The following is a 56,174-nucleotide window of genomic DNA, read 5'->3' as shown; positions in this document are numbered from 1 at the left end:
GCCGCCCATCGTCACCATCGGCCAGGACCTCGGCTTCCTGCCGCAGATCGCCCCCCAAGGACAGCCGTACAGCGCGGAGTCGGTGGTGCAGTGGCTGTCCGCGGGCCTGGCGGAAGTATCCGTGTGAGCGGCCGAACAGGGTGCCCTGACAGCAGGCCAGGGTGCTGCCGCACCTGATGCCGCGCGTGGGCGGACAGGCTCGTCCTTGACCATGTGCCGGTCGGCGATGGCGAGTTGGAGCGGGGTACGGCTCGTCTGCGGTGAGATCGTCGGTCAGGGCTGGAGTGGACGCGGGATCACGGGTCTGCTGCCCGTCGGCACAATCGCCCTGGCCGCACTGGCAGTCCAGGTACACGGAAGGGAGCTGAACATCACCTCCTGATACCTACCGGAGGGCTTCCTGCGTGCGCCGGGGGGCGCCGCGCAGGTCGCGACCTGGCTGCGCATCGTGCCTTGCAGTGGGCCGGGTCGAACTTCGGCGGTCGGCCCCCACGAGAGCCGAGCTCTTGCGGTTGCGGGCCTGGTCGACCTTGTCCGGGACGGTGCAGCGGATGCCGCCACGTGGGCTGCTGCCCCCTTTCCGGCCTCAGCTTGAGCGCGTACCGGTGGCATGGGCATACGCGGCGCGGATGGAGGCCGGTACGTGGCCGCTGCGGCCCCAGTTCAGGGAGTAGCCGTGCTCAGCGGCCCAGGTGCGGATGAGGTCGACATCAGGGTCCGGGCCCAGGCTGAGCGGGCCGCGGACAGTGTAGGCGGGCAGTGGTGCGCGCATCACACTGCTTTTGGGCAGGCACAGGCCGAAGTGGTGCTCGAGCACGGTGAGCGTGAGACGGTTGCCGCTCATGGCCGAGCCCGTCGGCGCAGCCTGGTGACTCGTCCCGTCAGGGGTCAGGACGCCGCCTGCAACGAGCGCCGGCAGCAGATGGGCCGGATCCGGACCCCAGCGATGTGCTTCCTCCCCGATTCCGAAGCCGCACACCGTTCGACCATCACGCAGGTAGGTGAACTGCGCGGGCGGGTGATCCGTCATCGACACGTACCGGATGACGTCGACACCACCGCGTGATGCTGTGACCGCCAGGTTGTCCCGCCCGGGGTCGGCCAGGTGCAGCACCGCGTACGACCAGGCGCCACATGACGCAACCCGTACCACGTCGCTGTCGCCGGTCTGCGAGCGATGGAGGAGAAAGGTGACTTCGGGGCCGGTCAGCTTCACGGCGGCACCGGGCGTGCCACCCATCCGCACCGCCAGGTCCTCCGGGCTGATGTCCCGAGCGAACACCACGCTGTCCAGTCCCTCGTCCCGGTCGGCCAGCCATCCGATTCCCTCACACACAGGCATCCCCACAAGCTCAGCGAAGACGAAGACCAGGCAGCGTATCCAGGGCAACTTTGACAACCGCTGCCGTTGCCCGACGGCGATGCCCGCCGACCTGGTGATGTCGCCCACGCCGGGGCCTCGATCGCAAAGCCCGCAAGACTCCCCTCAACTGGACTCGCGGACGACCAAACGGCACGGAACGCTGTGCACGCCGGGCTCCGGGGCGGAGCCGATGGCGTCGAGGAGGCGCAGGGCGGCCTGCCGGCCGATCTCGGTGAGGTCCGTGTCGATGGTGGTGAGCGGTGGGCGGCAGGCCAGGGCCATGGTGTCCCAGTTGTCGTACCCTACGATCGCCACCTGGCCCGGGACGTCCTGGCCGCGCTCGCGCAGGGCGTCGGCCACGCCTCGGGCGATCTGGTCGTTGCCGCAGAAGAAGGCGTCCGTGTCCGGCGCGGTGCGCATGACCGCTTCGGCGGCCCGCCGTCCCCACGCCTCGCTCCACTCGCCGAAGTGGACCCGGCCGGTGGCCAGTTGCAGTGAGGAAAGTTCGAGCAGCTCAACGGCGTGGCGGGCGCGGTCACGGGCGGCCGCGTGGTGTGCGGGCCCGGTGACGTGCGCGATCCGGGTGCGTCCGGTCGCCAGCAGATGCTCGATGGCCAGTTGCGCCCCGCTGCGGTCGTCCGAGACGACGGAGATGTCCTCCGGATCCGTGGAGGGAGAGAGGGCGTAGACCGTCGGAATCGGCTCGACGACCTTCAGCGGCGGCCTCGGGTCGGTGCGCCGGCCGGTCACGATGATGCCGTCCACCCGCCGGTCCATGAGGTTGCGCAGATGGTGCTGCTCGCGGATGGCGTCGCCGCGGGTGTCGCACAGCAGCACCGAGATCTTCCCGGCGCCGAGCGCGTCCTCGGCGCCGAGCAGGACGGGGCTGCTGAAACGGCCGATGCCGTCGGTCGTCATCAGTCCGACCGTCCAGCTGCGGCCCGTGTGCAGGTTCTGCGCGTGCTGGTTGGGACGGAAGCCGAGGGCTTCCACGGCCTCCAGCACCCGCTGTCGCGTCTCGGGCCGCATCCGGCCGCTGCCGCTCAGAGCCTTCGAAGCCGTCCCGACACTGACGCCGGCCAGCTTGGCGACGTCCGCGAGCCTTGCCCGCCCGGTGGAGGGGGAATCTGGAACGGCGGTCACGCGCAATCCTTTTCCTAAGTGTCAGCTACGAGATACATCCTGGCACTGCTCGCCGTCGCTGGCCAGTCCCGTACAAGACTGGAAAATACTTGCGCATGCCTCTTGACTCGGGGCTGCGGTGTTCCTACTTTTCCGGGCAAGAAAACGTTTTCTCAACGGGGTCGACAGACGGCGCCCGTCCGCCCGATCGCCGGGACGCGCCACGGCCCAGGGCGCGCCGCACCTCGACCCGCTTCCCGTCTACCTCCTCGGAGAGCCATGCCCCGCCCACGTTCCGCCGTGCCCTCCTCCCCGTCGCCGGCCTCGACCGCAGGCACGTCCGATGGCCCGGTCCGCCTCGGCCCGGACGCCAAGACCGTGCTCGCGACCGCCACCGTCGAGGTGCGCGGCGGCGTCTGGCACACCCGTCGGCGGGTCAACGCACACACCTCCGTCCCCCAGGGGCCCGGTCTGCTGGAGTCGGCGGGAAACCTGCACAACCTGCGGGTCGTGGCGGGCACAGCCGAGGGTGAGTTCAAGGGTGCGTATCCGTTCGTCGACTCGGACGTCTACAAGTGGCTGGAGGCCGCCTCCTGGCAGCTCGCCCAGGCCCAGGCCCCGGACGATGCGCTGTCCGCCGAGGTGGAGCGGATCGTCGCCCTGGTCGCACAGGCCCAGCAACCCGACGGCTACCTGAACACCTGGTTCCAGTTGCTCAAGGGCGGCGAGCGCTACCAGGACCTGCGCTGGGGCCACGAGCTGTACTGCGCCGGCCACCTCATCCAGGCCGCGGTGGCCCACCACCGGGCCACCGGACGGAGCGCGCTGCTCGACGTGGCCGTGAAGTTCGCCGACCAGATCGACTCCGTCTTCGGCCTGCCCAGCAGCGGCAAGCCCCTCGACGGCATCGACGGCCACCCCGAGGTGGAGACCGCCTTGGTCGAGCTCTACCGGGAGACGGGGGAGCGGCGCTATCTGGAGCTGGCCGGCTACTTCGTCGACCGGTTCGGCCACGGACTGCTCGGCGGCGAGGCCTACTGCCAGGACCGCGTCCCGCTGCGCGAGGCGACGAACGTGGAGGGGCACGCCGTACGCCAGTTGTACCTGCTGGCCGGGGCTGCCGACCTGGCCGCCGAGACCGGGGACGCCGGACTGCGGGCGGCGGGGGAGAGACTGTGGCGGGCGATGACCGCCGCCAAGACGCACCTCACCGGCGGCCTCGGCGCCCACCACGACGAAGAGGACTTCGGCGACCCGTACGAACTGCCCAACGAGCGCGCGTACTGCGAGACCTGCGCCGCCATCGCCTCCGTCCAGTGGAGCTGGCGGATGGCCCTTCTCACCGGCGAGGCCCGCTACTCCGACCTGATCGAGCGCACCCTGTACAACGCTTTCCTGGCCGGGGTGTCGCTGGACGGCGAGCGCTGGCTGTACGTCAACCCGCTCCAGGTCCGCGACGGCCACACCGACACCGGCGGCGACCAGTCCGCGCGCCGCACTCGCTGGTTCCGCTGCGCATGCTGCCCGCCCAACGTGATGCGCCTGCTGGCGAGCCTGGAGCACTACCTGGCCGGCTTTGACGACGGAGGCCTGCGCATCCACCAGTACGTCACCGGCCGCTACGGCGCCGACGGGTTCGCCCTGAGCTGCGAGACCGACTACCCCTGGCAGGGCAGCGTCGCCCTGACGGTCGAGGAGGCTCCCGCCGACGGCCCCCGCACCCTCTCGCTGCGCATCCCGCAGTGGTGCCGCACCTACCGGGTCCGCTGCGGGGACAGGACGTACGACCAGAGCGACGCGCCCGCCGCAGACGGCTGGCTGCCGCTGGAGCGCACCTGGGCGCCTGGCGACCAGGTCGTCCTCGAACTCGGCATCGAGCCCCGCCTCACCGTCGCCGACCCCCGCGTGGACGCCGTACGCGGGTGTGTCGCCATCGAGCGCGGACCGCTCGTGTACTGCCTCGAAGGTGTCGATCACCCGGGCGGTGGTCTGGACGACATCGTCCTCGACACCGCCCGCCCGCTCTCCGTACAGCACCGCCCGGACCTGCTCGGCGGCGTCACCACCGTGCTGGCGGCCGGCCACCGCCGACCCAGTCCGGAAGCGGGCTGGTGGCCTTACACCACCACCGACGGCAGCGCGCCCGAGACGGACGGCGACTTTGTCGAACTCACCGCCGTCCCCTACTACGCCTGGGCCAACCGCCAGGACGGCGCCATGCGCGTCTGGTTGCCCACCTCCTGATCACCCGCCCTCCGTTCCGTACCGCTTCCTACGAGCCGCATAAGACAACGAGGTCACCGTGAGAAACACCCGCCGTACCCTGATCGCCGCCATCGCTGCCGTCGGCGTGCTCACCTCCGTCGCCGCCTGCGGCGGAGGCTCCGACTCCTCCGCCTCCGGTGACGCCGGTGGGACATACACGTTCTGGGACCCGTACCCGCAGTTCGACGCCTCCTCGGCCTGGGCCGAGCTCGTCACCAAGTGCGGGACCGACGCCGGGGTCACGATCAAGCGCACCTCCATGGACACCACCGACCTGGGCAACAAGGCGCTGCTTGCCGCACAGCAGGGCAACGCACCCGACGTGATGCTGGTGGACAACCCGGTCGTCTCCACCCTCGTCGAGGCGGGGATCCTCAACAAGACGAGCGACCTCGGCCTGGAGACCTCATCGATACAGAAGAACATCCTCGGCGCGGGTGAGATCGACGGCTCCGCGTACGGCGTCCCGATCGGCGCCAACACCCTCGCGCTCTACTACAACAAGAAGGCACTGTCGGCGGCCCACGTCGACCCCGCGTCCATCAAGGACTGGGCCTCCCTCACAGCGGCGCTGAAGAAGGTCAAGGACGCCGGCAAGAAGGGCATCACCTTCTCCGCGATCAAAACGGAAGAGGGCAGTTTCCAGTTCCTGCCGTGGTTCTGGGGCGCCGGCGGCGACCTGACCAAGCTCGACTCGGCGAAGGGCGTGGCCGCCCTGGCCCTGTGGAAGCAGTGGGTGGACGAGGGCTACGCACCCAAAGACGTCCTGCAGAACACGCAGACCACCAGCTGGCAGGAGTTCGCCACCGGTGACTACGCCTTCAGCGAGAACGGCACCTGGCAGTTGGGCAACGCGCAGAAGGCCGGCTTCGAGTACGGCGTCCTGAGCATCCCCGCCCAGAACGGCGGTGCCGCGCCGGTGCCGACCGGCGGGGAGTTCGTCACCGTGCCCGTGCAAAAGGACACCGGGCGTTACAAGGCCACGAAGAAGATCGTCGACTGCCTGACCAGCTCCGCCAATCTCCTGTCCACGGACACCACCCTGACCTACGTCGCCCCCACCGCGGCGGTGCAGACCGAGCAGGTCAAGTCCAACCCCGCGCTCAAGCCCTGGGTCGACGCGGTGGCCGCGGCACGCGGCCGTACCAGCGGCGGCCTGGGCACCAAGTACCCGACGATCTCCGAGCCGATGTGGACCGCCGTGCAGTCCGCGCTGTCCGGCGGCAAGAGCCCGCAGGCGGCTCTCGAAGCGGCTCAGACGGCGGCCGGCAAGGGCGGCAGCTGACCCTCGACGCCCTTCCTCGTGGCAAGTCCCGGGGCCCGTCGTCCGACGGCCGCTCTCCGCCCGGACGAAGGCCGGGCCTCGGGCCGGCACCCGCATTCAGGAGACCCCATGACTCTCGCCCGCGTCGACCGCCGAACACAGCTGCCCTCGGTCAGCTCCGAAGCGACCCGCACCGCCACCACGGACGCGCTCCGGCGCCGGCAGCGCCGCAAGAGCCGGCTGACGGCCGTCGCGTTCCTCGCGCCGCTGGCCCTCTACCTCGCCGCCTTCTACGTCTATCCCCTCTACCGCAACCTCGACCTGAGCCTGCGTGACTACACCGTGCGGTCGTTCGTGGCGGGCGACGCGCCGTTCTCCGGACTGGACAACTTCCGGTCCGTCCTCGACAACCCGACGTTCGGTCCCGCGATGCGCCACACGGTGATCTTCACCTTCGCGTCGATCGTGTTCCAGTACGCCGCCGGACTGGCACTCGCGGTCTTCTTCAACCGCCACTTCCGGCTGGCCGGCACCCTCAGAGCGCTGTTCCTGATCCCTTGGTTGCTGCCGCTGATCGTGTCCGCGTCGACATGGTCGTGGATGTTCAACAGCGAGTCCGGTGTCATCAACTACGCCCTCCACCTGGTCGGCGTCGCCCCGGTCGACTGGCTCAATTCCCCCGACTGGGCGCTGACTTCCGTCGTCATCGCCAACATCTGGATCGGCATCCCCTTCAACCTGGTCATCGTCCACAGCGGTCTGCAGAACATCCCCGCCGAGCTGTACGAGGCCGCCTCGCTGGACGGCGCGAGCGCCTGGCAGCAGTTTCGGCGGATCACCTTCCCGTTGCTGCGGCCCGTCTCCGCGATCACCCTGCTCCTCGGTCTCGTCTACACCCTCAAGGTGTTCGACCTGATCTGGATCATGACCAAGGGCGGTCCCGGCGACTCCTCCTCCACCCTGGCGACCTGGTCCTACCAACTCGGTTTCGGCACCCTGCTCCCGAAGTTCGGCCCCGGTGCCGCCGTCGGCAACATCCTCATCCTCATCGCCCTCGTCTTCGGCCTGCTGTACATCCGCGTCCAGAGGAGGCAGGAGGCGTGAAGTCGCTGAAGTCACGCACCTATACGGTTGTCGGCCTCCTGCTCACCGCGGTGATGCTGTTCCCGGTGTACTGGATGCTCAACGTGTCCCTCACCCCGCAGGAGGACATGCGCAAAAGCCCGCCCGACCTGCTGCCGCTGCACCCCACCTTCGAGGGCTACCGGGCTGTCCTCGACGACCAACTGCCCTATCTCGGCACCAGCATGCTCATCGGCCTCGGAACGGTCGCCCTCACCCTGCTCCTCGCCGCCCCGGCCGGCTTCGCGCTGGCCAAGCTCCGACCGGTCGGCGGGGGAGTACTCGGTCTCGCACTGCTGGTCGCGCAGATGATCCCCGGCATCGTCATGGCGATGGGCTTCTACGGCATCTTCCTCGACCTCGGCCTGCTCAACTCCTGGTGGGGGCTGATCGTCGCCGACTCCACCATCGCCGTGCCCTTCGGAGTCATGATCTTCACGGCGTTCATGTCGGGCATCCCCGGGGAGCTCATCGCGGCCGCCCGCATCGACGGGGCCTCCACCTGGCGCACGTTCCTGTCCGTCGTGCTCCCCATGAGCCGCAAGCCGTGGTCACCGTCTCGCTCTTCAGCTTCCTGTGGGCCTGGTCCGACTTCGTCTTCGCCAGCACCCTTGACGGCGCCGGTAACTGGAAGCCGATCACCCTCGGCATCTACAAGTACATCGGCAACAACAACCAGGAGTGGAACGCGATCATGGCCACCGCCGTCGTCGCGTCCATCCCCGCGGCAGTGCTGCTCGTCCTGGCCCAGCGCTATGTGGCCGCCGGTGTGACCGCGGGGGCGGTCAAGGACTGACCCTCGATGCCCGTCCCCGGCCGCCGGCTCGGCGGGGTGCCGCGTGTCATCGGCACGTTTTCATCCACCACTCACCCCCCCCACGGACCGCCCCGGAGCATCCCGCCACCGGCGCGAGCCCATCCCATCCTTCGAGGAGAGCCGCTGATGTCCCACCTGAACCACCGCGACCGTCACAGAGCACCTCTCGGGCGAGCCACGGCAACCGTCCTGGCCACGGCTCTGGTCGGCACCGCCCTGGCCCTGACGGGCCCCTCGGCCCAGGCCGCCCCCACTACCTCCACCACCCTGGTCGTCGACGCCAACCAGAACCTCCGCTCGGTCACACATGTCGGCACGGGCAGCCTCTACGGCCTCGCCGACGACAGCACTCCCGCCGACAGCCTGGTCACCCCGCTCAAACCCAACACCTTCGTCCAGATGGCGCCGGGCGGCCATCAGCTGCCCAACGGCGAGCCCACCCCCGCCGGTGACTCCCTGGTCGTCGCCGCCAAGGCGGCCCGCGCCGGCGCCAAGGTCGTCGTACGGCTGCCGGACTGGTACCCGAACTTCCCCTACAAGTGGGTGAGCTGGAGCGACTGGCTCTCCGCGGTGGACCAGCAGGTCGCTGCGGTGAAGTCCTCCGGCGCCACCAACATCAGCGCCTACGCGCTGTGGAACGAGCCGGACGGGACCTGGGACACCGCCAAGGCGGGAGCCTTCGACGACGGATGGGCCCGCACCTTCAAGGAAGTCCGGGCCAAGGACGCCACCACACCGATCCAGGGCCCGAGCTACTCGGTGTGGAACCAGTCCTGGATGACCACCTTCCTTACCGACGCCAAGGCCACCAACACCGTCCCCGACGTCATCGCCTGGCACGAACTCCAGGGCAGCAAGGACATCGCCGCACACGTCGCCGCCTACCGGTCACTGGAGTCGAGCCTCGGGATCAGCCCGCGTCCGATAGCCATCGAGGAGTACGGCACGCCGGCCGAAATGGGCAGCTCCGGAGCGCTCATGGGCTACGCCGCCAAGTTCGAACGGGCCGGCGTGCGCGACGCAGAACTCGCCTTCTGGAACCACTACGGCACCCTCGGTGACACCCTGACCGACACCGGGGCCTCGCCCAACGGCTCCTACTGGACGTACAAGTGGTACGGCGACATGTCCGGGAACATGCTCGTCACCACGCCGCCCGCCCAGACCGGCATCGATGGTCTCGCCTCCCTCAACGGCGCCGGCGACCGGATCAGCGTCATCGTCGGCGGCTGCAGCGGCTCCTGCGCCGTGATCGTCAACGGGCTCTCCTCCCTCTCGGCCTTCGGCAGCACCGTCCACGTCAAGCTGGAGTACAGCCCGAACACCGGCCGCACCACCGCCTCGTCCGGACCGATCACCATCTCCGACACCGACTACACCGTCTCCAACGGCTCGATCACCGTGCCCGTCATCATGAACGCCACCGACGGCTACCACCTGGTGATCACCCCCACCGGCACCTCCACCTCGCTCGCCGGCCGCTACCAGATCACCAACAAGAACAGCGGTCTCGCCCTCGACACCGTGAACGCCGGCACCCCGCAGGGCACCTCGGTCGTCCAGGCGACCCCCACCACCGGCACCGACCAGAACTGGACCCTCGTGGCCGCGGGCACGGGCCTGTACAAGATCGTCAACCAGAAGAGCGGGCTGGTGCTCGGCATCAACAACATGAGTACGGCCGACGGCGGCACCGCCCTGATCTGGGGTGACAACGGCACCGCCGACCACCTCTGGCAGGTCATCCCGGCCCGCGACGGCTTCTACAAGATCGCCAACTACAACAGCGGCCGCCTCCTCGGCGTCGACCGGATGAGCACCTCCTCCGGCGCCCAGGTTCTCCAGTGGACCGACAACGGCACCGCCGACCACCTCTGGAGGCTCACGTCGCGCTGAGCCGCCCATCCTGGGGGCCCCGCCGGCAGGCACAGGCCGCCGCGGGGCCCTCGCGCCGGCGGCGGCGCGCGATACGGATGCATGAAAGCGCGCTACGGATGTAGGAAAACGGGCGGGCGATGTTCCGTCACTTGTGGCTAGGAGCGGGTCCCGCCGCCGGGGAGCATGAGTACCTGATCAGCGAACGGAGTGCTCAGTGGCTACCACAGCAGATGTCCTTGTCATCGGGGCCGGAATCGTTGGCTCCGGCACGGCCTTGGAGCTGTCACGACGGGGCCTGGACGTGCTGGTCGTCGACAAGGCCGGCGGTGCCGGAATGGGATCCACCAGCGCCTCCAGCGCCGTCATCCGATTCAACTTCTCGACCTGGGACGGGGTCGCCGTCGCCTGGGAGTCGAAGTTCCGATGGGAGGCATGGGAGGAGTACCTGAGCTACCGGGACCCCAATGGCCTGGCCCGGTTCCACCGCTGCGGCAAGGTCGTACTCGACGTCCCGCTTCTTCCACGAAAGACGCAGGCAGCCCTCTTCGACCGTGCGGGCGTACCGTACGAGGAGTGGGACGCCCAGACGCTCGCGAGGCGGGTGCGCGGCATCGACACCGGAGCCTTTTACCCGCCCAAGCGAGTGGACTCCGAGGAGTTCTTCGACGACCCGCACGGCAGCCTGGGAGCCGTCTACACACCCGACGCCGGGTATGTGGACGACCCGCGCCTCGCTGCCGCCAACCTCGCGGCCGCGGCCGCGCACCGGGGTGCCCACTTCGCCTACCGGCGACAGGTCACGTCCATCACCCGTGTGGGCGAGGTGTGGCGCGTGGAGATCGACGGTCAGGAACCCGTTGAAGCCCCGATCGTCGTGAACGCCGCCGGGCCCTGGTCCAGCACCGTCAACAAGATGGTCGGCGCCACAGCGGACTTCACGATCGGTGTCGCCCCCATGCGCCAGGAGGTGCACCACGTGGCGGCCCCGGCGCCTCTGCTCGCGCCGGACGCCCACTTCCTCGTGATCGGCGACCTCGACCTGGGCACGTATCTGCGACCGGAATCCGGCGGGAACATGCTCGTCGGAGGCACCGAGCCGGAGTGCGACCCGCTGGAGTGGATCGAGGATCCCGACGCCGTAAACCTCAACCCCACCATGGAGCGGTTCGAGGCCCAGGTCACCCGCGCCGCCCGGCGCTTCCCCGACCTGACCGTCCCGAACCGGCCCAAGGGCATCGCCGGCGTCTACGACGTCGCCGACGACTGGACGCCGATCTACGACAGGACGGCCCTGCCGGGGTTCTATGTCGGCATCGGCACCAGCGGCAACCAGTTCAAGAACGCTCCGATCATCGGCTCCCTCATGGACCGGATCATCGACGCCGTCGAGAACGGGCACGACCACGACACCGACCCCGTCCACTACACCTGCCCGCACACCGGTCACGACGTCAACCTCGGAGTCTTCTCCCGCAAGCGCGAGGTCAACACCGAATCCTCCGGAACAGTGTTGGGATAGGCACCGATTCAGGTCGACTGCTGGTGACGGGGACCGCCGGGGGAGAGGCGCTTGGGCGATACGGACCTCGTCCGGCTGGGTAACTGGCCTTGCATGCAAGCAAGTTTGATGCCCGTGTGCAGCAGGAGCCTGGCCTGCCCGTCGCCCAGGGACAAGCCGGTCACCGTCTCGATTCTCTTGAGGCGGTGGTACAAGCTGGCACGGTGCAGATGGAGTTCCTCGGCGCACTGCACGATGCTTCCGCCGCGGTCCAGGTACATCTCAAGGGTCTCGACCAACTGCTCCGCGTTCCTTTCGCCCAGCAACTTCACCAGAGGTTCCGGCAGCTCGACGGTTCCCTCGTCCGCACCCGGCAATTGGGAAAGGATCTGATAGATGCCCAGGCGATCCCAGGAGGCGACGGGACCGATTCCATCGACCCAGGTGGCCACGCACAGCGAGCGCCGAGCGCGCTGAAAGCTGCGTTGCACACCCGCGAGCGATGTCTCGACACTGCCGACGCCGATGAGGACGCCATTGGGCGTGTCCGCCAAGGAGCGGGCCTCCGTGTACAGGGTGTCGCCTGTGGAAGCGGCCAGCCGATCGACCATGCCCGGAGCCCCATGAGCCAGCAGCACACCATGGTCTCGGTCGGCAGCGGTGGTCATCCCCTTGAGAGGGGCTATCCGGCGAGAGAGGCTGAGCAGTGAATGTTCTATGACCGATATCCGGTCGGAGACCGTCGTCGCGGCATCCACCAGTCCGGCGACCACGAAGACACAACATCCCTCACGCAGGTCGAACAGCTGGGCTTGCAGGGCCTGTTCATAGGCCTGGGCATGTTCCTCGTCGCTGAGCAGCCCTCGTAGGATCTCCGCCTCCCGAGTGCGTTCACCGTCATCCAGGAGACGTTCCCTCATCAGGATCTCCCCTGCGGCCGAGGCGGCCGCCTGGCACAGCTCGGCCTCCTCCGCCGTCAGCGAGTTGTGAGGATCGAGTATCCAGAGGAATCCGAACAGGACGCCGTGGCACCGGACGGGGAAGCACCACCGGTCCAGCATGCCCAGGTCGGGAATTCCGGGCACTTCGACCGGCTGGGGCGCGGAGGCGATCCCGCATTTGTAAGCGTATTTGACCAGCCAGTCCTCCACACGCATCTCCATGATGGACTTGATGCGCTGGGCGTCCATCTCGCCGGTCTGTGCCGAGTAGGCGAGCAAGTGCATCCGGGGATCGTCGATCGCCGTGGAGCGGCCGAGTCTTGCGGCAAGGCCGTCCATGATCGGCTGAAGCCCGCTGAAACTTCGCTGCAGTACTGATGTCATGGCAGAAACCCTTCCCCGACTCGACAGGGCTCCCCAGCAGGAGGGTGGGATCGACGTCGTCGGGGAGTCCTCCCGGCGAAGCCCGGCGGCCTGGTAACGAGGAGAAAGGGACATTGTCATGGCGTTCCTGGTCGAACTCGGCGCGCCTCCAAGCCGGCGGGTTTGCGGATTTCTGGAGGGGAGATCGAGGGAACCGAAGGGAGATGAACCTCTCTTGCGGCCGGTGGGCAGGTGGTGGGTGTGGGATCGTCGGTGTGGTTTCGCCGGGGCGGATCCGGTGTGACGCGTAGGGCTTGGCAGGCGTCCGGACGGGGGTGTGGGTGGCTTTGCGAGTTGTGGGCGGCCGTTACGAGTTGGTCGCGTTCGTCAGCCGAGGCGGTATGGGCGAGGTCTGGGAGGGGCGCGATCGTGTGATCGAGCGCCGGGTCGCGGTCAAGCTGCTGCCGCACGACCGGCGGGACGCCTCCGGCGCGGAGCTTTTCTTACGCGAGGCTCGTACCGCCGGCGGGCTGAGCCACGCGGGCGTGGTGACGGTCTTCGACCTGGGTCAGGACCCCGATGACGGCACCCTCTACCTGGTGATGGAGTTCCTTACCGGGCGGGACTTGGACACGGTGCTCCGCGAGGACGGCGCTCCCCAGGTGGCAACTGCTGTGGAGTGGGCGGCACAAACCGCCGAGGCCCTGCAGGCCGCCCATGCGGCCGGGATTGTGCACCGGGACCTGAAACCGGCGAACCTCATGCTCACTCCGGGCGGTCGGATCAAGATCCTCGACTTCGGTATCGCCCGGTACGTAGCGTCCACACACAAGTCGAGCAAGGTCATCGGCACGCTTGCCTACATGCCCCCCGAGCGTTTCGGTGATCTCCCTGCCGAACCCCGCTCCGACTTGTACTCCCTGGGCTGCGTGCTCCACGAACTCCTCACCGGAAGCACTCCCTTCAAGGCCACAGAGCCAGTTGCGATGATGGCCGCCCACCTGAACACAACCCCGGAGCCACCGGGCCGGGCTCGACCCGGCGTGCCCGCCGCCCTGGACGACCTGGTCATGGCCCTCCTCGCCAAAGATCCCGGGGACCGCCCCTCATCAGCGGCCGAGATGCGCGATCGCCTCCGCGAACTCTCCGCCGCAACCCCGGCACCCGATACCGGAGTCGACCTGTCCGGCGCGGACACGAAGACCGTCACCGCCCCGCTCACCGGCGCCGGTCCCGGCGCGGCCCGAACGCCGGTGCCCGTGCCGGGACCGGCCGCAGGCACGCCGATTACGGCGGGGCGCCTCAGTCGTCGCACCGCGCTGCGGCTCGGCATCGGCGCCGGTATCACCACCGCCCTGGGTACTGGTGTCGCCGTCACCGTCGACCTGTTCGACCACAACACCACCGACCACAACACCACCGACGACAAGACCCCCGAGGTCGCCTCCAAGAGCCGCGACCCACGGCGCCGGTGGCGACACGCCACCGGCGATGCGGTCACGTCGTCGCCGACGGTGGCGGACGGGGTCGTATACATCGGCAGCGCCGATGGAAGCGTGTACGCCCTGGACGCGACGACCGGGAAGAAGAAGTGGGCCTACGCCACCGGCGGCAAGGTGGAAGGGACGCCGACGGTGGTGGACGGGGTGGTGTACATCGGCAGCGCCGACGGGAGCGTGTACGCCCTGGACGCCGCTACGGGGGAGAGGAAGTGGGCCTATGCCACCGGCGGCAAGTTCGAAGCGGCGCCGGCGGTGGTCGAGGCGGTGGTGTACATCGCCGGCTACAACTCCGTGACCGCCCTGGACGCGGCCACCGGGAACGAGAAATGGGCCGTCCCCTGCGATTCCGGCCTCGAAGCGCCGGCGGTGGCCCAGGGGGTGGTGTATATCGCCGGCTACAACTCCGTGACCGCCCTGGAGACGATCACTGGGAAAGCGAAATGGGTACGTGGCGCAAGCAACTGGGGCTACAGCAAAAAGAACGGGTGGGACAACACGCCGGAGGACTGGCGCTTCACGTCGCCGACGGTGGCCGACGGGGTGATGTATGTCGGCAGCAGCAAGAGGACGTACGCCCTGGACGCGGCTACTGGGCGCAAGAGATGGGCCTTCGACACCGGCGGCACCGTCGAAGGGGCACCGACGGTGGCCGACAAGGTCGTGTACGTGGGATGCAGCAAGAGGATGTACGCCTTGGATGCGGCTACTGGGCGCAAGAGATGGGCCTTCGACACCGGCGGCACCGTCGAAGGGGCGCCGACGGCGGCCGACGGAGTCGTATACATCGGCTGCTCTGACCACAACGTGTACGCCTTGGACGCGGTCACCGGGAACAAGAAATGGTCCTTCGCCACCGGCGACAGGGTCCGATCGTCGCCGGCGGTGGCCGACGGACTCGTGTACGTCGGCAGTCAGGACCACAACGTGTACGCCCTGGATGTCACCAACGAGGGCAGCTCGGCATAACTCCCCGCCCCGGTGGGCAGCGGCCGGCAGCACGCCGCTATTAAACCGATCGGTTGACAAGCTGGAGCCCCGCTCGTAGGGTATTTAACCAATCGGTTGAATATGAGGGGTGCCAGGTGACCGACGACCAGCTCTCGGTGGTGTTCTCCGCACTGGCCGACCCCACGCGACGTGACATCGTGGCCCGGCTGGCCGCCGGGGACGCGACCGTCAACGAACTGGCCGAGCCGTACGACGTCACGGTGCAGGCCGTGTCCAAGCACATCAAGGTCCTGGAAGACGCCGGTCTGGTCAGTCGCAGCAGAGACGCCCAGCGGCGGCCCTGCCACCTCGAGGCAGAGGTCTTCGATCTGATGACGAAGTGGATCGAGCGTTATCGGCGCGAGGCGGAGGACCGTTTTCGCCGTCTCGATGCCCTCCTGGAACAGATGGACGACGAGTATCCGGCGACAGGCACCCCGACGGATCCGACGGAGGAAGCGGCATCATGAGCAGCACCCACACGCACCACCGCAATGAGACGCAGATCGTGGCCGACCCGACTCAGCCCACCATCGTGATCACCCGGGAGTTCGACGCGCCGCCGGAGCGCGTGTTCCGGGCGTACACCGACCCCGAACTGGTCGTCCAGTGGCTCGGCCCGCGTGGGCTCACGATGCTCATCGACCAGTACGACGCGCGCAACGGTGGGTCGTACCGCTATGTGCATCGCGACGAGGACGGGACCGAGTACGGCTTCCACGGCGTGTTTCACGAGGTGCGCCCCAACGAGCGCATCGTGCAGACCTTCACCTATGAGGGCTTCCCGGACGGTGTCAGCCTGGAGACGGCCGTCTTCGAGGACCTCGGTGGTCGCACCCGGGTCACCGGAAAGTCACTCATGGACTCCGTCGAAGCCCGCGATTCGATGATCAAGAGCGGTATGGAACGCGGCGTCCGCGAGGGCTACGAGCGGCTCGACGAGCTGCTCGGCCGCCAGCAGACCGGCAACGCCGACCGACGCACCGAGACGGAGTCCTGAGCTCATGACGAGATCAGCCGCCGAGGAACACCGCATCGTCGCACGCGTATTCACCGACCGCGTACGCGGCGCGGATCCAAAGGCATGGGACAACCCGGCGCCGTGCGAGGGTTGGGTCGCCCGGGACGTCGTACGTCACCTCGTCGAGTGGCTCCCCGACTTCCTCGAAGCCGGTGCCGGAGTCGAACTGCCGAAAGGGCCCTCGGTGGACGACGACCCGGTGGCCGCCTGGGCGATGCACCGCGATGGCGTGCAGGCCCTCCTCGACGATCCAGCCACCGCACACAAACTGCTGTCGAACCCGCACATCGGAGAGATCCCACTGGACCAGGCGGTCGACCGGTTCTACACCGCCGATGTCTTCATGCACACCTGGGACCTGTCACGGGCCACCGGCCAGGACGAACACCTCGATCCTGTCACATGCGCCCAGTTGCTCGACGGGATGCTGCCGCTCGACGACGTGCTCCGTGCGAGCGGGCAGTACGGACCGCGGGTCGAGGTGTTGGAAAGCGCCGACGTCCAGACTCGCTTGCTCGCCTTCATCGGCCGCAATCCCTGACGAGCCGGAAGGCGGCGTGGCGGGGTCGGCGCAGGTCATCGAAGGCCCAGCGCATCAACAAGATCCGGGATACGCAGCCTCAACCCGTGCCGCGGTAGCGGCGCCCGATGGGCAGACCGGACGCCGCTGCCGCTCACCTTCTGGCCGGTGAGGTGACCGCCCGGCCAAGGTGCCGGGCGAGGAACCGGACCGCGCTATCGGCCTCGAACCTGGGCAGGTCAAAGTACTTGCCCGCGTTGGCGTGCAACGTCTTCTCCTTCGAGGCGAAGGCGTCGAATGGCGCGAGGCTGGCCTCGCGCGGCAACGAACTCCGCCAACTCATGCCGGAGCCGTTCCACTTCCCCCGGCTTCACACCACGAAGATGCCCACCCACCACTAGGCGAGATCACTCGACGCATGAAGCACTCCTAGCGCAGTCCGGCGAAGAGGTCGTTCTCGGGTACGGCGGCGCTGGTGGTGTCCTGGACGCGTACGAAGGTCTCGACGCCCATCAACTCGGTGAACCTTTTCTGGCCCATCTTGAGGAAGAAGATGTTCTCACCCTGGCTGGCGTGCGCGGCCAGGGCATCGAACTTCTGAGGGCCGAACGCGCTGGTGTCCACCCAGGTGGTGATCTCCTCGTCGGGGAGTCCGATCTCGGCCATCGCGGCGGCCTCGGCCGGATCCGGCTCCTGCCAGTCCGCGCCGAACTCGCGCATGGTCTCCCCGAACCGCTGCATCATTGAGCGCGGCGCCGTCGTCCAGTACACCTTCGGCGTCGGCTCGGTCATTGCCAGCGCCGCCATCGTGATGCGATTCGCCTGGATGTGGTCGGGGTGGCCGTAGAAGCCGTTCTCGTCGTAGGTGACGACCACATCGGGTTGGTAACGGCGCAAGAGTTCCGCGAGTCGGGCAGCGCCCTCCTCCACGGGTGTCTGCCAGAAGGATCCGGGGGCGTCGTTGGTCGGCCAGCCCATCATCCCGGAGTCGGCATAGTCCAGCATCTCCAGATGACTGACCTTCAGGATGTCGCAGCTTGCCTCAAGTTCTTCACGGCGCATCAAGGCGACACCTGCCGGATCGTGCCCGGGATCGCCCGGCTTGACACCGCCCGGTCCGTCTCCGCAACCACCGTCGGTGCACGTCACGAGGACCGTGCGGATGCCCTCCGCCGCGTATCGTGCGAGGACACCTCCCGTTCCGGTGGCCTCGTCGTCGGGGTGGGCGTGCACCGCCATGAGCGTCAATTGCCGGTCATTCATGAAACATTCCTCCTGAGTGAAAAGGCCTCGGTCCGAGTCTGCGGCAAAGGCGTACAAGGGGTCGCCCGGTTTCCTCGATGCGATCACCGTGGTCGCGGATGACCTCTTCCAGGCGCCGGCGCTGCTGCCGGGTCGACGCGGAGCATCGGGCAGCGGACGTGCGCTGGTCTGAACTGCCAGTCGGTGCCCGCCGAATGCGCTGTCGAGCTCAGCCGTGTCGGTGGGCAGTCGGGCGCGCACCTCGCGACTCTCAGCACATCTTCCCGATCTTCAATGCTCGCGCCCGCTCTCCGGTGTTCTCCGGGCGGATGCGCTCGGCCAGACAGTGCCGGTGGGAGATGATGGTGTGGCTGCCTGGACCGTCGTTGCTCCGCGAGTCCAGGATGAGAGCGTCTCCACCTGGGCTCAGCGTGATCGGTTCACCACAGAAGTCGCAGTGCCAGGTGAGTGATTCCAGGTCAGCAGGTCGGATGCTGAGCCGCACTGATACCGGCGGATGCCAGCGATGGATCTGCTCGATCACCGCATCGATCTGTGAACCGATGGGTGGAAAGAGCGTGAGTAGTTCCTCATGGCTGCTCGTGGTCCGGGAGAACTGCTCGATCATGTCGATGGAGACGGACAGGCCGGCGTTTTCGTAACCGACGAGCTCAACGAGCACACCCCATGGGTGATGGCTCAGGACCTTGGCCTGAACCTTCTGGCCAGGCATGAGCGCCAGGCTCTCTGTCTCGAACCTTTCCATGAACCGCTTCCCCGTCCGTCAGCCCAGCAGGCCGCGCCCCGGCAGCGCTCATGCGCGCATGTCGTCGACGTCGGAGCCGATCACCGAGCTCAGGGCCCACAAGGCGTCATCGTAATGGTGACGGTCGAACTGGAGCGGACCGAATGCCGCATAAGGTCTGTTCCGAGCATGGCGTAGTGGACGCCGTCGCCCTAAGGCGGCAATCCCGCAGGATCTTCCAGCACTTCATGCGGGCGAAGGCGTGCTCCACGCGAACCCGGCACTGCTTGTGGGACTTGTTGTGCGCCTCTTACCAGTTGGGGAGTTCCTCGTCCTTGCTGCGGCGGTGTGGCATCACCAGGCCGGTCCCCTCTTCGCCTGAAGCGGGACACCGAGGCCGACCCCGTCGCGTGATGGCTCGCGGCTGCCGCGATACGGCCCGTGATCGCCGCACACCACGGCCGATGGCGTACGGCAGGCGCGCACCCGGTTGGCGCTGTCGACTCCGCGGATCGGATTGCCAGGTCAGTCGAGCACCCTGATCTTCCTGCTCTCGGTGCTCGCGGCTCTCGGCGTGGTGGTACTGGTCTTCCAGCAGGGCCACTTCGCAAGCCTCTTCGGCGTGGGGCAGACCGGCCCGATCATGAGCCTGATGCCGATCTTCCTGGTGGGCATCGTCTTCCGACTGGCCATGGACTGCGAGGTCTTCCTGGTCTCCCGGATGCGAGAGGTGTACACCCACGGTGAGTCGGCCAAGCAGGCCGTAGTGTCCGGGTTCCGCCGCAGCGCCCGCGTGGTGGTGGCCGCCGCGCTCATCATGATGGCGGTCTTCTCCGGATTCATCGCCGAGGACGGCTCCATGATCAAGATGATCGGGTTCGGCCTGGTCATCGCTGTGCTCTTCGACGCCTTCGTCGTCCGTATGGCGATCGTGCCCGCCGTCCTGGCCCTGCTCGGCGACAAAGCCCGGTGGCTGCCGAAGTGGCTGGCCCGGATCCTGCCACGGGTCGACGTGGAAGGGGAGGCACTCGGCCGCCGACCGGCCGCGAGCCAGGACCCTGACCCGGCCCCGGTCGAAGCGGGTGTCTGACCCTGCCCCGCCCGTCACCAGGGCCGCCCGAGACAAGGTCTTGGGCGGCCCGCACGGCCGTTTTCCTGGTCCATGGCACTCTCGTGGCCGTGCGGCGCGCCATTGTCACCGACTGGACCACTGCCCTGAGCAGCCTTGGCCTCGGCTGATCCCCGGTCGGCTGCTGTGCCGCGATGCACGGTGCCGTTGGCGCGGCGAGCGGCTTGAGGGCACCGTGCATCGTCTTTGGCGTCCGGTCAGGCGGGGGTGATGTTCTCCGCCTGCGGGCCCTTCTGGCCCTGGGTGATGTCGAAGGTGACGGCCTGGCCCTCCTGGAGCTCGCGGAAGCCGCTTGCGTTGATGTTGGAGTAGTGCGCGAAGACGTCGGGGCCGCCCCCGTCCTGCGCGATGAAGCCGAAGCCCTTTTCGGCGTTGAACCACTTGACGGTTCCGCTGGCCATGTCTGTGCCTTCCATTCGATGGCGGGTCCGCACCGCGCGGACCCGGAGGTGGTCGTCCTGGTCCTCGGGCACTGCACAGCAAAACGCCCGCACCACGGCGCGGGCAGGGACTGCGAACCACGACATCTGACAGTGACGTTACACTGCGACTCCACCCGTTACCAGTGAGTAAGCCCCCAGCGGGCCAGGCAGTGTTACGGCGTGGGTCGACAGGGCGTTGTGGATCTTGTCGGGGCCGACGGGGGCTGGTACCTGCTCGCCTGGAGCCTCGCAGGTCTCTCGCGAGGGCCGACCGGTCAGGCGTCGTCTGCCTCGTCTGGATGGGAAGGCAGACGTCACCGCCGCCATGTGGATGCTCAACGTCGGAATACCGAAGAGCTGGGCAAGCGGTCGTGGGCATACCGGATGGCTGTCTTGCTGCTCTTGGCCCGGTCCGATGCCTGCACCACCGAACTACCCCGACGAGCTGCGTGAGCGAGCTGTCCGCGCGGTCCAGCCCTCGGGCCGTCCGGTTGCTCATGTTGCCCGGGATCTGGGCATCTATGAGAAAGCCTTGCGGCAATGGGTCCGCCAGGCGGAGGACGATCAAGGCGACCGGCTCGATCTGGTCACCACGGACGAGAAGACCGCGCTTCACCCAACTATGTGAGGAATGCGCCGAGTTGAGGCGGGCGAACGAGATCCTGAAAGCCGCCTCGGTGTTTTTCGCGGAGGAGCTCGACCAGCCCCGCACGAGGCCGATGTGATGATCAACCACCTCCGCGACGACTTCGGGGTCGAGCCGTTCTCTCGGGAACTTGGCCTTCCGATCTCGGCATACAACGCCCGCAGGATCCACCGTTCGTTACGGCGTAAGGGCGCTACTGCGGCCCGCTCCGCACCATTGACCGGCTGATGCGTGAGGACGGCCTGGGGGCGTCATCCGCGGGGGATACGGGAAGGGGGACGAGGCGGGCTTGATGATCTCGGCGCCACCAGCCTGCGCGGCCCTGCCGCCGCGTCCTGCAACGGCAAACTCCACACCGTCCACGACGACGGCGGCACTCTCTGCGCCTCCCTCACCCGGGGGATCCCGTAGTCGTCCGCACCCGTCGGTACCCGGCCCGGACCGCGGAACTCATCCGCAGGGCGGGGCGGCGACCCCCCGGCGGTCACCTGATGCCCAGCACCTGTGGCACGACGTGCGCGCGCCGCGCTGTGTCTGCCGGGGCCCACTCGTTGGGAGGGGCGGGCGGGGCAGTTGGCCCAGCGCTGCCGACGCCGCTCTTGTTTGTGGGCACATCATTTCTGCGGGCCGGCATCACGCGACAGAGAGGACGAGCCGTGCGACGTGGACTGATCGTGGTGGATGTGCAGAAGGACTTCTGCGAGGGCGGCAGCATCCCGGTGAAGGGCGGTGCGGACCGCGCGGCGGCCATCGCCGACATGGTGCGGCGTTCGGCGGGCGGTGGGTACGCGCATGTCGTCGCCACGCGCGACCACCACATCGACCCGGGCGGACACTTCTCCGACCATCCGGACTTCTCGACCTCGTTTCCGGTCCACTGCGTGGTCGGAAGCGAAGGCGGTGACTTCCACCCCAACTTCGCGCCCGTCACCGCGGACGGCACCGTCGACGAGGTGTTCTACAAGGGCGCCCACTCGGCATCGAAGAGCGGCTTCGAAGGCTCGACCGAGGACGGAACCCCGCTCGCCGACTGGCTGCACGGCCGCAAGATCGCAGCGGTGGACGTCGTGGGCATCGCCACCGACCACTGCGTGAAGGCCACCGCACTGGACGGCATCCGTGCCGGCTTCGCCGTCCGCGTCCTGCTCGACTACACAGCCGGAGTCGCTCCCGACACCACCCGCGCGGCCGTCGACGAGATGAGGCACGCGGGCGTGCATCTGACCGGCCATCCGGTCGTGCTCTCCTGATTGACGAGCACCGCGCGCCGCCTGACATGTACGAAGCCCGCATCGGACCATCGTTCCCGAAGACCGGCGGCCCGTCCGCCCCACGACCCCTCAGAGCCTTCAAAGACTCCGGCAACTGCACGTGGTGCCGAAGGCACGGGCGCAGATGCCCATTGAAGTTTGCGGTGCTCGAAGCGGCTGAGGAAGGCATCCCACTCCTCCGCGGTGGGAGGGTGCCCTATGTGTTTGGTCAACGGAAACAGGGCCGCGGTGAGGCCGGACGCCGGGCAGCATGGCAGTGTGACTGACTTGCTGTGGGATGACGTGAAGTGCTTCTTCGACCCGGACCTGATGGGGTCGCTGCCGGATGTGCGTGTCCCTGATGCGTCTGTGGAGGACTGGCAAGAGGTCCTCGATCTTGTTGCGGAGCAGGGCTGGCAGTGCCAGTACTCCGAAGGCGAGACGCTGCTTCCGGTGCCTCGGGCGGAGGCAGTGCTGTCCCGTTCGGCGGATGCCGAGTGCCCGAACCTGCGTGTCTGGCCGACTGCTGATGTGCTGGCGATCTTCCGCTTCTATGCGCATGACGAGATCGATTTTGACGTTGATCTGCGGGAGTCGCAGGGGCAGGTGCGACTGGATGTGTTCTGCGGCTTCTTGCGGGAGATCGGGCGGCGGTTGGGCAAGCGGGTGCTGATGGATCCGGAGGGCGGCCATGGCCATCCGGTGCTCGGCTTCGATGTCGATGCTGACCGAGTTGTCCTCATCGCAGAGCCGCTGGTCAGGTGACTGCGGCCGACGGCTGGGGTTCGTAGAGGTAGACGTCGTTGTCGCCGGTGTCGATCCGGTGCAGACCCCTCCGCTCACGCTCCCGTCCGGCCTTGCCAGGGCATCGAGCTGCCACATCCACGTTACGGAGAGCCCTTCCGGCTCGGGTGAAGCCGGTGCTCGACAGAAGGGGCAGTCATGACGGACCCGAAGGCCGGAGGCCCCATTGCGGAGCCCCGAAAAGGGTAATTGGACGGTCAGGTCGAGGCGGAAGTTGGCGGGGATGCGGGTCGGGTCGTGGATGGCGACCCAGGCATTGCGCAGGGCGCTGGTGGTGGCGTGGGCCTCGTCGATGACCGCAGGCGTACTCGGTGAGTGTGCCGTTCGGCAGGGCTGTGGTCCGTCTCCAGCTTGCGAGCTCTACGGACTGTTGAGGGCCACCGTCTCGTCCGCTACCGATGGCGACTGCGCGTCCGGCCCGGGCCCGGCGAACCGCATGGCGATGCACGCCCCCAGGTACAGCAGGGCGACGACCAGCAGCAGCGTCTGATAGCCCGTCAGTAGGGCCAGATATTCGAGCGCGCCCCCGGTCAGCGCGCCCAGCAGATTCGCGCCGAACGCGGATGTCGGGTCCGGGGCGAGCGCGAGGCGGTCCGAGAAGATGAGGTTGGCACAGAAGATGGGGGCGAAGGCCAAGGCGATGGCGGCGGCGAGCCGTCCGGCGAAGGGCAGCGAGAGCACGGCGTGTGCCGGGACGAGCCAGGCTACCGCGAGGGTGCCGAAGAGCAGGAGTTGCAGCGGCAGTTGGCTGACCCGCCGCAGTCGGCGCCGGACCTCGACCGCGGCGAGGACGGCGAGCAGGACGCCCATGAAGACCAGGGCGTTGACCAGCCAGGTCGTACCGAAGTAGAGCGCGAAACCGATCACGTTCTTCGTTTCGAGCAACATGAAGGCCGCGCCCATCAAGAACATGTCGGTGTAACGGACCGTGCTTCGGATGCGAACCCCGGTCAGGCGCACCGCCAGGAGCGTCACCAGCAGGATGGCGCCCAGTGCGCCCAGGTAGAGCGTGGGAATGTCCCGGTGGAGCAGATACGGGAAAGGGTGGTCGTCGGTCGCGGCTTCCGGGACCGTGCCGCTGGGCTGCCAAATCTGCTGACACGACTGGTCGGCGGTTGTCATCCCGGCCACCAGCACGGCCGCGTTCTTGCTGAACGTCGTCATGCAGGGGGCGTGGCCGTAGAGGTCATCGAGGGAGCCGGCGAAGCGGTCGACCAGCCAGCTCTTCCGATAGTAGTTGTACATGGCGAACGCGCCGTGTGGCGCCAGGTGATCGCGCGCGGCCTGGAAGGCCTGCCGGGTGAACAGGTAGCTTTCCAGACGCAGATTGCTCGCGCCGGCCACCAGCGTCAGCGAGTCCGGCAGTGCCAGGACGACGAGGTCGTACTTGGCGTTCGTCCGCTCCAGAAAGGCCCGTCCGTCGTTGATGTGGACGTGCACCCTGGGGTCGTCGTACGGCTTCGCGGGGTGCAGTTGTGCGCCGATCTGCTGCAGCCGGGGATCGATCTCGACCGCGTCCACGCGGCGCGCTCCGTGCGCCAGCGCGACGGCGACGTCATTGCCGTTGCCGGCCCCGATGACCAGCACGCGCTGGTGCGGGTTGCCAGGCGTCCGGTCGTACGGCTGCCGATAGGGCGAGTTCTGCTGCATCAGCGCCGGGAGCGGCGCGATGCTCTGGTGCGGCACGCCGTTGGCGGCGATGTGGTAACCCCGGGTGGTGGACGTCGAGGCCGTGAGCTGGATCTTGTAATAGGGCGACCAGGAGATCCCGGCCGTCGTCGTCTCCACGAACAGCACAGCGACCATCGCCGTCAGGGGGATGCCGTACCGCAGGGTGTTGCGCCGTCCCCCAAGGACCAGCAGGGCTGCGGCGGCGAGTACGCCCCATACGACCGACGGAGCGCGGAGCCAGGAAACCAGGGCGAAGGACACCGAGCCGGTGATGCTGCCGAGCAGGTCGTAGCGGTAGGCATCGAGCGAGGGAAGCCGGCGGAAGAGATCGGCGGTGATCTTGCCGATCGCGGTCATGATCACCGCGGTGAGCAGGAAGATGGCCGGCAGCGTCACCCACTCGGGGAAGCCGGTGGTCTTTACGGCAGTGAAGTAGATGACCTGGTCGCTGCTCTGACGCACCTGCACCGGAAACTCGCGTACCAGGATGACGAGAACCGCGAGCGGGACCGGTGCCCAGCGTTTGAGCCACTGCCCGCGCGCGGCGGGGATCAGGAACCCGATGCCGATGCCCAGGAACGACCCCAGCAGGATGAAGTTCGAAAAGTAGCTGAGGTGGACGACGTTGGCCCCCGCCCATCTGATCAGCGCCAGCTCGACGAAGAGCATGGTGGCGCTGGCCAGCAGTAGCCTCCAGCGCACCGAACGGTCGGCTTGTCTGATTCTGATCAGCTTCACGCGCATTTACGGTGCCATCTGCGGTGCGGCGAGTCGAGGCGACTTGCCGATTGTGTGACGATATTGCCTGATTCAGGTCGGTCTTGTGTGTCATCTCCATCAGCAGCACCCCGCCGACCTGGGACACCACCCCACAACCGCCGCCCTCGCCGGCCTCCTGATCACCTAGGGAACACCAGTGGCCGATGCCGGAACGGTGTGGCGGTCAGGGCTGTGACGGTGCCTGTCGCGACGGCCCCTATCGGGACACGCCCCACCGCTTCGGCGGCAGCACGCACCGCCTCTCTTCGGGCCCCGGTCGCATGTTGATGGGCCCGCACGGTCGTGGAGTCGATGTACACGACGGTCCGGTCGACGGCACAGACAGCTTCCACAGGATGCCGTTGACCACCTGGTGACGGTCCCGCACCGGACGGCCCATCCGCGACGGAGCGAGCAGCGGCTCGATCGCCGCCCAGGCCCGATCGGTCAGCTCATGACGATGCACCACGAACGGACCAACGCACCGACCACTGGTGTTCCCGAGGGGGGAACGCCAGGCAGCCGGAACTGAGTGGTGGCGGGACGATCGCTGGGATCGTTGGCAATTGATGGAGTTCGGACGGGAGCGGGCATGGGCAGTCAGAAGCGGCCGGAGATCGGCGCGGAGGTGGTCGCGGGCGGGATCCGCACCAACTATCTGGAGGAGGGGTCGGGGAATCCGGTCGTGCTGGTGCACGGTTCCGGCCCTGGAGTCACCGCGTACGCCAACTGGCGGCTGACGATTCCGGCGCTCAGCAAGCGGATGCGGGTGCTGGCTCTGGACATGGCTGGTTTCGGGTTCAGCGAGCGCCCGGAGGGGGTGCGCTACGGACTGGACCTGTGGGTCGACCAGTTGGTGGGCTTCCTGGACGCCCTGGACCTGCCCTCCGCATCCATCGTGGGCAACAGCTTTGGCGGCGCCATCGCGCTGCGGGCCGCGGCGCGGCATCCGGAGCGGGTGGACCAGCTGGTGCTGATGGGCAGTGTGGGGGTGCCCTTCCGGCTCGTCGAGGGGGAGGGGCTGGACGCTGTCTGGGGCTACGAGCCGTCCATCGAGAACATGCGGCGACTGCTGGACATCTTCGCCCACTCCAGGGAGCTGGTGAACGACGAACTGGCCGAGGTGCGCTATCGGGCCAGCGTCCAGCCCGGGTTCCAGGAGGCGTTCTCGGCGATGTTCCCGGCGCCCCGGCAGCGCTGGGCCGACGCCATGGTCACCCCCGACGAGGAGATCAGTGCCCTGCCGCACCGGACCCTGATTGTCCACGGCCGGGAGGACAAGGTGATTCCCCTGGCCAACTCACTGCGACTGCTGGAGCTGATTCCCTCCGCGCAACTCCATGTCTTCGGCCGCTGCGGGCACTGGACCCAGATCGAGTGGGCCGACGCGTTCAACGAACTCGTGGGCGACTTCCTGACCTCCTGAGCGGCCTTCAGAGCGGCCTCCTGAGCGACTTCCGGGGCGCGGCCTCCCGGCGGCCTTCCGAGCGGCCCCCGACCGGGGCCGAGCCCCCTGGGCCCGGGCCCATGTTCCGGCGTGAGGAACGCCGGTGGCGCCCCCGGCCGCCCCGGCGCAGCCTCATCTCCAGGCCGTGGCAGGACCGGCCAGGAGGAGTATCCACGTGACCCCATTCATGCTCAGCGTCGCCGAGGTCCTGGGGCAGGACCCCGCGGCCGGCGCACCCCCAGTCCCCGGGACCCGACCCAGTGAGCCGACCTCGACCGGAACCGGTGCCGACCGGCAGGTGGCCGTTCGGGCTCTGGCCGAACAGTTGGTGTGCGAGGCCAACGCCGTGCTGGCCGAGGCGGACGACCATCTGGCGCTGACCGACGAACTGTCGGTCGGCGAGCTGGCCTTCTCGGTGCACTACCGGGGCCGTACGGCCCGGGTGTCCACCCGCTTCTCGGACGGCACCGCCTACGGACGGCTGGTCGGTGACGGCCTGACCGCCACCGAGCCCCGGGAGCTGAACGGCCCCGAGGCACTGACCGACCTGCTGTTGATGCTGCTGGTCGAGTCGGGCGCGCCCCGCCGTCCGGCCGCCGTCTGACCAGCCCGTTCCCTACTGCGGAACGGCGCTGGCCACCCCCTTGTGGCCCGGGCCACAGTCCTCGCACACACCCGAGGAGACGACATTGCAGTACGAACTGCGTACCCAGGTCATCGAACCGAGGCGCAAGACATTCCAGTACCTCATCGACCGCTACGGCGACCGCCCGGCATCCCGGTACGAAGAGGGCACCATCGACGTCCAGCCCACCGAGCACTTCCACTACCGGCCGCTGTGGGCGCCCGACAAGGAGCTCTACGACGAGAGCTGGAGCACCTTCCGGCTCACCGACCCGTACTCCTTCACCGACCCCCGCCAGTACTACTACGCCCCCTACGTCACCGCCCGCGCCTCGCTGCACGACGCCTTCGCCCGGACCCTGGAGTACCTGGAGAGCAGGGACCTGCTGGACCGGCTGCCCGAGCAATGGCGCCGGCTGATCGCCCAGGTGGTGCTGCCGCTACGGCACTACGAGTCCGGCGCCCAGATGGTCGGCACCGCCGCCGCCCGCTTCTGCTACGGCGCGACCATCGCCCAGTGCTGCGCCTACGCCGCCTTCGACCGAGTGGGTAACGCCCAGATCCTCAGCCGGGCCGGGATCGCCCTCGGCGGCGGCACCGCCGGACCGCTTCAGGACGCCAAGCAGGCCTGGCTGGATCAGCCCTCGCTGCAGCCGCTGCGCCGGTATGTCGAGGAACTACTGGTCGAGGAGGACTGGGCGGTCGCGATGATCGGCCAGGACCTGGCCGACCGGCTGATCTACGCCCTGCTGTACCGCACGCTCGACGAGGCGGCCCTGCTGGGCGGCGCGGGCGGCTACAGCCTGGTGGCCCAGCATCTGAACGCCTGGTTCGCCGACCAGAGCCGCTGGATCGAGGGGCTGTACAAGGCCTGGCTCGCCGACCCCGAGCGCGGCGGCGCCAACGGTGCCGCACTGGCCGCAGTGGTGGAGCGCCGGCTGCCGGCCGCCATCGACGCGGTCACCGCACTGGCCGCCGCCGCGGACGACCTGGTCGGCGCCGGCTGCCGGGCCACCGTCGAGGAGACCGCCGCCGTGGTCCGTACCACCCTGAGCGCCCTCGGCGCGCCGATCAAGGAGCACAGCGCATGACCAGCACCCGCGCCGGTCGCCCGGTCCGCAACGTCGGCGTCGACCTGCAGGAGAACGAGGACACCCGCGCACTCGTCGAGGCGATCGAGTCCGTCAACGACGAACTCACGGTCCTCCGGCTGCCCGGCCTGGTGAAGATCCAGTCCCCGGGGCGGCTGGTGATCATCCGGGAGAGCGTCGAGGAACGGTTGGGACGCCCGTGGGAGACCCACGAGTTCCAGCTCGCCATCGTCTCCTACTCCGGCCACTTCGCCGAGTGGGACGACGACGAGATCGTCATCGCCTGGGACCACTGAGGAGACCAACGAACATGGCCGCCACCCCGCGCAAACTGTCGATGAAGCAGCGCTATTCGGCGCTCACCCGTGACCTGGACTGGGAGCCCTCGTACGTCGACCCTCAGAAGGTCTTCCCGTACACCACCTTCGAGGGCATCAAGATCCACGACTGGTCGAAGTGGGAGGACCCCTTCCGGCTGACCGTCGACGCCTACTGCAAGTACCAGGCCGAGAAGGACAAGCGGCTGTACGCGGTGCTCGACGGCGCCGCGCAGAGCCAGGGCCACCTGTCCCTGTCGGACGCCAGGTATCTGAACGCGATGAAGCTCTTCCTCCAGGGCGTCACGCCGCTGGAGTACCAGGCGCACCGCAACTTCGCCTTCCTCGCCCGTCACCTCAACGGCCCCGGCCCCCGGTTCGCCGCCCTGTGCCAGTCGGTCGACGAACTGCGGCACGCCCAGACCGAGATCCACACGCTGTCGGCGTACAACAAGTACTACGGCGGCTTCCACTCCTGGAACACCATGCACGACCGGGTGTGGTACCTGAGCGTCCCGAAGTCCTACTTCGACGACGCCCTGTCTGCAGGGCCGTTCGAGTTCCTGATCGCGATCGGGTTCTCCTTCGAGTACCTGCTGACGAACCTGCTGTTCGTGCCGTTCATGTCCGGTGCCAGCTTCAACGGCGACCTGCCCACCATGACGTTCGGCTTCTCCGCGCAGAGCGATGAGAGCCGGCACATGACGCTCGGTCTGGAGGCCATCAAGTTCCTGCTGGAGCAGGACGAGGCCAATGTGCCGATCGTGCAGGAGTGGATCGACAAGTGGTTCTGGCGCGGCTATCGCGTCACCGCGCTGATCGCCCAGATGCTCGACTACATGCTGCCGCGCAAGGTGATGAGCTGGAAGGAGGCCTTCGAGCTCTACTTCGAGGAGCAGATGCTGAACGGCCTCTTCCCGGACCTGGAGTTCTACGGCATCCGCCCGCCGAAGCACGTACAGCAGGCGATCGACGAGAAGGAGATCCTCAGCCACCAGGTCTACTGGGTGCTCCACCAGTTCAGCTTCGCCGCGGCGTTCACCACCACCGTCCCCGGTGCCGAGGACCAACAGTGGCTGGCGGCCAACTACCCGGACACCTTCGAGAAGTTCTACAAGCCGCTGTGGGACAAGGCCCAGCGGGTGGTGGACGGCGGAGGCCGCTTCTTCTACCCGGGGCTGCCGCAGCTGTGCCAGGTGTGCCAGATTCCGATGCTGTTCACCGAGCCGGGCGATCCCACGACGATCTGCCAGCGGCACACCGAGTACAAGGGCGAGCGGTTCGACTTCTGCTCGGACGGCTGCCAGTGGGTCTTCGAACGCGAGCCCGAGAAGTACGTCCAGGCATGGCTGCCGGTGCACCAGATCTTCCAGGGCAACTGCGGCGGCCCCACGGTGCCCGAAGTCCTCGCCTGGTACGGCCTCCAGGACGGGGACGGCGGCGAATACACCGGGTCCGCCGACAACGAGAACTGGGAGCGCTGGCACTCCGGCGCTCCGGTGGGGAGCTGAGCCATGCCGGTCCGCGCGATCGCACCGTACGACTTCCCGTCCAGCTCCCGTCAGGAGCTGTACGGCGACGACCAGTTGGTCCACCTGTGGTGGCGGGACAACATGTGGTTCGGCGCCGCCGCCTGTGTCCGTACACCCAGGGCGATGACCTGGGCCCAGTTCCGCTCCGCGGTGGTCACCCCCTGGGCGTCCGCCGACCCGGACTACGACGCGGACGCCGCCTGGCGATGGAGCATCGACGGCAGGCCCGTCGAGCCGTCCGACGACCAGACGCTCGAAGCCCTCGGTGTGGGCCACAAGAGCCTGCTGGCCTTCCAGCGCTGAGAGCCCAGCGGTGCCCACAGTGACCGTGCAGCCCGAGGGCGTGGTCGTTCAGCTGCGTGCGGGGGAGACCGTCCTGGAGGGTCTCCACCGCGCGGGCTACGCCTACCGGACAGGATGCCGACGCGGCGGGTGCGGGATCTGCAAAGTGGATCTGGTGGCCGGCGACGTCGAATACCACAAGGCCGTCGCCGACACCGTCCTCCCCGCGGCCGAGCGCGGCTCGGGCACCTGCCTGACCTGCCGCGCCGTTCCCATCGGCGATGTCTGCATCACCCTGCGCAACGACCGGTTGCGCGCCATTCACCCACTGCTGGCGTTTCGGCCGAGCAGCACGCCCGCCGGCGGGACCGGCATCGAGAATCAGGAGCCGCAATGACAGTCATGCGCCTGGGATACGTCCACGCGCGCGTCACCGACCTCACCGACGCCAGGAGCCACTACGTGGACACCTTGGGTCTGCGCCCCGTCCAGGAGGACCCCGGCCGGCTGCTGCTCAAGGCCTGGGACGAGTGGGACCACCACTCGGTCGTCCTCGAGGAGGGCGGCGTCGGCCTCAACAAGCTCGGCTACAAGGTCCACGACCCGGCGGACCTGGACGGGTTCGAGAAGCGTGCCCAGCAGTTCGGCTGCCGGGTGGAGCGGATGAGCAAGGGCGACAACCCCGAGGTCAGCGACGGCATCCGGATCTTCACGCCCTCCGAGCACGTCCTGGAGCTGTACCACGACATGACTCTGGTCGGCACCGAGGTCGGCAGCCTCAACCCCGACGTGTTCCCGCGCCATCTGGTCGGCGTCGGCGTGCCCAACATCGACCACGCGCTGATCACCGCCGAGGACGTCAATCTGATGGACCGCTTCTTCGCGGAGGTGCTGGACTTCTACACCACCGAGCGGGTAGCCACCTCGCTCGACGACGACGCCGAGTACATCGGCACCTGGATGAGCGCGGGCCAGAAGGTCCACGACATCGCCGTGATCAAGGGCCCGCAGGGCAAACTGCACCACTTCGCCTTCGAACTCGGCGACTGGGCCGACGTGCTGCACGCCGGTGACCTGTTCGCCATGGACGACGTCTCCGTGGACACGGGCCCGACCCAGCACGGCATCACCCGGGGCAAGACGATCTACTTCTTCGACCCCTCGGGCAACCGCAACGAGGTCTTCGCCGGCGGCTACCGGGCCTACCCGGACCGCCCCTGCGTGACCTGGACCCCCGACCAGCTGGCCAAGGGGATCTTCTACGTCGGGCGGGAACTCAACGAGCGCTTCACCAGCGTGCTCACCTGACCCCGGGCACCCCGAGCGAACCACCTGAAGAACACGGCCGTGGGGCCCCCCCCCCCCCCCCGGCCCCCCGCCCCCCCCCCCCCCCCCCCCCCCCCCCGCCGCCCCCCCCCCCCCCCCCCCCCGCCCCCACGGCCCCCACCCAGCCCGGAGCCGCCGCATGACCCAGACCCATCGCATCACCGTGGAACCTGTCGGACGCGAAGTCGAGTGCCGCGAGGACCAGACCATCCTGGACGCCTGTCTACGGGCCGGCGTCTGGCTGCCCCACTCCTGCACCCACGGCACCTGCGCCACCTGCAAGTCGGAGGTCCTCGACGGAGAGGTGGATCACGGCGAGGCCTCCGCCTTCGCCCTGATGGACTTCGAACGCGACGAGGGCAAGGTCCTCACCTGCTGCGCCCGTCCACGCTCCGACGTGGTGATCGAGGCAGACCTCGATACGGGTGACGGGGACGAGGACATCCCCGTCCATCCGGTGACCGACTTCACCGCCACGGTCGTCGCGCTGGAGGAGATCGCCCTGGACACCCGCCGGCTGGTCGTCGAACTCGACCGCGACCTCGCCTTCAACGCCGGGCAGTACCTCAGGTTCACCGTGCCCGACGGCGGAGCGGACCGCACCTACTCGATCGCCACCCCGCCGTCCCGGCCGCGCACCCTGGAGTTCCATGTCCGGCGCATGCCCGGCGGCGTGGCCACCGACGGCTGGATCTTCAGCAGCCTGCGGGTCGGCGACCGTATCGAACTGTCCGGACCCTACGGCCGCTTCGTGCTGCGCACCTCGCGGGACGAACCCGCGGTGATGGTCGCCGGCGGCACCGGCCTGGCACCGATCAAAGCCATGATCCTGGATGCCCTGGAGAACGGCGCCCACGACGGTCACCTCACGCTCTACCAGGGCGCCCGCACCCGCCAGTGGCTCTACGACGTGGACTTCTTCCGCGACCTGGAGCGGTGTCACCCGGACCGCTTCCGCTACCGGCCATGCCTGTCCGAAGAAGAGGCCGAGGGCTTCGCGACCGGTCTGGTGACCGATGTCCTGGCCGCCGACCATGACTCGCTGCGTGGCCATGTGGGCTATGTCTGCGGTCCGCCGCCGATGGTGGAGGCCGCCCTGAAGACCCTGATGAGCAGGAGGCTCTTCCCCCGGGACATCTACCGGGAGGACTTCTTCAGCGAGGGCGACAAGGCGGCGGGTGCCGTCCGCTCGCCCCTGATCAAGAGGTGACGTGACATGGTGCCGGATGCCAGGAACACGGCCTCGCTGACCTACGCGGCCGCGCTGCGCATTCTGCCGGCGGCGGCCGAGGAAGCGGAACGGCTCGGCGTGGCCGTCTGTATGGCGGTCGCCGACAGCGGCGGCAACCCGCTGGCCTTCGGCCGGATGGACGGCGCGCCGCTGATGTCTGCGAAGATCGCCCAGGACAAGGCGTACACCGTGGTGGCCTTCAACGGTCTGCCGACGCACCGCTGGTACGACATGATCGCCGACGAGCCGGCCCTGCTGCACGGCATCGTGCACACCGACCGCCTGGTGATCTTCGGCGGCGGGATGCCGGTCCGGGCGGACGGTGAGCTGCTCGGTGCGATCGGCGTCTCCGGAGGCACCGCGGACCAGGACCGGGCGATCGCGGAGGCGGGCGCCGCGGCGGTGACCGGCCGGTCGTCGCAGAAGCCATGACGAACCCGTAGGCGCTGAGCCTGCCGTACCAGGGCGGCTGTCACATGGACTGTCTCCGTGCGGCGGGCGTCCTTTTGGCTCTGCGCCTGGCCGTCAGCTGTCGTCCGAGGGCCAGCGCGGCGGTCCGTACGGCGGGCCCCATCCGCTCGATGTCCAGCTGGCTGCTCCGGCCGGTCACCGACAGCGCCGCGATCGGCAATCCGTCGGCGCCCAGCACGGGCGCCGCGACACAGACCGTGCCGACGCCCGACTCTTCCCGGTCGTAGGCCACCCCGGTCCGGCGGACGTTCTCCAACTCCCGCAACAGGGCGCCGGGAGCGACGATGGTGAACGGGCTGCACGGCGGCAGACCCGCCCTGATCCGCTCGGCCGCCACCTCGGGCGGCGAGAAGGCGAGGATCGCCTTGCCGACCCCGGTGGCATGAGCGGGCATCCGGCCGCCGACCCGTGAGGGCAGTCCTGGATGGGCCTTGCCGCCCAGGATCTCGATGTAGACCACCTCCACCCCCTCCCGCACCGCGAGATGCACCGTGGCGTGGGTGACCTCGCGCAGGTCCTCCATCAGCGGCAGCGCCGCCTCGCGCAGATCGCGCTGGCGGGGCACCAACTGGCCGAGTTCGAACAGGTGCAGCCCCAGCCTCAGCCCTCGGGGCGTCTGCTCCAGGAGACCGAGCCGGCACAGCTCGCCGGCCAGCCGGTGCACGGTCGACTTGGCCAGTCCGGTGCGGCGTCCCAGCTCGGAGGCGGACACCGCCGTGTCGTCCGGCGCGAAGGCATCCAGGATCGACATGGCACGGGCCAGTACGGAGGGTGCGGGACCGTCCCGCTCAGTGGGAAACATCAGTTGCATTGTTGGGGACATTTGGGCCACAGTCCAGGCACGCGAGGCTCTCGATGCGGAGGTCCCCCATGGTTTCGATCATCGACCCGGCTCCGTCCGCCGGAATCCCGGTGCGGACCGAAGGGGAACCGCCCGAAGGCCCCGACGGTGCTCTGAAGGACGGCGGCCTTAGGTCGGTGGGCGCGGCCCTCGACGTACTGGAGTGTTTCGCGCTCGAGGAGCAGCTGGGCGTCAGCGACGTCGCCCGCCGCCTGGGCGTGGCCAAGAGCACCGCGCACCGGCTGCTGAGCGCCCTGTGCGCCCGGGGGCTGACCGAGAAGGACCCGGCGACCCGGCAGTACCGGCTCGGCATGCACCTGGTCGAGCTGGGCCAGATCGCGCACAGCCGGGTGGAGCTGCGCAAGACCGCCTTCCCGATGCTGGAGGAACTGCGCGAGGTCAGCGGGTGCACCGTGCACCTGTCGATCCCCGACGGAATCGAGGCGCTCCAGATCGAGCGCCTGGACAGCATCCGCGCGATCCCCCTGATGGCCCACGTCCGCCGCCGCTGGCCGCTGCACGTGACCAGCTCCGGCAAGGTGATCGCGGCCTTCGCCCCCGAGCTGGCGGCGGCCCGCAAGGCGGCCGGGTTCCCGGTCTGCACCGAGCGCACCATTCGAACCGCGGAGGAGTTCGACCGGGTGCTGGCCCAGGTGCGCCGCACTGGATTCGCCACCAACCTCGGCGAGGCCAAGGACGGCGCCGCCTCGGTCGCCGCCCCGGTGCTGGACCGGTCCGGCAGGTCCCGGGCCGCCATCTCGCTGATGGGACCGGTTGCCGAGATCGCCGGGGACCTCGGCCGCCGGGCCCAGCTGGTGACGGTCGCCGCCCGCAAGGTCGCCCGGTGTCTGGGGGCCTGAGCACGCACATGGCCCAGTCGGGGGAGATGGCCGACGCGGAATGCTATCCGGGCTTCCGCCCGGAGTACACCGAGTCGGCGTATGCGGTGGAGCCGTTCCGGCCCTACGGAGAGCAGGACGAGTCCCGCTTGTGGTTCCTGGACTTCCACTGGCCGCGGGGCCTGACCCCGCTCGGCCTGCTCGTCAACCAGGACGGCTACGGCTGGGGCTCCCAACTGGCCGCGGAATGCCTTCCCCTGCCCGCCAGCCGCGGGATCACCCAGCGTCTGATCGGCACCCACACCTACGCCGCGGCGATCCCCGTGCCCTCCGAACACGAGCACCGCGCCCGGATGAACCGGCTGCGCAGCGGACTGAACCGCTTCCTCGACGAGTTCCCCGAGATCTGGGCCGCGCGGGAGGCGGAGATCGAGCAGTGGTGGCAGCGACTGCTCTCGATCGACCCGGCCCGGCTGGACACGGCGCAACTCGCCGACCACCTCGCGGAGACACGGCGCTTCCACCGCCGCGCCTTCGAGATCCACTTCGAGGTGATGTACCCCCTCCTCGCCAACCATCTCGCCTTCCGCCGGCTGTGCGACTCGCTGGGCGTGGACCCGGCGCTGGTCGGTGTGCTGCTGCAGGGCGAGCACACCAGGGTGATGGACACCGACCGGGCGCTCTGGGGGCTGGCGAAAGCCGCCCGGCGCGCGGGCCTGGCCGCTGCCCGGCTCACCGCCGCCCCCGGCGACCGGGTCCTGGCCGAGCTGGCCGCCGCCGGGGGAGCGCGGGCGGGCTGGGCCACCGCGTTCGGGGACTTCCTTCGGGCGTACGGCCACCGCGCCGAGGGCACCTCGGACGTCGCGCTGCCCAGCTGGCTGGAAGACCCCACCCCGCCCCTGGGCAGGATCGCCTCCTTCCTGGCACTGCCCGCCGAACACGACTTCGACGCCGAGCTGGCCCGGGCCCGGAAGCAGCGCGACGCCGCAGCCGACGCGGTACGGGGCTCCCTCACCGGCCGGGATCAGCGGCTCTTCGACTCGGCCCTCGCTTCCTGCCGGGCGGCGAACTTCCCCAAGTGGCAGGACGACCACAATGTCTCCATCGATCTGCGGATCGCGCTGCCGCTGCGCCGGGCGAGCCTGGAGATCGCCGAGCGAGCCGGGGCGGACCGCCGTGACGACGCCGTGTTCCTGTTCTGGCCGGAGCTGATCGCGATTGCCGAGGGCCGCTCCGCCTATGGGCCGCTGCGTGGCCTGGTGGGGGAGCGGCGTGACTTCTTCGAGCGGTGGCGGGGGCGGCGGTCCTCGCTACCGAAGGTGCTGGGCACGGCGTCCGACGCGGACGCCCAGGACCCGGTGCTGGCCGAGGTTTTCGGCATCGACCGCACCCTGCTCGGCAACATCCGGGCCGCGGCCACGCAGATCGTCACCCGGCTCAGCGGGGTACCGGCGGCGCGGGGGACCGCCCGTGGGAGGGCACGGGTGCTCACCGACGCCGAGGGGCTGCACCGCCTGACGCCCGGAGATGTCCTGGTCTGCGAGTCGACCTCGCCCAACTGGACACCCGCCTTCGCGGTGATCGCCGCCTGCGTGTGCGACGCGGGCGGCATCCTCTCCCACGCGGCCATCGTCGGGCGCGAGTACGGCGTCCCGACGGTCACCGCGGTCGGCTCGGCCACCCACTGCATCCGCGACGGCGACGAGGTCGAGGTCGACGGCACGAATGGTGTCGTGCGGGTACTGCGGCGATGACGACGGCACGCCGGTGTGCGCCTCACCTGGAGGCTCCGCCCCCGGACTGGGGGAGGGTGCCCGGTGGGGCGGTCCGTGTGGGGGTGGTTCGGTGATGGCGGAGTGCCGTTCCGTCGTATCGATGGGCTGCCTGGCCGGGCCCGACGGGGCGGCTGTGGCCGGGGTCAAGCTTGCGCGTCTGGCGCGGCTGGCGCGGGCCGGGGTGCGGGTGCCCGGCGGCTTCGCGGTCACCGCCGAGGCGTTCCGGCGCCATCTGGCGGACTCCGGACTGGACGCCGTACTGCCCGCCCGCCTGGCCGCCGTACCCGATCCGCTGGACCATGCCGCGCTCGCCGAGGCCGCGGCCGAACTGCGGCTGCTGCTCCGTGAGACTCCGTTGGCCGAGGTACTGCGCGCCGAGATCGCACGGGCCATCTCCCTGCACTGCAACGGCCCCGTCGCCGTCCGCAGTTCCTCGGTCACCGAGGACGGTTCGGACCACAGCTTCGCCGGGATGTTCGAGAGCTTCCTCGGTGTCCGTGATCCCGAAGGCGTGGTGGCCGCGGTCCAGGGCTGCTGGGCGAGCCTGTTCACCCATCGTGCCCTTGCCTACCGGATGCACGCCGGCCTGCCGGTCGACGCCCTGGCGATGGGGGTGGGCGTCATGAACATGGTGCCCGCACGCGTCTCCGGGGTGGCCTTCTCGATGCATCCGGTCACCGGGCGCCGGGACCGGACGGTGGTCGAGGCCGCTCCCGGCGTCGGTGGTGCCGTGGCGGGCGGACCGGTACCGCAGCGGGTGGAGATCGCCCGCGCCGGCGGACGGGTGCTCCGGCGCGACCCCGTCACCCCCACCGGCGCCGACCCCCTGCTGTCGGACCGGGACCTCACCCGCGTCGTCGACACCGTGTACCGCGCCGAAGACGTGCTCGGTCATCCGGTGGACGTCGAATGGGCGGTCGACCCCGAGGGCCGGGTGTGGCTGCTGCAGGCCCGTCCGGTGACCGGCGCCGTTCCGGAGGACGACGACACCGGCTGGGACCCGACCGCCTTCCTCGGCGACCTGTGACGGGTGTCCCGTACGACCTGTGACGGTTCCTTCGCGACTGTGATCGGGCCCACCTTCCCCGGCGTTCCGGACCACGGAACGAAAAGGGCGCCGGATGCCGCGCCCGCCTAGCGTCACTTCACAGACGTACCGCCGTGGCGACCGCAACCGCGTCGGTGCGCATCCGAGTGCCGAACTGGAAGAAGGTCTCAGGTGGAAGTGGTGTCCCGGGCCGAGGCAGCCGGTCTCCTGGCAGACGCGTACACCTCGCACAAGCCCGTCGAGCCGCTCAGCGCAACGTACGACGGCATGACCCTGGAGGACTCCTACGAGATCCAGTTGCTCCAGATCCACGCCAGGCTGGCCGTCGGGGCACGGATCAAGGGGCACAAGGTGGGCCTCACCTCGCTGGCGATGCAGCGTCAGATGGGTGTCGACCAACCCGACTACGGCCATCTGCTGGACGACATGTTCCATCTGGAGCACCAGCCGATCCGTACCTCGGACTATCTCCAGCCGCGCGTCGAGCCGGAGATCGCGTTCGTGCTCAAGCGCCCGCTGAGCGGCCCCGGCGTCACGGTGGCCGAGGCAGCCGCCGCCGTCGACTTCGTGATCCCCGCCCTGGAGCTCATCGACAGCCGGATCAGAGACTGGAAGATCGGCATTCTCGACACCATCGCCGACAACGCCTCCTCGGGCGGCGTGATCCTCGGCAGCCGGCCGACCCCGCTGCACCAGGTGGACCTGCGGCTGTCCGGCTGCCTGCTGCACAGGGGCGGCGAACTGGTGGCGACCGGCGCCGGCGGCGCCGTACTCGGCTCGCCGCTGAACTCGCTGGTGTGGCTGGCCAACACGGTCGGCGCACGGGGTGTCGTGCTGGAGAGCGGCCACGTGATCCTGCCCGGCTCGGTGACCGCGGCGGTCCCCGTCTCGCCGGGCGACTCGTTCACCGCGACATTCGCCGGCCTCGGTTCGGTGACTGCGTGCTTCGCGAAGGAGAGCTCGTGAGCGGCAACGGAAAGCGGCGCGCCACCGCCGCCATCGTGGGCCCCGGAAACATCGGCACCGACCTGATGTTCAAGCTGAAGCGGCACAGCGAGGTTCTTCGGCCACGGTTCATGGTCGGCGTCGATCCGGCCTCCGACGGCCTCGCCCGCGCCCGGCGGATGGGCCTTGAGACCAGTCACGAGGGCGTGGACTGGCTGCTGCGCCAGGAACCGCTGCCGGACATCGTCTTCGAGGCGACCAGCGCCTACGCCCACAAGGCCAACGCCCCCCGGTACGCCGAGGCGGGGATCGTGGCCGTGGACCTCACCCCGGCCGCCGTCGGACCGTTCGTCTGCCCGCCTGTCAACCTCGACCTCAACCTCGACGCGATGAACGTCAACATGATCACCTGCGGTGGGCAGGCCACCGTACCGATCGTGTCGGCGGTGTCCTCGGTGGTGCCGGTGGAGTACGCCGAGATCGTCGCCTCGATCGCCTCGCGCTCGGCCGGACCGGGCACCCGCGCCAATATCGACGAGTTCACCGAGACCACCTCCACCGCGATCGAGAAGGTCGGAGGCGCCGAGCGCGGCAAGGCGATCATCATCCTCAACCCGGTAGAGCCGCCGATGGTTATGAGGGACACAGTGTTCTGCGCGGTGCCCGCCGAGGCGGCCGAGCCCGGAGCGCTGCAGGACAAGGTGACCGAGTCGATCCACGCCATGGTCGGCGCCGTACAGCAGTATGTGCCCGGCTACACGCTGCGCGCCGAGCCGCAGTACGACCCGGCGCGCGCGCAGTGGCGCGGGATGGCCCGGGTCGCGGTGTTCCTGGAGGTCCGCGGGCGCGGCGACTATCTGCCCGACTACGCCGGAAACCTGGACATCATCACGGCCTCCGCAGCCCGTGTGGGCGAGCTGCTGGCCGCCGCCCGCCTCGCCAAGCAAGGAGCGTCGGCATGAGCACCCCCGCCGAGAACATGAGCAACTCTCCCGAGAACGCAGGTGGTTCGACCGAGAACACCAGCGCTTCCGCCGCGAAGCCGCGCGACCTGCGCATCACCGACTCCACGCTGCGGGACGGCTCCCATGCGATGAGCCACCAGTTCACCGAGGGGCAGGTACGGGCCATCGTGCACGCCCTGGACACCAGCGGCGTCGAGGTGATCGAGGTCGCGCACGGCGACGGCCTCGGCGGATCCAGCTTCAACTACGGCTTCTCGCTGGAGGACGAGTTCGACCTGATCGCGGCGGCCGTGGACGAGGCCGAGCGGGCCCGGATCGCGGTGCTGATGCTGCCCGGCCTGGGCACCGTCGAGCACCTCAAGCGGGCCCGGTCGGTGGGTGCGTCGGTGGCTCGGATCGCCACCCACTGCACCGAGGCGGACGTCTCCGTGCAGCACTTCGGCGCGGCCCGCGACCTGGGCATGGAGACCGTCGGCTTCCTGATGCTCTCCCACCGGATCGGCCCCGAGGCGCTCGCCGAGCAGGCCAGGATCATGGTCGACGCGGGCGCTCAGTGCGTGTACGTGGTGGACTCCGCCGGCGCGCTGGTGCTCTCCGACGCCCAGGCCCGGGTGCGGGCGCTGCTCGACGAGATCGGCGACCAGGCACAGGTCGGCTTCCACGGCCACCAGAACCTCTCCCTCGGCGTGGCCAACTCCGTGCTGGCGTACCAGGCGGGCGCGCGGCAGATCGACGGCGCACTGTGCGCCCTGGGCGCCGGGGCGGGCAACGCGCCCACCGAAGTGCTCGCCGCCACCTTCGACCGCATGGGCATCTGGGCCGGCATCGATGTACCGGGCGTGATGGCCGCCGCCCAGGACGTGGTCAGACCGGTCATCCCCCGGCTGCCGTGGATGGACCGCTCCGCGATCGTGCAGGGCTACGCCGGGGTCTACTCCTCCTTCCTGCTGCACGCCGAGCGCGCCTCGCAGCGATACGGGGTGCCCGCGCACGAGATTCTCGAACGGGTCGGACAGGCCGGCTACGTCGGCGGCCAGGAGGACATGATCATCGACATTGCCCTGCAGCTCGCCGAAGAACGCGACCTCGGCGACCTCGCCGCCCAGGGGGTGCGCTGATGACCGCGACCTGGGACGTCGACCGGGCCGCCGAGGTGCTGCTCGGCTGCGAGGACGCCCGCAACGACCGCCCGCCGATCACCGACGAGTGGCCGGAGCTCGACCTGGCCACCGCCTACCGGATCCAGGACGAGACGCTACGGCGACGCCTGGACCGCGGCGAGCGGCTGGTCGGCGTCAAACTGGGCCTGACCAGCCGGGCCAAGCAGAAGCGGATGGGCGTCGACTCGCCGCTGACCGCCTGGCTGACCGATGCCATGGTGCTGCCCGCCGGTGAACCGGTGCCGCAGGACCGGCTGATCCACCCCCGGGTGGAGCCGGAGATCGTCTTCGTGATGAAGGACCGGCTGGCCGGCCCGGGCGTCACGGCGGCCCGGGCGCTGGCCGCGGTCGGTACGGTCCACGGCGGCGCCGAGGTGATCGACAGCCGCTACCGGGACTTCCGGTTCACCCTGCCGGACGTGGTGGCCGACAACGCCTCCTCCGGCGCCTATGTCACCGGGCCGGTCGGGCTGGATCCGCAGGCCCTCGACCTGGCCATGGAGGCTGTGCTGGTGGAGGTGGACGGCCGGATCGTCGACTCCGCCACCGGTGCCGCGGTGCAGGGCCACCCCGCCGAGGCGCTGGCGCTGGCGGCCAACGACCTCGGCCGCCGCGGCCTGGCCATCGAGCCCGGGTGGGTGGTGCTGACCGGTGGGATGACGGATGCGGTGTTCGCACCGCCGGGTACCTCGATCGCCTGCCACTTCACGCACTTGGGCTCGGTGTTCCTGAGCGGTGGCGGGGAGGTCGGTGCCTGATGCCACTGGTCGAGGTCACCCTCACCGAGGGCCGTACGCCTGAGCAACTGCGCGCGCTGATCAGCGAGTTGACCGCCGCTGTGGTGAGCGCGGTGGGCGCACCGAAGCAGAGCGTCCGGGTGGTGGTGCGAGAGGTACCCAAGACGCACTTCGCCGCAGGAGACGTGACGATCGCAGAAAGAGAGTCGACCCATGGCTGACAAGGAGTTCTTCGGGCACGTGATCGACGGGGTCGAGGTGGAGTCGCTCGACGGCGCCCGCTTCGACACCGTCGATCCATGGACCCGCCAGGCCTGGGCCGAGGTACCCCTCGGCGGCGCGGCGGACGCGGACCGTGCGGTGACGGCGGCGCGCCGCGCCTTCGACGAGGGCCCGTGGCCGCGGATGGGGTTCGCCGAGCGGGGCCGGATCCTGCACCGGCTGGCGGACCTGATGGAGGAGCACACCGACGAACTGGCGCTGGCCGACACCCGCGACATGGGTAAGCCGCTGGCCCAGGCGCGGCACGACGTGGCCCGCTCGGCGCTCAACTTCCGCTTCTTCGCCGACCACGCCCGGCTGTCCACCGGCGACGCCCTGCCGATGGACTCCGGCCACCACAGCTACACCCGGTTCGAGGCCGCCGGAGTGGTCGCGGCCATCGCGCCGTGGAACTTCCCGCTGATGCTGGAGACCTGGAAGGTCGCCCCGGCCCTGGCCTGGGGCAACACCGTGGTCCTCAAGCCCGCCGAGGACACCCCGACCTCGGCCACCGTCCTCGCGCGACTCGCCCTGGAGGCGGGAATGCCCCCGGGCGTGCTCAACGTCGTCCACGGCTACGGCCCCGACTCGGCCGGCCAGGCCCTGACCGAGGACCCCCGCGTCGACCGGATCACCTTCACCGGAGAGTCCGGGACCGGCCGTGTCATCGCCCGGGCGGCGGCGGCCAATCTGACCCCGGTCAGCCTGGAACTCGGCGGCAAGGGCGCCAATATCGTCTTCGCCGACGCCGACCTGGACAACGCGGTCGACTGGTCGATCCAGGCCATCTTCCGCAACGCGGGCCAGGTCTGCCTGGCCGGCAGCAGGCTCTACGTACAGCGGGAGATCTACGACGAGTTCCTGTCCCGCTTCACCGCGGCGGCCGAGGCGTTGGTGATCGGCGACCCGAAGGACGAGACGACCGAGTTCGGCCCGCTGGCCTCCCTGGAGCACTACACGAAGGTCCGCGGCTATGTCGAGTCGGTCGACGAGCAGGGCGGCAAGACGCTCACCGGCGGCCTCGGCGAGGGCTGGGTGGTCAAACCGACCGTGCTGGTCGACCTGCCGCCGGACTCCCGCCACGTCTGCGAGGAGATCTTCGGCCCGGTCGTCGTCGTCCAGCCCTTCGACATCGAGGCGGAGGCGGTATGCCTGGCCAACGACACCCCGTACGGCCTCAACGCCATGCTCTTCACCGAGAACCTGCACCGGGCCCACCGCGTCTCCGCCGCCCTCACGGCGGGCACCGTCTGGGTGAACTGCTTCTTCATCCGCGATCTGCGCGCCCCCTTCGGCGGCGTCGGCGACTCGGGTGTCGGCCGCGAGGGCGGCGACTTCAGCCGCGAGTTCTTCACCGAACCCAAGGCCGTCGTCATGCAGATCACCCCCGCCTGACCGGCGCACAACCTCCTGCGGATCCCTCCCCGCGACCCAGGGAGCCGCAAGGTTGGCAGGGCCGGTACCGGCGGGTGGGGGTTCAGGTGGGCAGGCCTGTGAGGGTGAGGAATTCGGCGCGTGAGCGGGCGTCGTCGCGGAGTGTGCCGAGGAGGGTGGAGGTGAGGGTACTGGAGCCGGTGGCCTGGACTCCGCGCAGGGTCATGCAGGTGTGTTCGGCTTCTATCACGACCCCGACGCCTTTGGGTTCGAGGTGGGTGTGCAGCCAGTCGGCGACCTGCTTGGTCAGGCGTTCCTGGACCTGGGGGCGGCAGGCGAAGTGTTCGACGACCCGGGCCAGTTTGGACAGGCCGAGGATGCGGTGGCCGGGCAGGTAGCCGACATGGGCGGTGCCGACGACGGGCAGCATATGGTGCTCGCACACCGATCGGACTGGGATGTTACGTGCCAGCACCAGTTCGTCGTAGCCCTCGTCGTTGGGGAAGGTCGTCAGGTCGAAGGGGCGCGGGCTGAACAGTTCGGCATAGGCGCGGGCCATGCGGCCGGGGGTGCCGTGCAGGCTCTCGGTGTCGGTGTGGATGCCGAGCGCTTCAAGGAACTGGGCGGCGGCGCGTTCGGCGCCCGGCAGGTCTATGCCGCCGGTGTCGTGGACGACGCGCAGCGGGGTGATGGACGGCATCGTCTGGGGCCCGGGAATGCCCGCAACGCGGCTGGGAATACCAGCCGTTTCCGGTACCGAGGCCGTGATCGGTGCGCTGGCGTCCATGACGTACTCCTCGTGGGATGTCGAACTGCGGGCGGCGGGTGGTGTTGCGCCTCAGGACGGGCGCACGCTGGTGGGCGCCGAGGAAGCCGGCTCCAGACGGACGCAGCAGTGACCGGGGCTGGGCGCCAGGCACGCCTGGAGGCCGCTCTCGGCGAGCCCTTCCAATACGCCGCGAAGCAGGTGGAGGTTCATGCCGCACACCGTCTGGGTGTGTTCGCGGGCGAGCGCGTGGAAGGGGCAGTTGTCCAGGACGATGGCGTCACCCTCGCAGCGGGGCTCGAAGCCGTTGTCTTCGAGCACGGCGAACACATCTGCCTGGCCCGGTCCGGCGAGCTGTGTGCCCAGCTCGTGCGCCTTCCGGTGCAGGACCGAACGGACCGGTTCACCGGTGGCTTCGGATTCCTCCAGCGCCTGGGCGAGGAGCCGTCCGGCCAGCTCGTAGTGCCGCTCGGGCAGGCTGACGGTGACCTGCGCGCTGGAGCGTTTGTAGAGCTTGGCGGGCCGGCCCGCACCCGGGCCGGTGCGTCCGCTGCGCCGTTCGTAGACGACGTCGAGCAGTGATTCGTCAGCCAGCCGGTCCAGGTGGAAGGCCGCGGTCTGCCGTGCAAGGCCGAGGGCTTCGGCGGCTTCGTCGCGGCTGACCGGTCCCGGCTGGCGTACGACGTGGTCGTACAGCCTCCTGCGGGTCGGCTCGTCGAGCGCGGCGACGGCGGAGACGGCGGAGCGGGGTGCTTCCTTCGAGTGGTCCACGAACACCAGTGTAAAACCAATAGCGATTGACTAAAGAAGCTTTGCGCGCTTCTATCGTCAGTGAGAGTTGTCGATAGAAGGAAGGGTGTCATGTCGTCCGCAACCGCAACCACCACATCCGCCACCTCCCGGCGGGCCGCGCTCACCGACCCCGGCTACCAGGCGTTCGTCATCCTGCGCACCGGCTTCACCGTGGCGCCGATCCTGTTCGGGCTGGACAAGTTCGCCAACCTGCTCGTGGACTGGCCCAGCTACCTCGCGCCGTGGATCAACGACGTCGTTCCGGGCAGCGCCCAGGCGGCCATGTACGCGGTGGGAGTGATCGAGATCGTCGCGGGCCTCGCCGTCGCGCTCGCCCCGCGCTTCGGGGGCTGGCTGGTGGCCGGATGGCTCGCCGGAATCATCGTCAACCTGCTGACCATCCCCGGCCACTATGACGTCGCGCTGCGCGACTTCGGCCTTCTGCTCGGCGCGCTCGCCCTCGCCCGGCTCGCACAGGCCTACCACGGCAAGCGGCAGTCTCACTGACAGCAGGCAGCAGCCACCCGTGCCGCTGTGCAGCGCGGGGGCCGAAGGAGCGCCGTCCTCGCTCCGACTCAGGTCACCGGATTCCGGTGGCTCCGGTCACCATGCGCTGATGACCGGCGCGTCGGGCTCGTGCTGTCGCCAGGTCTCATTGAGGCGCGCGAGCCGGTCCGCGGCGGCGATGCCGCGCAGGGACGCGACCTTGCCGTCGCTGACTTCGAACGCCACGGTGCCCACGACCCGGTCGTCGACCACGGCGAGGACGGCCGGGGAGCCGTTGACCAGCGCGATGTGGAACGCGGGGGAGCCGCCGGCCAGCCGCCGCTTCGCCGGAGTGGGCTTGAAGCCGGCCCGCACATAGGAGGCGACGCGCTCGCGCGTCGTGCAGCGCAGCAGCCGCCTGGCCAGTCCGGCGCCGTCCGAGACCGCGGTCGCGTCGGCGGTGAGCATCGCCACCAGCCGTTCGGTGCGCCCCGACGTGGCGGCGGCGAGGAACTCCTCGACGATCCGACGCGCGGACGCGGGGTCCACCTCGTCGCCGCCGCGACGCTCGGCGAGGACCCGGCGTCGGGCCCGGTGGACATGCTGCTGGCTCGCGGACTCGGTGATGTCGAGGATCCCGGCGATCTCGGTGTGGGGGTACGAGAAGGCCTCGCGCAGGACGTAGGCGGCCCGCTCGACCGGCGAGAGGCGCTCCATGAGGGTGAGTACGGCCAAGGACACCGATTCGCGCTGCTCGAAGGTATCGGCGGGGCCGAGCATCGGGTCACCCTCGAGGAGTGGCTCGGGCAGCCAGTCGCCGACAGCGCGCTCATGGCGTGCCTGCGCCGAGCGGAGCCGGTCGAGGCAGAGATTGGTGACGACCTTGGTCAGCCACGCCTCGGGCACCTCGATCCGTTCCCGGTCCGCGGCCTGCCAGCGCAGGAACGCGTCCTGCACGGTGTCCTCGGCGTCGGCCGCCGAGCCGAGCAGACGGTACGCGAGCGAGGCCAGCCGGTCCCGGCCGGCCTCGAACCGATCGATGGCTGCACTGTCCATGCGCAGCAGCCTAGGCGGCGGCCCTCACACCGCCCCGGTCGGGCGCGGTGCTCAGGCGGCGCCTGCGCTTCGGCATGCCGAAGGTCGGGTGGACGATGCTCCACCCGGCCCCCTTGAGCACGCCCGACTTGAGGCGCGCGGCGGTCCGGCCGCCCAGGTACCAGGACTTCGACCGGACGTCCCCGTCCACCATCTGGAAGATCGCGTCCCGCCGCCCGAGGCTGATGTGGTTGCCGTAGTACCTCAGCCCGCTGGTCGGGACCTCGCTGCCCGTCAGGCGCGCGATGATCGCGGCGGTCGCCTGCATGTTGGTGTAGCCGGCCGAGGCGCAGGACATCGGCAGCGGCCGGCCGTTCTCGCCGATCGCGTAGGCGCAGTCGCCGGCGGCGTAGACGTCCGGGTGCGAGACCGAGCGCATGGTGCGGTCGACGACGATCTGGCCGGTCTCGGCGACCGCCAGGCCGCCGGCGGCCGCGATGGGGGGTACGGCGAACCCGGCCGACCACACGGTCACGTCGGCCGGGATGGACGTACCGTCGGCGGCGATCGCGCGTGTCGGCTCGACGGCTTCGATGCCGGTGCGCTCGTGGACGGTGATGCCGAGCCGGTCGAAGGCCTGGCGCAGGTGACGGCGGGCCTTCGGGGAGAGCCAGGCGCCCAGTTCGCCGCGGGCGGCGAGCGCGACCGAGAGGTCGGGCCGGGACTCGGCGAACTCGGTGGCGGTCTCGATGCCGGTCAGCCCCTCACCGACGACCAGCACGGTGCCGCCCTCGCCCAGGCCGGCCAGGCGCTCGCGCAGACGCAGCGCCGAGGACCGGCCGGTCACGTCGAAGGCATACTCGGCCACGCCGGGGACGCCATGCTGGGCCACGGAGCTGCCGAGTGTGTAGAGAAGCGTGTCGTACGCGAGCTCGTCGTCGCCGTCCTCGCCGGTCACGGCGACGGTCCTGCGCTCGGGGTCGACGCCGGTGACGCGCGCCAGGCGCAGCCGCACCCCGGTGCCCGCGAACACGTCGGCGAGCTTGCGGAACGCGAGGTCCTGGCCGATCGCGAGCTGGTGGAGCCGCATCCGCTCAACGAAGTCGGGCACGGCATTGACGACGGTGATCTCGGTGTCGGCGGGGGAGAGCCGACGGGCCAGGTTTCCGGCGGCGAAGGCCCCGGCGTATCCAGCGCCGAGTACGACGATGCGGTGCTTCATGGCGTTGCTCCTGTCTCGTTCGCGTGCCCCTTGAACGAGATGGCGCCCCGATTGCTGACAGGAGCGGGGTGTGACGCGGGTCACCGAACTGAGGCGAGCGGCTGAGCCTCCGACCGGCGCTTGGAAGCACGCACCGCCTCCCCCCCCCGTGGCGCAGTGAGCGTTCACGGTCATCGGTTGCAAGGCACCGGAGCGGCCCGCGCTCTTGGGCATGCCGCCCGAGGTGATCGCACGGAGGACGCAGCCCTCATCGCCGCGAGGTTCGACAACTGCATGCGGTTCTACAAGCGGAAGGTGAAGGACACCGACGGCATCGAGAAGCCGATGTGGCGCACCCGCTGGAGCGCACCCGACCCGGGCGGGTACGACGAGTGCACCCGCCGGGTCAAGTGGCCACCACCCTGCACTGCGAGCGGGCACCAGCGGTGGTCCGGGGCGGGCCCTGGCACGCTGATGACGCGAGCCAGCCGCGGTCGTTGCCGATGATGTGTCGTCCCTCGGGCCACGGATTGTCGATCACGACGTCGGCGACGATGCCTGTGAAGGTCGGGGCGTGGCCCTCGAATGCTATGCCCGCCTGCTTCCGCACGACGCTGCGGGCGCCGTCGCATCCGACGGCATATGTGCCGTGCATCTGCCGGGACGAGCCGTCCTCGTGGCGCATCGATACCGTGACTGCGTCGGCGTCTTGCGTCACCTCCTCGACGGTCCAGCCGCGCTCGAAGCGGACGCCGAGATCTGCCGCGTGCTTGGCAAGGAGTTCTTCTGTGATGTTCTGGGGCGGAACCAGGCGGGGAATACCGCCGCACGCTTCGTGCCCGCAAGCTGGCGGTCAACCTCTCCTCCCAGTGGCTTCCCGGGCGGCGGCTCGGGCCGGCCGCTGAACCCGATCACCTTGCGCGACGCACTCTGTGACCTCGGCGTCCCGCCCAACGAGCCCGCACCTCAGTCATCCGGCACTTCGTTGTTCAGGCCCCGGCGTCCTTCATCGCCCATGCCCTCGGCTACCACGACAGACCGCCCCCTGGCTGGTCACCGAGGAGGGCGGCACCTGGAGCCGATGCGCGCACGGTGACGTCAGTCCAACCAACCCCGGAGCGGCATGGGCAACGCCTTCCAGCTCGTGGATACGCTGCTGCGTGCGGATAAGGGGTCAGGCCGAGCGGGAGTCGGCGTTGAAGTAGTGGCCCTTGTCCAGGTCTTCCAGGAGGCCGGGGCCGACCGGGCGCCAGCCGAGCAGTTCGCTGGTCAGCGCACTGGACGCCGGCTGGTCGATGGACAGGACCATGCCCAGGAAGCCGAAGTTCTCGGCCGGGCGGGAGGCTGTCGGCAGGTCGAGGTGATGGCCGATGACCTCGGCGATGTCGCGAATCGGGACCCCCTCGTCGCCGACCGCGTGCAGCATCGATCCCGCCGGGGCCTGCTCCACGGCGAGCCGGAACAGTCGGCCGGCGTCCGCCACATGCACTGCGGGCCAGCGGTTGGAGCCGTCGCCGACGTAGCCTGCCGCCCCCTTTTCCCGGGCGTCGGCGATCAGCCAGGAGACGAAGCCCTGGTCCCCTTCGCCGTGCACGGTGCGGGGCAGTCCCACGACGGACGAGCGGACGCCGCGTGACGCCAGGTCGAGAGTCGCCTGGGTGTTCGCGGCCCGGCCCGCCATGGGGGAGCCGGGCGGGAACTCGGGACGGTCGCGCTCGGTCGCCACCCTGCCCGGGATCGCGGGCGTACCAGAGGCGATGACCAGCGGTTTGCCGGAGCCCGCCAGTGCCTCGCCGAAGGCATCGATGGCGCGCGCATCGGTCTGCACCGAGGCGTCGAACCGGGAGAAGTCGTGGCCGAATGCGAGGTGGACGACGCCGTCGCACTCGGCTGCACCGGCGCGCAGGGTGTCCAGGTCGTCGAGGCCTCCGCGGAGCACCTCCGCCCCCCTGGCGGCGACGGCCTCGGCCGAGGAGTCCGACCTGGCGAGCCCGAGGACCTGGTGCCCCGCGCCGATGAGCTCGGGGACGACGGCCGAGCCGACCCAGCCGGATGCGCCCGTGACGAATATCCGCATGGAAACCTCCCTGATGTCAGGAACTGTCATCAGCGTAGCACGGTGATGACAGGCGCTGTCATCGCGTAGGATCACGCCATGGGTAGGTGGGAGCCAAACGCGCGAGGGCGACTGGCGGAGGCGGCGCTGACGCTCTACGCAGAGCAGGGTTTCGAGCGGACCACGGTCACCGAGATCGCCGAAGCGGCGGGACTGACCGAGCGGACCTTCTTCCGGCACTTCGCCGACAAGCGCGAAGTGCTGTTCTATGGAACTGAGATGGCGTTGGACATGCTCACCCAGGCCATCGCGCAGGCACCGGCCTCGGCGTCCCCGATAGACGCGGTGGGTGCAGCGCTGGATTCCTTCGGGGCCTTCTTCCAGCAGGACCCGGAGCGGGTCCGGCGGCGGGACGCGGTCGTCTCCGCCAGCATCGAGCTACGCGAACGCGAGCTGGTCAAGCTGGATGCCTTCACCTCGGCGATGGCCGGCGCACTGCGCGAACGCGGCACTCCGGAGCCGGCCGCCGGCCTGGCCGCCGAGGCAGGCATCGCCGCCTTCAAGGTTGCCTACGCCCGCTGGGTCGCCGCCGAGCCCGGCAAGACGGGCAGGACAGGCGAGCAGGATCTGCCACGGCTCTTCCGCTCGTCACTGGCGGAACTGCACGAGGTCCTCGCGGACCGTGCGCCGACGTAGCCGCCGCGAAGCAATCCGGCCTCGGGGCTACGGCCGCCCCGAGGCGACACACACGCGGCGCCGCCGCCCGCAACGAATCCGCTCGCGCCCGGCGTCGTCACAACCCTCTTCCTTCTCCTTGTCCTGAGTTGGTTGTCGGTGGAGGAGGAGATCAGAGAACGGCCAGTGACAGGTACTCACTCCGGACCCGGGGGTCTTGTCCTGGGAAGGCCCGGACCGGGATGATCACCGATCATGCGTCTTGATGAACTCGATGCTGTTGAACGCCAGTTGTGGGACTCCTTCGTGCAGGGCGCTGCCATCGATGTCCGCGACGGCACATCATCGGCGCAATCCGCAGTACGGGCCGACGTCCTCGCGGCGTTGTTGCTGGGCGCCGGCGCCGATCCCGCCCCGGGCGACCGCCCGGCACTGCGTCTCACCGGTGCCCGCATCACGGGCGGCCTGGATCTGAGATTCGCCGAGGTTGCCGTGCCGGTCGTCCTGGCAGATTGCCGCTTCGACGAAGTGCCCCTACTACAGGGTGCCAGGATCCGCGAACTGGCTCTGCCCGGAAGTTCCCTGCCAGGTCTCGCCGCCGACACGGCCCAGATCGACGGCCGACTGGTGTTGTCCCGCTGCCGGCTGACCGGCCCCCTCGTACTGAACCGCGCTCAGATCAACGGCGATCTGGACCTCCGCGACGCTGTGATCACGGCACCCGGGTCCGAGGCGATATCCGCGGTCCATGTGGCTGTCAGTGGTGACACGCTGTGTACCAACCTGGCCGTCCAGGGAGGCTTCCGCATATCCGGTGGCTCCATCGACGGGGAATTCGACCTGGAGGGTGCCTCCCTGAGCAACCCCGGCGGCCACGCACTGGATGCCTACCACGTCCAGATCACCGAAGACTTCACCTTCCACCCGAACTTCAGGGCCGAGGGGCGGATCATCCTGTCCGGTGCCACGGTCTCGGCAGCGATCGGTTTCTGCGGCGCCCTGCTGAACAACGCCGGTGACGTGGCGCTGGAGGCTGCCGATGTCAGGGTCGCCCGCAATTTCGACCTCGGCCAGGGCCTCGCCGTCGTGGGCGGCATCAATCTCGACGGCAGCCACATCGGTACGCAGCTCAGCTTCCGCGACGCCACACTCGCACATCCCGGCGGCACTGCCTTGTCGCTGCGGCTCATCCAGGCCCGGGAGACCGATCTGCGAACCCGGCGACCGATCGACGGCACCCTTGACGGCACGCAATGCTCAGCTCGGCACCCTGTACGACACTCCGGACACCTGGCCGGCTCATCTACGGCTGGCTGAGGCCACCTACGACGCCCTCGCACACCCCCTGGCGGCCGCAGAACGGGTCGACTGGCTCCGGCGCGGCACCGACGGCTACCTCCCGCAGCCGTACGAGCAGCTCGCAGCCGCGTACCGACGACTCGGGCACGAGGACGAAGCACGCACCGTATTGCTGGCGAAACAGCGCCATCGGCACGCTACGCTCCCCGCGCACAGCCGCGCCTGGGGTTACATCCAGGACGCGACGGTCGGCTACGGCTACCGGCCTCTGCGCGCCGGCCTGTGGCTCATGGCTCTACTCGCCTTCGGTGCGATCTTCTTCGGCGTACATCCCCCCGCACCGCTGGAGGCCGGAAAGACACCGCCGTTCAACGCGGTCTTCTACACACTCGATCTGCTGGTCCCCATCATCACCTTCGGGCAGGAGGCGGCTTTCGCACCACGAGGCATCGGACAATGGCTCGCCTACGGGCTGACCGCTGCGGGCTGGATCCTCGCCACGACCGTCACCGCCGGCATCTCACGGGCAATCAGCCGTCAGTGACGAACCCACCAGCCACGGCGTAACTCCGGTCCGCACGAAAACCAGGAAACTGGTCTTTGGGGATTCGTGAAGGTCACGTCTGGGTGAGGATTCGAACCTGGAGGAGTCCAACGGGGCCTACGTAGGCTCGGACTTGACCCGTGCGCCCTGCGCCTGCGGCGTGGGTCCGGCTCCGCCATTCGCTGTCTCTCTTCTGTCCCTGGCCTCGCCTCGCGCCGGAGGAGCGTCACATCGCACAAAGCGGGCGGTCGTGGCCAGTTCGTACGTTTCGCGTTGATGTTCCCTCGTGTCGCGCAATATCTATCTCTACAGTGTTGTAGATTCCAGGCGGTATCCGGGGCAAGGATCCGAACCGACCGTGTGTGGAGATACGGACCACGGGTGTTCGCCTGTCCAAAGCTGACGATGTGTCACTGAGCAAGGAGGCGCCTGGGTTGCGCGCGGTCGTGGTCGGCCTGGGCTGGGACATGCGAACCACCACCGGCGCCGACTTGGACCAAGGTCGACGGGATCGTCTTCCCGGTGTCCATCCACGAAGCTGTCAACCGAGGCCAGACCTTCGGGCAGGTGCACCGGGCCCACATCCGCGTCCTCGACCAGGACACGGGCACGGAGCCGGCCCGCTACGACCTCGCGGCCGGTGGCCTGGCGAACGAGACCGCGCTGGTCTTCGGCGAGCTGTACCGACACGGCGCCCGGTCCGTTTCAGCACGGCGACGATCAGCATCATGCCGAGCAGCAGGAAGACGACGTTCCAGTCGATGCCCGCGTGTTCGGAGAAGAACGCGTGCTCAGCGTCGGTGGCCCCGATGAGCAGCATCACGACCGCGCCGCCCAGGGCGGCGGCGACCCGGTGCACCCACTCCGTCGCGATCAGCACGTAGACGGCGGCGAACACCGCCACTGTCAGCCACGCCGTCACACTCACGGAGCCGCCTCCCGCACGCCGCACCCGCCTGTGCCCGTCATGGGGCGCACCCACCCCGCCGCAGTACGTCGGACCAGCAGGACCGGGCCGCAAAAGCACCCGGTGGTGTCAGGTCGCTGTGAGGGTGCGTGCATGGCTGCCGGGCTCCTCTCGTGGTCCGACAAACCCCGCCGCACGCCGCTGGCCTGGGAAGATGCACCCTGCATTTCTGCTCGGTCGAAGCGCCGAGCGCGGAGCCGACCGGAGGCGCAAAGTGGTCGCCTCGTTGGTCGTCGGATCGGAAAGAGGGATCGGCTACAGCCTCACCTGCTACTGCCGGCAGTCGCCATCAGGTCTGGCACTCAAAAGCGGGCAGGCCAGACCTGTAGGCGAGACAGGTATCTATAGGTGAGACAAGTAATGGGTGCCAGACCCGATGGACGCCCGCCCCGTCCGGCGCACAGAGTGGAGCAGACGAGCGCCTCGGGCGCAGGCTGCCGTCAGTGACTGGCCCACCCATGCCCTGGGGCAATGGCGTGAGCGAGGGCGACGTCGAGGAGGCGGTGCCCGGTGCCCTTGCTCTGGACCCGATACCAAGTGACGCGGTGTCCGGCGAAGACGCCATTCACGAACCCCGGACGCGGAGATGCGCCTTAATACGTCGTTGGTACGTAGAACTCGTGCCCTTGGGCCCAGTGGCCGTCTCCGTTTGCCACGCAGCGTCCCCGTGGCCGGTTGGGGTCACCGCTCCAGAAGAGGGCGCCGCAGCTTCCGCAGTGCCCCTGAACTGCAACGATAGGACTTGTCGGGGGTCCTGACCGTTGCTGTCGAAGGAGCACTTCTCAGGTGAAGCGTACGGGCCTGTATCCGCATGTCCGCGTCCAGGGCGACGGCCATGGGGCACGTCAGTCAGGCGGGTGGGTGCTGCTGGTCAAAACAGTCCGCAAGACCGACCTGGATCAGGCGATAATGATCACCAGCCGCCTGTGCGTATTACTTGGGGAGGTCTTGTGAATCTGAGTCCGCGCGAAGTGTTTCTCCGGCTTGTTCATGGGGTCGCCGGCGGGAACTTCGACGAGTTGCCTGACCTGTATGGCGAGGTCACCGATGTCCGCCATCCGATGGCGACGCCGGAGTCCGAGCCGTTGACGAGTCGGCGTGCGCTCCAGGAGCACTTCACGGTGCCGCCAGAAGTTCGGGAGTCCTTGCCGAAGAGACGGGTCGTCGATGTCGTCGTTCACGAGACCGCCGATCCTGAAGTGATCGTCGCCGAGTTCGCCTATGAGTTCACGTTGCCGGACGACTCCATGGCCAAGGTGCCCTGCGTCTTCGTCATGCGTATCCGGGACGGTCAGATCATCGAGTCACGCGACTACATCGACCCGATCCGTACGTACACGGCACGCGGGGACCTTGACCGCCTCGTCGCGTCGTTGCGGAAGGATGTTTCCTGACGTCGAGCGTTCACCAGGCGAGCTGTCCGAGGCATGATCGAAAACACGAGAAGTGCTCCTGACCTGCACCGCACTGCGGCAGGCCCGTGCTCAAGTCCGTGAAGACGTGTGGAAGCTGGCCGGTGATGCGGCGCTGGACGCGGGTGGGCAGGTGATCGTGGACCTGGATGGGGTACTGGTGATCGCCCATTCCGAGAAGCAGCATGCGACCGCGACCTGGAAGAAGACGTTCGGGCACCATCCGCTGATGGGGTTCGTCGACCATGGCCGGGGCGGCTCGGGGGAACCGGTAGCAGGGCTGATGCGGCCGGGAAACGCGGGCTCCAACACCGCAACCGACCACATCGAAGTCGCCCGGCTCGCCCTGGCTCTGCTGCCGAAGAAGTACCGGCGCGGACGGCAGACACTGATCCGCACCGACTCGGGTGGCGGCACCCACGAGTTCGTCGACTGGTTTGCCGCCCGCGGCCGGTGGCTGTCGTACTCGGTCGGCATGACCATCACCGACGCCATCCACCAGGCCGTCCTGAAAATCCCGGCCGCGTGGACGCCGGCCGTCGAACCGGACGGCGAGATCCGCGAACGCGCCTGGGCCGCTGAACTTGACGGCGACTGCCTCAGGGGCTGGCCGAAGGGAATGCGGCTGATCGTCCGCAAGGAACGCCCGCACCCCGGCGCCCAGTTGCGCTTCAACGACGCCGACGGCATGCGGCTGACCTGTTTCACCACCAACACCAAGTATGTTCCGATTGCGGCGCTGGAGCTGCGGCACCGCCAGCGGGCCCGCGCCGAAGACCGCATCCGCGCCGCGCGGGCCACCGGCCTGCGCAACCTTCCCCAGCGCGGCGCCGCACAGAACCAGATCTGGCTGGAGATCGTCCAGACCGCTCTGGACCTGCTGGCCTGGATGCCGATGCTTGCGCTGACCGGCGCCGCCCGGCCGTGGGAACCTCGCCGCCTGCGACTGCGGCTGTTCTCCGCTGCTGCCCAACTCGTTACCAGCGGCCGCCGGCGCATCCTCCGCCTGGCACAACACTGGCCCTGGACTGACGTGATCACCAGCGCCCTCGCCCGGCTCGATGCCCTCCCGAACCCCGGCTGACCAACAGCGTCCCGCCCCTACGAGCAGTATGTCCCCGGAGCCGTGGAACCCGGCGCGACAGCCGGGCAATCAAACCTGCCCACAAGCAGAAATCTCCGCCTCGAACGAGCAGAAGAGGTCTCCTCAGCAAGCTGACGGACCCTCATGCAAGATCGAGGCTAGCCACAATACCAGTGACTTAAGGGATTGGGTCCCAGCTTCGTGGGACCTTGACCGGTGGGTTGATCGGGGCGGTGCGCCAGTGCGGGGCGATGGCTGCG

Annotated in this window: 52 protein-coding genes and 8 pseudogenes (1 of these 60 running past the window's edge); 42 read left to right on the top strand and 18 right to left on the bottom strand. The window is 69.0% G+C overall.

Annotated elements, in window-relative coordinates; translation table 11 throughout:
* Both ACZ4EG_RS44060 and ACZ4EG_RS44055 read left to right on the top strand, forming a co-directional pair.
* On the top strand, positions 1-127 hold the 3' portion of the coding sequence (locus tag ACZ4EG_RS44060) for a nitronate monooxygenase (protein ID WP_467794687.1). 1,325 nt of this gene lie to the left of the window's left edge; the window shows 127 of its 1,452 coding nt (coding positions 1,326-1,452); its start codon lies beyond the left edge, outside the window; its stop codon occupies positions 125-127.
* Positions 128-226: 99 nt separating this feature from the next.
* A complete protein-coding gene (locus tag ACZ4EG_RS44055) occupies positions 227-382 on the top strand; it encodes a hypothetical protein (protein ID WP_453549361.1) in 156 nt (51 codons plus the stop codon).
* A gap of 204 nt (positions 383-586) precedes the next feature.
* Here the strand turns inward: ACZ4EG_RS44055 and ACZ4EG_RS44050 are convergent, their stop codons facing one another.
* Together ACZ4EG_RS44050 and ACZ4EG_RS44045 are read right to left on the bottom strand one after the other, a co-directional pair.
* The gene (locus ACZ4EG_RS44050) at positions 587-1,450 is read right to left on the bottom strand and encodes a DUF6461 domain-containing protein (protein WP_467794686.1); all 864 of its coding nucleotides are present in this window, start codon (positions 1,448-1,450) and stop codon (positions 587-589) included.
* A 36-nt stretch (positions 1,451-1,486) separates the two neighbouring features.
* Positions 1,487-2,506: a LacI family DNA-binding transcriptional regulator gene (locus ACZ4EG_RS44045; RefSeq protein ID WP_467794685.1), complete on the bottom strand. Its 1,020-nt coding sequence runs from the start codon at positions 2,504-2,506 to the stop codon at positions 1,487-1,489.
* 258 nt (positions 2,507-2,764) lie between these two features.
* On the opposite strand from ACZ4EG_RS44045, the gene ACZ4EG_RS44040 reads away from it, so the two are divergent.
* The 6 genes and pseudogenes from ACZ4EG_RS44040 (at position 2,765) to ACZ4EG_RS44015 (ending at position 11,350) form a co-directional block, all read left to right on the top strand.
* A complete protein-coding gene (locus ACZ4EG_RS44040) occupies positions 2,765-4,729 on the top strand; it encodes a glycoside hydrolase family 127 protein (protein WP_467794684.1) in 1,965 nt (654 codons plus the stop codon).
* A gap of 58 nt (positions 4,730-4,787) precedes the next feature.
* A complete protein-coding gene (locus ACZ4EG_RS44035) occupies positions 4,788-6,035 on the top strand; it encodes a sugar ABC transporter substrate-binding protein (protein ID WP_467794683.1) in 1,248 nt (415 codons plus the stop codon).
* A 108-nt stretch (positions 6,036-6,143) separates the two neighbouring features.
* Complete coding sequence (locus ACZ4EG_RS44030; protein WP_467794682.1) at positions 6,144-7,118, top strand: carbohydrate ABC transporter permease; 975 nt, start codon at positions 6,144-6,146, stop codon at positions 7,116-7,118.
* A 53-nt stretch (positions 7,119-7,171) separates the two neighbouring features.
* Positions 7,172-7,932 (top strand): annotated as a pseudogene (locus tag ACZ4EG_RS44025) (carbohydrate ABC transporter permease).
* Between the two features lie 147 nt (positions 7,933-8,079).
* Positions 8,080-9,849, top strand: a complete 1,770-nt coding sequence (locus ACZ4EG_RS44020; RefSeq protein ID WP_467794681.1) for an RICIN domain-containing protein — start codon at positions 8,080-8,082, stop codon at positions 9,847-9,849.
* Positions 9,850-10,045: 196 nt separating this feature from the next.
* The gene (locus ACZ4EG_RS44015) at positions 10,046-11,350 is read left to right on the top strand and encodes an NAD(P)/FAD-dependent oxidoreductase (protein ID WP_453549368.1); all 1,305 of its coding nucleotides are present in this window, start codon (positions 10,046-10,048) and stop codon (positions 11,348-11,350) included.
* A gap of 8 nt (positions 11,351-11,358) precedes the next feature.
* Here ACZ4EG_RS44015 and ACZ4EG_RS44010 read toward each other — a convergent pair whose 3' ends face one another.
* The gene (locus tag ACZ4EG_RS44010) at positions 11,359-12,654 is read right to left on the bottom strand and encodes a PucR family transcriptional regulator (RefSeq protein WP_467794680.1); all 1,296 of its coding nucleotides are present in this window, start codon (positions 12,652-12,654) and stop codon (positions 11,359-11,361) included.
* A 320-nt stretch (positions 12,655-12,974) separates the two neighbouring features.
* On the opposite strand from ACZ4EG_RS44010, the gene ACZ4EG_RS44005 reads away from it, so the two are divergent.
* The 4 genes from ACZ4EG_RS44005 (at position 12,975) to ACZ4EG_RS43990 (ending at position 16,684) form a co-directional block, all read left to right on the top strand.
* Positions 12,975-15,101, top strand: a complete 2,127-nt coding sequence (locus ACZ4EG_RS44005) for an outer membrane protein assembly factor BamB family protein (protein WP_467794679.1) — start codon at positions 12,975-12,977, stop codon at positions 15,099-15,101.
* A 116-nt stretch (positions 15,102-15,217) separates the two neighbouring features.
* Positions 15,218-15,592, top strand: a complete 375-nt coding sequence (locus ACZ4EG_RS44000) for an ArsR/SmtB family transcription factor (protein ID WP_467794678.1) — start codon at positions 15,218-15,220, stop codon at positions 15,590-15,592.
* The gene (locus tag ACZ4EG_RS43995) at positions 15,589-16,122 is read left to right on the top strand and encodes an SRPBCC family protein (protein ID WP_467794677.1); all 534 of its coding nucleotides are present in this window, start codon (positions 15,589-15,591) and stop codon (positions 16,120-16,122) included. The genes ACZ4EG_RS44000 and ACZ4EG_RS43995 overlap by 4 nt, the downstream gene beginning before the upstream one ends.
* Before the next feature lie 4 nt (positions 16,123-16,126).
* Positions 16,127-16,684, top strand: a complete 558-nt coding sequence (locus ACZ4EG_RS43990) for a TIGR03086 family metal-binding protein (protein WP_467794676.1) — start codon at positions 16,127-16,129, stop codon at positions 16,682-16,684.
* Between the two features lie 133 nt (positions 16,685-16,817).
* Here ACZ4EG_RS43990 and ACZ4EG_RS43985 read toward each other — a convergent pair.
* From ACZ4EG_RS43985 to ACZ4EG_RS43970, 4 genes and pseudogenes are all read right to left on the bottom strand, one after another.
* Positions 16,818-16,988: pseudogene (locus ACZ4EG_RS43985) on the bottom strand (alpha/beta hydrolase); the annotation flags it as partial.
* 104 nt (positions 16,989-17,092) lie between these two features.
* The gene (locus tag ACZ4EG_RS43980) at positions 17,093-17,926 is read right to left on the bottom strand and encodes a PIG-L family deacetylase (RefSeq protein WP_453549382.1); all 834 of its coding nucleotides are present in this window, start codon (positions 17,924-17,926) and stop codon (positions 17,093-17,095) included.
* Positions 17,927-18,176: 250 nt separating this feature from the next.
* Entirely contained in the window at positions 18,177-18,671 is a 495-nt protein-coding gene (locus tag ACZ4EG_RS43975; protein WP_453549385.1) for a hypothetical protein, read from the bottom strand.
* An 89-nt stretch (positions 18,672-18,760) separates the two neighbouring features.
* Positions 18,761-19,029, bottom strand: a pseudogene (locus tag ACZ4EG_RS43970) (transposase family protein); the annotation flags it as partial.
* Between the two features lie 153 nt (positions 19,030-19,182).
* Between ACZ4EG_RS43970 and ACZ4EG_RS43965 the strand changes: the two are divergent.
* A pseudogene (locus ACZ4EG_RS43965) lies at positions 19,183-19,740 on the top strand (MMPL family transporter); the annotation flags it as partial.
* 236 nt (positions 19,741-19,976) lie between these two features.
* Here ACZ4EG_RS43965 and ACZ4EG_RS43960 read toward each other — a convergent pair.
* Positions 19,977-20,180: a cold-shock protein gene (locus ACZ4EG_RS43960; RefSeq protein ID WP_037751662.1), complete on the bottom strand. Its 204-nt coding sequence runs from the start codon at positions 20,178-20,180 to the stop codon at positions 19,977-19,979.
* Positions 20,181-20,526: 346 nt separating this feature from the next.
* On the opposite strand from ACZ4EG_RS43960, the gene ACZ4EG_RS43955 reads away from it, so the two are divergent.
* From ACZ4EG_RS43955 to ACZ4EG_RS43945, 3 genes are all read left to right on the top strand, one after another.
* The gene (locus tag ACZ4EG_RS43955; protein ID WP_467794675.1) at positions 20,527-20,829 is read left to right on the top strand and encodes a transposase; all 303 of its coding nucleotides are present in this window, start codon (positions 20,527-20,529) and stop codon (positions 20,827-20,829) included.
* A 674-nt stretch (positions 20,830-21,503) separates the two neighbouring features.
* Positions 21,504-22,097 (top strand): isochorismatase family protein, encoded by a 594-nt coding sequence (locus tag ACZ4EG_RS43950; RefSeq protein WP_467794674.1) that lies wholly within the window; start codon positions 21,504-21,506, stop codon positions 22,095-22,097.
* 279 nt (positions 22,098-22,376) lie between these two features.
* Positions 22,377-22,862: a hypothetical protein gene (locus ACZ4EG_RS43945; RefSeq protein WP_467794673.1), complete on the top strand. Its 486-nt coding sequence runs from the start codon at positions 22,377-22,379 to the stop codon at positions 22,860-22,862.
* Positions 22,863-23,261: 399 nt separating this feature from the next.
* On the opposite strand, the gene ACZ4EG_RS43940 is transcribed toward ACZ4EG_RS43945, so the two are convergent.
* Positions 23,262-25,310 (bottom strand): spermine/spermidine synthase domain-containing protein, encoded by a 2,049-nt coding sequence (locus tag ACZ4EG_RS43940; protein ID WP_467794672.1) that lies wholly within the window; start codon positions 25,308-25,310, stop codon positions 23,262-23,264.
* A gap of 248 nt (positions 25,311-25,558) precedes the next feature.
* Positions 25,559-25,800, bottom strand: a pseudogene (locus ACZ4EG_RS43935) (transposase); the annotation flags it as partial.
* Positions 25,801-25,923: 123 nt separating this feature from the next.
* On the opposite strand from ACZ4EG_RS43935, the gene ACZ4EG_RS43930 reads away from it, so the two are divergent.
* The 10 genes from ACZ4EG_RS43930 (at position 25,924) to ACZ4EG_RS43885 (ending at position 33,613) form a co-directional block, all read left to right on the top strand.
* On the top strand, positions 25,924-26,757 hold the full coding sequence (locus tag ACZ4EG_RS43930; RefSeq protein WP_467794671.1) for an alpha/beta fold hydrolase: 834 nt from the start codon (positions 25,924-25,926) through the stop codon (positions 26,755-26,757).
* Positions 26,758-26,953: 196 nt separating this feature from the next.
* Positions 26,954-27,382: a hypothetical protein gene (locus ACZ4EG_RS43925; protein WP_467794670.1), complete on the top strand. Its 429-nt coding sequence runs from the start codon at positions 26,954-26,956 to the stop codon at positions 27,380-27,382.
* Between the two features lie 85 nt (positions 27,383-27,467).
* Positions 27,468-28,493 carry a ferritin family protein gene (locus ACZ4EG_RS43920; protein ID WP_467794669.1) on the top strand — a complete coding sequence of 342 codons (1,026 nt, stop codon included), beginning with the start codon at positions 27,468-27,470 and terminating at the stop codon, positions 28,491-28,493.
* Complete coding sequence (locus ACZ4EG_RS43915; protein ID WP_467794668.1) at positions 28,490-28,789, top strand: MmoB/DmpM family protein; 300 nt, start codon at positions 28,490-28,492, stop codon at positions 28,787-28,789. Before ACZ4EG_RS43920 ends, ACZ4EG_RS43915 begins: the two co-directional genes overlap by 4 nt.
* A gap of 14 nt (positions 28,790-28,803) precedes the next feature.
* Positions 28,804-30,321 (top strand): YHS domain-containing protein, encoded by a 1,518-nt coding sequence (locus tag ACZ4EG_RS43910; RefSeq protein ID WP_467794667.1) that lies wholly within the window; start codon positions 28,804-28,806, stop codon positions 30,319-30,321.
* Between the two features lie 3 nt (positions 30,322-30,324).
* Positions 30,325-30,645, top strand: coding sequence for a phenol hydroxylase subunit P4 (locus ACZ4EG_RS43905; protein ID WP_453561704.1), 321 nt, complete (start codon positions 30,325-30,327; stop codon positions 30,643-30,645).
* 19 nt (positions 30,646-30,664) lie between these two features.
* Positions 30,665-31,021, top strand: coding sequence for a 2Fe-2S iron-sulfur cluster-binding protein (locus ACZ4EG_RS43900; protein ID WP_453561706.1), 357 nt, complete (start codon positions 30,665-30,667; stop codon positions 31,019-31,021).
* Positions 31,018-31,932 (top strand): catechol 2,3-dioxygenase, encoded by a 915-nt coding sequence (locus ACZ4EG_RS43895; RefSeq protein WP_467794666.1) that lies wholly within the window; start codon positions 31,018-31,020, stop codon positions 31,930-31,932. Before ACZ4EG_RS43900 ends, ACZ4EG_RS43895 begins: the two co-directional genes overlap by 4 nt.
* Before the next feature lie 157 nt (positions 31,933-32,089).
* Entirely contained in the window at positions 32,090-33,160 is a 1,071-nt protein-coding gene (locus ACZ4EG_RS43890) for a 2Fe-2S iron-sulfur cluster-binding protein (RefSeq protein WP_467794665.1), read from the top strand.
* Between the two features lie 6 nt (positions 33,161-33,166).
* Entirely contained in the window at positions 33,167-33,613 is a 447-nt protein-coding gene (locus ACZ4EG_RS43885) for a GlcG/HbpS family heme-binding protein (RefSeq protein WP_467794664.1), read from the top strand.
* Positions 33,614-33,653: 40 nt separating this feature from the next.
* Here ACZ4EG_RS43885 and ACZ4EG_RS43880 read toward each other — a convergent pair whose 3' ends face one another.
* Positions 33,654-34,454, bottom strand: coding sequence for an IclR family transcriptional regulator (locus ACZ4EG_RS43880; RefSeq protein ID WP_467794663.1), 801 nt, complete (start codon positions 34,452-34,454; stop codon positions 33,654-33,656).
* Positions 34,455-34,522: 68 nt separating this feature from the next.
* Here ACZ4EG_RS43880 and ACZ4EG_RS43875 point away from each other — a divergent pair, with 68 nt between their 5' ends.
* The 9 genes from ACZ4EG_RS43875 (at position 34,523) to ACZ4EG_RS43835 (ending at position 43,618) form a co-directional block, all read left to right on the top strand.
* Positions 34,523-35,353, top strand: a complete 831-nt coding sequence (locus tag ACZ4EG_RS43875) for an IclR family transcriptional regulator (protein WP_467794662.1) — start codon at positions 34,523-34,525, stop codon at positions 35,351-35,353.
* A 26-nt stretch (positions 35,354-35,379) separates the two neighbouring features.
* Positions 35,380-37,086, top strand: a complete 1,707-nt coding sequence (locus ACZ4EG_RS43870; protein WP_467794661.1) for a PEP-utilizing enzyme — start codon at positions 35,380-35,382, stop codon at positions 37,084-37,086.
* A 94-nt stretch (positions 37,087-37,180) separates the two neighbouring features.
* On the top strand, positions 37,181-38,134 hold the full coding sequence (locus ACZ4EG_RS43865; protein ID WP_467794660.1) for a PEP/pyruvate-binding domain-containing protein: 954 nt from the start codon (positions 37,181-37,183) through the stop codon (positions 38,132-38,134).
* 192 nt (positions 38,135-38,326) lie between these two features.
* On the top strand, positions 38,327-39,121 hold the full coding sequence (locus ACZ4EG_RS43860; RefSeq protein ID WP_467794659.1) for a 2-keto-4-pentenoate hydratase: 795 nt from the start codon (positions 38,327-38,329) through the stop codon (positions 39,119-39,121).
* Between the two features lie 65 nt (positions 39,122-39,186).
* On the top strand, positions 39,187-40,062 hold the full coding sequence (locus ACZ4EG_RS43855) for an acetaldehyde dehydrogenase (acetylating) (RefSeq protein WP_467794689.1): 876 nt from the start codon (positions 39,187-39,189) through the stop codon (positions 40,060-40,062).
* Positions 40,059-41,183 carry a 4-hydroxy-2-oxovalerate aldolase gene (dmpG, locus tag ACZ4EG_RS43850; protein ID WP_467794658.1) on the top strand — a complete coding sequence of 375 codons (1,125 nt, stop codon included), beginning with the start codon at positions 40,059-40,061 and terminating at the stop codon, positions 41,181-41,183. The genes ACZ4EG_RS43855 and dmpG overlap by 4 nt, the downstream gene beginning before the upstream one ends.
* Positions 41,183-41,983 (top strand): 2-keto-4-pentenoate hydratase, encoded by an 801-nt coding sequence (locus tag ACZ4EG_RS43845; RefSeq protein ID WP_467794657.1) that lies wholly within the window; start codon positions 41,183-41,185, stop codon positions 41,981-41,983. The genes dmpG and ACZ4EG_RS43845 overlap by 1 nt, the downstream gene beginning before the upstream one ends.
* The gene (locus ACZ4EG_RS43840; RefSeq protein WP_467794656.1) at positions 41,983-42,183 is read left to right on the top strand and encodes a 2-hydroxymuconate tautomerase; all 201 of its coding nucleotides are present in this window, start codon (positions 41,983-41,985) and stop codon (positions 42,181-42,183) included. Before ACZ4EG_RS43845 ends, ACZ4EG_RS43840 begins: the two co-directional genes overlap by 1 nt.
* Complete coding sequence (locus tag ACZ4EG_RS43835) at positions 42,176-43,618, top strand: aldehyde dehydrogenase (protein ID WP_467794655.1); 1,443 nt, start codon at positions 42,176-42,178, stop codon at positions 43,616-43,618. The genes ACZ4EG_RS43840 and ACZ4EG_RS43835 overlap by 8 nt, the downstream gene beginning before the upstream one ends.
* An 82-nt stretch (positions 43,619-43,700) precedes the next feature.
* On the opposite strand, the gene folE is transcribed toward ACZ4EG_RS43835, so the two are convergent.
* Positions 43,701-44,297, bottom strand: coding sequence for a GTP cyclohydrolase I FolE (gene folE / locus ACZ4EG_RS43830; protein WP_453561749.1), 597 nt, complete (start codon positions 44,295-44,297; stop codon positions 43,701-43,703).
* Between the two features lie 138 nt (positions 44,298-44,435).
* Positions 44,436-45,140 (bottom strand): helix-turn-helix transcriptional regulator, encoded by a 705-nt coding sequence (locus ACZ4EG_RS43825; RefSeq protein WP_453561731.1) that lies wholly within the window; start codon positions 45,138-45,140, stop codon positions 44,436-44,438.
* Positions 45,141-45,224: 84 nt separating this feature from the next.
* On the opposite strand from ACZ4EG_RS43825, the gene ACZ4EG_RS43820 reads away from it, so the two are divergent.
* Positions 45,225-45,662 (top strand): hypothetical protein, encoded by a 438-nt coding sequence (locus ACZ4EG_RS43820; protein ID WP_453561733.1) that lies wholly within the window; start codon positions 45,225-45,227, stop codon positions 45,660-45,662.
* A 96-nt stretch (positions 45,663-45,758) separates the two neighbouring features.
* Here ACZ4EG_RS43820 and ACZ4EG_RS43815 read toward each other — a convergent pair whose 3' ends face one another.
* From ACZ4EG_RS43815 to ACZ4EG_RS43800, 4 genes are all read right to left on the bottom strand, one after another.
* Positions 45,759-46,697, bottom strand: a complete 939-nt coding sequence (locus ACZ4EG_RS43815) for a sigma-70 family RNA polymerase sigma factor (protein ID WP_467794654.1) — start codon at positions 46,695-46,697, stop codon at positions 45,759-45,761.
* 10 nt (positions 46,698-46,707) lie between these two features.
* A complete protein-coding gene (locus ACZ4EG_RS43810; RefSeq protein ID WP_467794653.1) occupies positions 46,708-47,898 on the bottom strand; it encodes an NAD(P)/FAD-dependent oxidoreductase in 1,191 nt (396 codons plus the stop codon).
* 385 nt (positions 47,899-48,283) lie between these two features.
* Positions 48,284-48,688: an FAD-dependent monooxygenase gene (locus ACZ4EG_RS43805; protein WP_467794688.1), complete on the bottom strand. Its 405-nt coding sequence runs from the start codon at positions 48,686-48,688 to the stop codon at positions 48,284-48,286.
* A gap of 363 nt (positions 48,689-49,051) precedes the next feature.
* Positions 49,052-49,954 (bottom strand): SDR family oxidoreductase, encoded by a 903-nt coding sequence (locus tag ACZ4EG_RS43800; RefSeq protein WP_467794652.1) that lies wholly within the window; start codon positions 49,952-49,954, stop codon positions 49,052-49,054.
* 78 nt (positions 49,955-50,032) lie between these two features.
* On the opposite strand from ACZ4EG_RS43800, the gene ACZ4EG_RS43795 reads away from it, so the two are divergent.
* From ACZ4EG_RS43795 to ACZ4EG_RS43780, 4 genes and pseudogenes are all read left to right on the top strand, one after another.
* Positions 50,033-50,629, top strand: coding sequence for a TetR/AcrR family transcriptional regulator (locus ACZ4EG_RS43795; protein WP_453561741.1), 597 nt, complete (start codon positions 50,033-50,035; stop codon positions 50,627-50,629).
* A 234-nt stretch (positions 50,630-50,863) separates the two neighbouring features.
* A complete protein-coding gene (locus ACZ4EG_RS43790; protein WP_467794651.1) occupies positions 50,864-51,925 on the top strand; it encodes a hypothetical protein in 1,062 nt (353 codons plus the stop codon).
* Positions 51,849-52,451 (top strand): hypothetical protein, encoded by a 603-nt coding sequence (locus tag ACZ4EG_RS43785; RefSeq protein ID WP_467794650.1) that lies wholly within the window; start codon positions 51,849-51,851, stop codon positions 52,449-52,451. The genes ACZ4EG_RS43790 and ACZ4EG_RS43785 overlap by 77 nt, the downstream gene beginning before the upstream one ends.
* A 368-nt stretch (positions 52,452-52,819) precedes the next feature.
* Positions 52,820-53,147: pseudogene (locus tag ACZ4EG_RS43780) on the top strand (TerD family protein); the annotation flags it as partial.
* On the opposite strand, the pseudogene ACZ4EG_RS43775 reads toward ACZ4EG_RS43780, so the two are convergent.
* Positions 53,146-53,379: pseudogene (locus tag ACZ4EG_RS43775) on the bottom strand (SLC13 family permease); the annotation flags it as partial. The pseudogenes ACZ4EG_RS43780 and ACZ4EG_RS43775 sit on opposite strands and share 2 nt — an antisense overlap.
* 989 nt (positions 53,380-54,368) lie before the next feature.
* On the opposite strand from ACZ4EG_RS43775, the gene ACZ4EG_RS43770 reads away from it, so the two are divergent.
* Positions 54,369-54,812, top strand: a complete 444-nt coding sequence (locus ACZ4EG_RS43770; protein ID WP_467794649.1) for a nuclear transport factor 2 family protein — start codon at positions 54,369-54,371, stop codon at positions 54,810-54,812.
* Between the two features lie 70 nt (positions 54,813-54,882).
* Positions 54,883-55,914 (top strand): annotated as a pseudogene (locus ACZ4EG_RS43765) (IS1380 family transposase); the annotation flags it as partial.
* Positions 55,915-56,174 lie beyond the last annotated feature (260 nt).

The organism is Streptomyces sp. NPDC025638 (genome assembly GCF_055558775.1).
Note: the sequence above shows the minus strand (reverse complement) of the source record. Positions and strands in the feature narration are given on the sequence as shown.

What these genes read in the sequence shown, in the direction of transcription:
- ACZ4EG_RS43905 (WP_453561704.1), top strand. Translation starts at nt 30,325, where the DNA reads ATGCCGGTCCGCGCGATCGCACCGTACGACTTCCCGTCCAGCTCCCGT.
- ACZ4EG_RS43890 (WP_467794665.1), top strand. Translation starts at nt 32,090, where the DNA reads ATGACCCAGACCCATCGCATCACCGTGGAACCTGTCGGACGCGAAGTC.
- ACZ4EG_RS43995 (WP_467794677.1), top strand. Translation starts at nt 15,589, where the DNA reads ATGAGCAGCACCCACACGCACCACCGCAATGAGACGCAGATCGTGGCC.
- ACZ4EG_RS43840 (WP_467794656.1), top strand. Translation starts at nt 41,983, where the DNA reads ATGCCACTGGTCGAGGTCACCCTCACCGAGGGCCGTACGCCTGAGCAA.
- ACZ4EG_RS43815 (WP_467794654.1), bottom strand. Translation starts at nt 46,697, where the DNA reads ATGGACAGTGCAGCCATCGATCGGTTCGAGGCCGGCCGGGACCGGCTG.
- ACZ4EG_RS43790 (WP_467794651.1), top strand. Translation starts at nt 50,864, where the DNA reads ATGCGTCTTGATGAACTCGATGCTGTTGAACGCCAGTTGTGGGACTCC.
- ACZ4EG_RS43820 (WP_453561733.1), top strand. Translation starts at nt 45,225, where the DNA reads ATGTCGTCCGCAACCGCAACCACCACATCCGCCACCTCCCGGCGGGCC.
- ACZ4EG_RS43895 (WP_467794666.1), top strand. Translation starts at nt 31,018, where the DNA reads ATGACAGTCATGCGCCTGGGATACGTCCACGCGCGCGTCACCGACCTC.
- ACZ4EG_RS43980 (WP_453549382.1), bottom strand. Translation starts at nt 17,926, where the DNA reads ATGAATGACCGGCAATTGACGCTCATGGCGGTGCACGCCCACCCCGAC.
- ACZ4EG_RS43880 (WP_467794663.1), bottom strand. Translation starts at nt 34,454, where the DNA reads ATGTTTCCCACTGAGCGGGACGGTCCCGCACCCTCCGTACTGGCCCGT.
- ACZ4EG_RS43910 (WP_467794667.1), top strand. Translation starts at nt 28,804, where the DNA reads ATGGCCGCCACCCCGCGCAAACTGTCGATGAAGCAGCGCTATTCGGCG.
- ACZ4EG_RS43795 (WP_453561741.1), top strand. Translation starts at nt 50,033, where the DNA reads ATGGGTAGGTGGGAGCCAAACGCGCGAGGGCGACTGGCGGAGGCGGCG.
- ACZ4EG_RS43930 (WP_467794671.1), top strand. Translation starts at nt 25,924, where the DNA reads ATGGGCAGTCAGAAGCGGCCGGAGATCGGCGCGGAGGTGGTCGCGGGC.
- ACZ4EG_RS43810 (WP_467794653.1), bottom strand. Translation starts at nt 47,898, where the DNA reads ATGAAGCACCGCATCGTCGTACTCGGCGCTGGATACGCCGGGGCCTTC.
- ACZ4EG_RS43875 (WP_467794662.1), top strand. Translation starts at nt 34,523, where the DNA reads ATGGTTTCGATCATCGACCCGGCTCCGTCCGCCGGAATCCCGGTGCGG.
- ACZ4EG_RS43800 (WP_467794652.1), bottom strand. Translation starts at nt 49,954, where the DNA reads ATGCGGATATTCGTCACGGGCGCATCCGGCTGGGTCGGCTCGGCCGTC.
- ACZ4EG_RS43960 (WP_037751662.1), bottom strand. Translation starts at nt 20,180, where the DNA reads ATGGCCAGCGGAACCGTCAAGTGGTTCAACGCCGAAAAGGGCTTCGGC.
- ACZ4EG_RS44030 (WP_467794682.1), top strand. Translation starts at nt 6,144, where the DNA reads ATGACTCTCGCCCGCGTCGACCGCCGAACACAGCTGCCCTCGGTCAGC.
- ACZ4EG_RS43835 (WP_467794655.1), top strand. Translation starts at nt 42,176, where the DNA reads ATGGCTGACAAGGAGTTCTTCGGGCACGTGATCGACGGGGTCGAGGTG.
- ACZ4EG_RS43845 (WP_467794657.1), top strand. Translation starts at nt 41,183, where the DNA reads ATGACCGCGACCTGGGACGTCGACCGGGCCGCCGAGGTGCTGCTCGGC.
- ACZ4EG_RS43865 (WP_467794660.1), top strand. Translation starts at nt 37,181, where the DNA reads ATGGCGGAGTGCCGTTCCGTCGTATCGATGGGCTGCCTGGCCGGGCCC.
- ACZ4EG_RS44040 (WP_467794684.1), top strand. Translation starts at nt 2,765, where the DNA reads ATGCCCCGCCCACGTTCCGCCGTGCCCTCCTCCCCGTCGCCGGCCTCG.
- ACZ4EG_RS43990 (WP_467794676.1), top strand. Translation starts at nt 16,127, where the DNA reads ATGACGAGATCAGCCGCCGAGGAACACCGCATCGTCGCACGCGTATTC.
- ACZ4EG_RS43915 (WP_467794668.1), top strand. Translation starts at nt 28,490, where the DNA reads ATGACCAGCACCCGCGCCGGTCGCCCGGTCCGCAACGTCGGCGTCGAC.
- ACZ4EG_RS43870 (WP_467794661.1), top strand. Translation starts at nt 35,380, where the DNA reads ATGGCCGACGCGGAATGCTATCCGGGCTTCCGCCCGGAGTACACCGAG.
- ACZ4EG_RS43975 (WP_453549385.1), bottom strand. Translation starts at nt 18,671, where the DNA reads ATGGAAAGGTTCGAGACAGAGAGCCTGGCGCTCATGCCTGGCCAGAAG.
- ACZ4EG_RS43955 (WP_467794675.1), top strand. Translation starts at nt 20,527, where the DNA reads ATGTGGATGCTCAACGTCGGAATACCGAAGAGCTGGGCAAGCGGTCGT.
- ACZ4EG_RS43885 (WP_467794664.1), top strand. Translation starts at nt 33,167, where the DNA reads ATGGTGCCGGATGCCAGGAACACGGCCTCGCTGACCTACGCGGCCGCG.
- folE (WP_453561749.1), bottom strand. Translation starts at nt 44,297, where the DNA reads ATGCCGTCCATCACCCCGCTGCGCGTCGTCCACGACACCGGCGGCATA.
- ACZ4EG_RS44010 (WP_467794680.1), bottom strand. Translation starts at nt 12,654, where the DNA reads ATGACATCAGTACTGCAGCGAAGTTTCAGCGGGCTTCAGCCGATCATG.
- dmpG (WP_467794658.1), top strand. Translation starts at nt 40,059, where the DNA reads ATGAGCACCCCCGCCGAGAACATGAGCAACTCTCCCGAGAACGCAGGT.
- ACZ4EG_RS44055 (WP_453549361.1), top strand. Translation starts at nt 227, where the DNA reads ATGGCGAGTTGGAGCGGGGTACGGCTCGTCTGCGGTGAGATCGTCGGT.
- ACZ4EG_RS44020 (WP_467794681.1), top strand. Translation starts at nt 8,080, where the DNA reads ATGTCCCACCTGAACCACCGCGACCGTCACAGAGCACCTCTCGGGCGA.
- ACZ4EG_RS43855 (WP_467794689.1), top strand. Translation starts at nt 39,187, where the DNA reads ATGTTCAAGCTGAAGCGGCACAGCGAGGTTCTTCGGCCACGGTTCATG.